This is a genomic window from Prolixibacter sp. NT017, assembly GCF_009617875.1.
In the GTDB taxonomy this organism is placed as follows: Bacteria; Bacteroidota; Bacteroidia; order Bacteroidales; family Prolixibacteraceae; genus Prolixibacter.
This window is the reverse complement of sequence record NZ_BLAV01000001.1, coordinates 3,806,322-3,863,992: the sequence shown is the minus strand read 5'-3', so window position 1 is coordinate 3,863,992 and position 57,671 is coordinate 3,806,322. Positions and strand designations below refer to the sequence as shown.

At 44.9% G+C, this 57,671-nt stretch carries 47 protein-coding genes and 7 tRNA genes (2 of these 54 cut by a window edge); 42 read left to right on the top strand and 12 right to left on the bottom strand.

Going from position 1 to position 57,671, the window contains the following annotated elements; genetic code table 11:
• The 14 genes from GJU87_RS16155 to GJU87_RS16090 all read left to right on the top strand — a co-directional run.
• Positions 1-471 carry the 3' portion of an ABC transporter ATP-binding protein gene (locus tag GJU87_RS16155; protein ID WP_228492026.1) on the top strand. The gene continues 201 nt to the left of window position 1, outside the view, so 471 of the gene's 672 nt are visible here — the last part of the coding sequence; the start codon falls outside the window, past its left edge; the stop codon is at positions 469-471.
• Between the two features lie 5 nt (positions 472-476).
• Positions 477-1,244, top strand: coding sequence for a TIGR02757 family protein (locus GJU87_RS16150; RefSeq protein WP_153640429.1), 768 nt, complete (start codon positions 477-479; stop codon positions 1,242-1,244).
• 4 nt (positions 1,245-1,248) lie between these two features.
• Positions 1,249-1,959, top strand: coding sequence for a tRNA1(Val) (adenine(37)-N6)-methyltransferase (locus GJU87_RS16145; protein WP_153640428.1), 711 nt, complete (start codon positions 1,249-1,251; stop codon positions 1,957-1,959).
• 70 nt (positions 1,960-2,029) lie between these two features.
• Positions 2,030-3,214, top strand: coding sequence for a DUF4105 domain-containing protein (locus tag GJU87_RS16140; RefSeq protein WP_153640427.1), 1,185 nt, complete (start codon positions 2,030-2,032; stop codon positions 3,212-3,214).
• Positions 3,215-3,356: 142 nt separating this feature from the next.
• Positions 3,357-5,975, top strand: coding sequence for a DNA mismatch repair protein MutS (gene mutS, locus GJU87_RS16135; protein ID WP_228492025.1), 2,619 nt, complete (start codon positions 3,357-3,359; stop codon positions 5,973-5,975).
• 123 nt (positions 5,976-6,098) lie between these two features.
• Positions 6,099-6,171: transfer RNA gene (locus GJU87_RS16130), tRNA-Gly, on the top strand.
• A 90-nt stretch (positions 6,172-6,261) separates the two neighbouring features.
• A tRNA-Gly gene (locus GJU87_RS16125) sits at positions 6,262-6,334 on the top strand.
• A 90-nt stretch (positions 6,335-6,424) separates the two neighbouring features.
• Positions 6,425-6,497 (top strand) — tRNA-Gly (locus GJU87_RS16120).
• A gap of 9 nt (positions 6,498-6,506) precedes the next feature.
• Positions 6,507-6,592: transfer RNA gene (locus GJU87_RS16115), tRNA-Leu, on the top strand.
• Between the two features lie 45 nt (positions 6,593-6,637).
• Positions 6,638-6,710: transfer RNA gene (locus tag GJU87_RS16110), tRNA-Gly, on the top strand.
• Between the two features lie 892 nt (positions 6,711-7,602).
• Positions 7,603-8,445 carry a hypothetical protein gene (locus GJU87_RS16105; RefSeq protein ID WP_153640426.1) on the top strand — a complete coding sequence of 281 codons (843 nt, stop codon included), beginning with the start codon at positions 7,603-7,605 and terminating at the stop codon, positions 8,443-8,445.
• A 42-nt stretch (positions 8,446-8,487) separates the two neighbouring features.
• Positions 8,488-10,305 (top strand): hypothetical protein, encoded by a 1,818-nt coding sequence (locus GJU87_RS16100; protein ID WP_153640425.1) that lies wholly within the window; start codon positions 8,488-8,490, stop codon positions 10,303-10,305.
• 159 nt (positions 10,306-10,464) lie between these two features.
• Positions 10,465-11,403, top strand: a complete 939-nt coding sequence (locus GJU87_RS16095; RefSeq protein WP_153640424.1) for a hypothetical protein — start codon at positions 10,465-10,467, stop codon at positions 11,401-11,403.
• A gap of 31 nt (positions 11,404-11,434) precedes the next feature.
• Complete coding sequence (locus tag GJU87_RS16090) at positions 11,435-13,036, top strand: hypothetical protein (RefSeq protein WP_153640423.1); 1,602 nt, start codon at positions 11,435-11,437, stop codon at positions 13,034-13,036.
• A gap of 25 nt (positions 13,037-13,061) precedes the next feature.
• On the opposite strand, the gene GJU87_RS16085 is transcribed toward GJU87_RS16090, so the two are convergent.
• Both GJU87_RS16085 and GJU87_RS16080 read right to left on the bottom strand, forming a co-directional pair.
• Entirely contained in the window at positions 13,062-13,724 is a 663-nt protein-coding gene (locus GJU87_RS16085) for an O-methyltransferase (RefSeq protein ID WP_194831554.1), read from the bottom strand.
• 6 nt (positions 13,725-13,730) lie between these two features.
• On the bottom strand, positions 13,731-14,951 hold the full coding sequence (locus GJU87_RS16080; protein WP_153640422.1) for a pitrilysin family protein: 1,221 nt from the start codon (positions 14,949-14,951) through the stop codon (positions 13,731-13,733).
• A gap of 168 nt (positions 14,952-15,119) precedes the next feature.
• Between GJU87_RS16080 and GJU87_RS16075 the strand changes: the two genes are divergently transcribed.
• The 3 genes from GJU87_RS16075 to GJU87_RS16065 all read left to right on the top strand — a co-directional run bounded on the left by GJU87_RS16075 (position 15,120) and on the right by GJU87_RS16065 (position 18,047).
• The gene (locus GJU87_RS16075) at positions 15,120-17,531 is read left to right on the top strand and encodes a TonB-dependent receptor (protein WP_153640421.1); all 2,412 of its coding nucleotides are present in this window, start codon (positions 15,120-15,122) and stop codon (positions 17,529-17,531) included.
• A gap of 104 nt (positions 17,532-17,635) precedes the next feature.
• Positions 17,636-17,708: transfer RNA gene (locus GJU87_RS16070), tRNA-Phe, on the top strand.
• A gap of 266 nt (positions 17,709-17,974) precedes the next feature.
• Positions 17,975-18,047 (top strand) — tRNA-Phe (locus tag GJU87_RS16065).
• Positions 18,048-18,342: 295 nt separating this feature from the next.
• Here the strand turns inward: GJU87_RS16065 and GJU87_RS21355 are convergent.
• The gene (locus GJU87_RS21355; RefSeq protein ID WP_194831624.1) at positions 18,343-18,636 is read right to left on the bottom strand and encodes a hypothetical protein; all 294 of its coding nucleotides are present in this window, start codon (positions 18,634-18,636) and stop codon (positions 18,343-18,345) included.
• Here GJU87_RS21355 and GJU87_RS21865 point away from each other — a divergent pair.
• The 4 genes from GJU87_RS21865 (at position 18,541) to GJU87_RS16045 (ending at position 21,949) form a co-directional block, all read left to right on the top strand.
• On the top strand, positions 18,541-18,834 hold the full coding sequence (locus tag GJU87_RS21865; RefSeq protein ID WP_153640420.1) for a GIY-YIG nuclease family protein: 294 nt from the start codon (positions 18,541-18,543) through the stop codon (positions 18,832-18,834). The genes GJU87_RS21355 and GJU87_RS21865 overlap by 96 nt on opposite strands.
• Before the next feature lie 98 nt (positions 18,835-18,932).
• Positions 18,933-19,082: a GIY-YIG nuclease family protein gene (locus GJU87_RS21860; RefSeq protein ID WP_153640419.1), complete on the top strand. Its 150-nt coding sequence runs from the start codon at positions 18,933-18,935 to the stop codon at positions 19,080-19,082.
• 627 nt (positions 19,083-19,709) lie between these two features.
• A complete protein-coding gene (gene gpmI / locus GJU87_RS16050) occupies positions 19,710-21,245 on the top strand; it encodes a 2,3-bisphosphoglycerate-independent phosphoglycerate mutase (protein ID WP_153640418.1) in 1,536 nt (511 codons plus the stop codon).
• Between the two features lie 131 nt (positions 21,246-21,376).
• The gene (locus tag GJU87_RS16045) at positions 21,377-21,949 is read left to right on the top strand and encodes a DUF3109 family protein (RefSeq protein ID WP_153640417.1); all 573 of its coding nucleotides are present in this window, start codon (positions 21,377-21,379) and stop codon (positions 21,947-21,949) included.
• A 74-nt stretch (positions 21,950-22,023) separates the two neighbouring features.
• Here GJU87_RS16045 and GJU87_RS16040 read toward each other — a convergent pair whose 3' ends face one another.
• Complete coding sequence (locus tag GJU87_RS16040) at positions 22,024-23,019, bottom strand: sugar ABC transporter substrate-binding protein (protein WP_153640416.1); 996 nt, start codon at positions 23,017-23,019, stop codon at positions 22,024-22,026.
• Between the two features lie 289 nt (positions 23,020-23,308).
• On the bottom strand, positions 23,309-23,956 hold the full coding sequence (locus GJU87_RS16035; protein ID WP_153640415.1) for an HD domain-containing protein: 648 nt from the start codon (positions 23,954-23,956) through the stop codon (positions 23,309-23,311).
• 288 nt (positions 23,957-24,244) lie between these two features.
• On the opposite strand from GJU87_RS16035, the gene GJU87_RS16030 reads away from it, so the two are divergent.
• Positions 24,245-25,909, top strand: a complete 1,665-nt coding sequence (locus tag GJU87_RS16030) for an AMP-binding protein (RefSeq protein ID WP_153640414.1) — start codon at positions 24,245-24,247, stop codon at positions 25,907-25,909.
• Positions 25,910-26,024: 115 nt separating this feature from the next.
• Entirely contained in the window at positions 26,025-26,774 is a 750-nt protein-coding gene (locus GJU87_RS16025; RefSeq protein WP_153640413.1) for an SDR family oxidoreductase, read from the top strand.
• 36 nt (positions 26,775-26,810) lie between these two features.
• Here GJU87_RS16025 and GJU87_RS16020 read toward each other — a convergent pair whose 3' ends face one another.
• Positions 26,811-29,042 carry a bifunctional alpha,alpha-trehalose-phosphate synthase (UDP-forming)/trehalose-phosphatase gene (locus GJU87_RS16020; RefSeq protein WP_153640412.1) on the bottom strand — a complete coding sequence of 744 codons (2,232 nt, stop codon included), beginning with the start codon at positions 29,040-29,042 and terminating at the stop codon, positions 26,811-26,813.
• A gap of 86 nt (positions 29,043-29,128) precedes the next feature.
• Between GJU87_RS16020 and GJU87_RS16015 the strand changes: the two genes are divergently transcribed.
• From GJU87_RS16015 to GJU87_RS16005, 3 genes are all read left to right on the top strand, one after another.
• Complete coding sequence (locus tag GJU87_RS16015) at positions 29,129-30,934, top strand: glycoside hydrolase family 15 protein (protein WP_153640411.1); 1,806 nt, start codon at positions 29,129-29,131, stop codon at positions 30,932-30,934.
• 285 nt (positions 30,935-31,219) lie between these two features.
• Entirely contained in the window at positions 31,220-32,311 is a 1,092-nt protein-coding gene (locus GJU87_RS16010; RefSeq protein WP_153640410.1) for a family 20 glycosylhydrolase, read from the top strand.
• A 41-nt stretch (positions 32,312-32,352) separates the two neighbouring features.
• A complete protein-coding gene (locus GJU87_RS16005; RefSeq protein ID WP_153640409.1) occupies positions 32,353-33,549 on the top strand; it encodes a heparan-alpha-glucosaminide N-acetyltransferase domain-containing protein in 1,197 nt (398 codons plus the stop codon).
• A 333-nt stretch (positions 33,550-33,882) separates the two neighbouring features.
• Here the strand turns inward: GJU87_RS16005 and GJU87_RS16000 are convergent, their stop codons facing one another.
• The 3 genes from GJU87_RS16000 to GJU87_RS15990 form a co-directional block, all read right to left on the bottom strand.
• Positions 33,883-34,323 (bottom strand): peptidylprolyl isomerase, encoded by a 441-nt coding sequence (locus GJU87_RS16000; RefSeq protein WP_153640408.1) that lies wholly within the window; start codon positions 34,321-34,323, stop codon positions 33,883-33,885.
• A gap of 75 nt (positions 34,324-34,398) precedes the next feature.
• A complete protein-coding gene (locus GJU87_RS15995; protein WP_153640407.1) occupies positions 34,399-34,971 on the bottom strand; it encodes a pentapeptide repeat-containing protein in 573 nt (190 codons plus the stop codon).
• Between the two features lie 83 nt (positions 34,972-35,054).
• A complete protein-coding gene (locus GJU87_RS15990) occupies positions 35,055-35,744 on the bottom strand; it encodes a Crp/Fnr family transcriptional regulator (RefSeq protein WP_153640406.1) in 690 nt (229 codons plus the stop codon).
• 155 nt (positions 35,745-35,899) lie between these two features.
• Here GJU87_RS15990 and GJU87_RS15985 point away from each other — a divergent pair, with 155 nt between their 5' ends.
• The 4 genes from GJU87_RS15985 to GJU87_RS15970 are packed head-to-tail and all read left to right on the top strand — an operon-like array spanning position 35,900 to position 38,677.
• The gene (locus tag GJU87_RS15985; protein WP_153640405.1) at positions 35,900-37,135 is read left to right on the top strand and encodes an NAD(P)/FAD-dependent oxidoreductase; all 1,236 of its coding nucleotides are present in this window, start codon (positions 35,900-35,902) and stop codon (positions 37,133-37,135) included.
• 8 nt (positions 37,136-37,143) lie between these two features.
• Positions 37,144-37,812, top strand: coding sequence for a DUF1641 domain-containing protein (locus GJU87_RS15980; protein WP_153640404.1), 669 nt, complete (start codon positions 37,144-37,146; stop codon positions 37,810-37,812).
• Positions 37,813-37,842: 30 nt separating this feature from the next.
• Positions 37,843-38,154, top strand: a complete 312-nt coding sequence (locus GJU87_RS15975) for a TusE/DsrC/DsvC family sulfur relay protein (RefSeq protein ID WP_153640403.1) — start codon at positions 37,843-37,845, stop codon at positions 38,152-38,154.
• Positions 38,155-38,170: 16 nt separating this feature from the next.
• Positions 38,171-38,677 (top strand): DsrE/DsrF/DrsH-like family protein, encoded by a 507-nt coding sequence (locus GJU87_RS15970; RefSeq protein ID WP_228492024.1) that lies wholly within the window; start codon positions 38,171-38,173, stop codon positions 38,675-38,677.
• 83 nt (positions 38,678-38,760) lie between these two features.
• Here the strand turns inward: GJU87_RS15970 and GJU87_RS15965 are convergent, their stop codons facing one another.
• The gene (locus GJU87_RS15965; protein ID WP_153640402.1) at positions 38,761-39,132 is read right to left on the bottom strand and encodes a hypothetical protein; all 372 of its coding nucleotides are present in this window, start codon (positions 39,130-39,132) and stop codon (positions 38,761-38,763) included.
• Between the two features lie 24 nt (positions 39,133-39,156).
• Complete coding sequence (locus GJU87_RS15960) at positions 39,157-39,570, bottom strand: MarR family winged helix-turn-helix transcriptional regulator (RefSeq protein ID WP_153640401.1); 414 nt, start codon at positions 39,568-39,570, stop codon at positions 39,157-39,159.
• 142 nt (positions 39,571-39,712) lie between these two features.
• Here GJU87_RS15960 and GJU87_RS15955 point away from each other — a divergent pair, with 142 nt between their 5' ends.
• The 9 genes from GJU87_RS15955 to nhaD (GJU87_RS15915) all read left to right on the top strand — a co-directional run bounded on the left by GJU87_RS15955 (position 39,713) and on the right by nhaD (GJU87_RS15915) (position 53,754).
• Positions 39,713-41,191 carry an alpha-L-fucosidase gene (locus tag GJU87_RS15955; RefSeq protein ID WP_153640400.1) on the top strand — a complete coding sequence of 493 codons (1,479 nt, stop codon included), beginning with the start codon at positions 39,713-39,715 and terminating at the stop codon, positions 41,189-41,191.
• Positions 41,192-41,274: 83 nt separating this feature from the next.
• On the top strand, positions 41,275-42,645 hold the full coding sequence (locus GJU87_RS15950) for a dipeptidase (RefSeq protein ID WP_153640399.1): 1,371 nt from the start codon (positions 41,275-41,277) through the stop codon (positions 42,643-42,645).
• Positions 42,646-43,006: 361 nt separating this feature from the next.
• A complete protein-coding gene (locus GJU87_RS15945) occupies positions 43,007-45,196 on the top strand; it encodes a glutamine synthetase III (protein ID WP_153640398.1) in 2,190 nt (729 codons plus the stop codon).
• A 151-nt stretch (positions 45,197-45,347) separates the two neighbouring features.
• Positions 45,348-47,354, top strand: coding sequence for an OmpA family protein (locus tag GJU87_RS15940; protein WP_153640397.1), 2,007 nt, complete (start codon positions 45,348-45,350; stop codon positions 47,352-47,354).
• A 94-nt stretch (positions 47,355-47,448) separates the two neighbouring features.
• Positions 47,449-48,621 carry an AIR synthase related protein gene (locus GJU87_RS15935; protein WP_153640396.1) on the top strand — a complete coding sequence of 391 codons (1,173 nt, stop codon included), beginning with the start codon at positions 47,449-47,451 and terminating at the stop codon, positions 48,619-48,621.
• A 65-nt stretch (positions 48,622-48,686) separates the two neighbouring features.
• Complete coding sequence (prfA, locus tag GJU87_RS15930; protein ID WP_153640395.1) at positions 48,687-49,772, top strand: peptide chain release factor 1; 1,086 nt, start codon at positions 48,687-48,689, stop codon at positions 49,770-49,772.
• A gap of 155 nt (positions 49,773-49,927) precedes the next feature.
• Positions 49,928-50,761, top strand: a complete 834-nt coding sequence (pyrF, locus tag GJU87_RS15925; protein ID WP_153640394.1) for an orotidine-5'-phosphate decarboxylase — start codon at positions 49,928-49,930, stop codon at positions 50,759-50,761.
• Positions 50,762-50,811: 50 nt separating this feature from the next.
• Positions 50,812-52,194 carry a sodium:proton antiporter NhaD gene (gene nhaD, locus GJU87_RS15920; protein ID WP_228492023.1) on the top strand — a complete coding sequence of 461 codons (1,383 nt, stop codon included), beginning with the start codon at positions 50,812-50,814 and terminating at the stop codon, positions 52,192-52,194.
• A gap of 171 nt (positions 52,195-52,365) precedes the next feature.
• Positions 52,366-53,754, top strand: a complete 1,389-nt coding sequence (gene nhaD / locus GJU87_RS15915; protein WP_106540508.1) for a sodium:proton antiporter NhaD — start codon at positions 52,366-52,368, stop codon at positions 53,752-53,754.
• A 56-nt stretch (positions 53,755-53,810) separates the two neighbouring features.
• Here nhaD (GJU87_RS15915) and GJU87_RS15910 read toward each other — a convergent pair whose 3' ends face one another.
• Positions 53,811-54,557, bottom strand: coding sequence for a toxin-antitoxin system YwqK family antitoxin (locus GJU87_RS15910; RefSeq protein WP_153640393.1), 747 nt, complete (start codon positions 54,555-54,557; stop codon positions 53,811-53,813).
• Positions 54,558-54,691: 134 nt separating this feature from the next.
• Between GJU87_RS15910 and GJU87_RS15905 the strand changes: the two genes are divergently transcribed.
• The 3 genes from GJU87_RS15905 to GJU87_RS15895 all read left to right on the top strand — a co-directional run.
• Positions 54,692-56,056, top strand: a complete 1,365-nt coding sequence (locus tag GJU87_RS15905) for a sigma-54 dependent transcriptional regulator (RefSeq protein WP_153640392.1) — start codon at positions 54,692-54,694, stop codon at positions 56,054-56,056.
• A 65-nt stretch (positions 56,057-56,121) separates the two neighbouring features.
• A complete protein-coding gene (locus GJU87_RS15900; protein ID WP_153640391.1) occupies positions 56,122-57,399 on the top strand; it encodes a DUF2851 family protein in 1,278 nt (425 codons plus the stop codon).
• Positions 57,386-57,671: the 5' portion of a TrkA family potassium uptake protein gene (locus GJU87_RS15895; protein ID WP_153640390.1), read on the top strand. 749 nt of this gene lie beyond the right edge of the window; only the first 286 of its 1,035 coding nucleotides appear in the window; its start codon is at positions 57,386-57,388; its stop codon lies off the right edge, out of view. The genes GJU87_RS15900 and GJU87_RS15895 overlap by 14 nt, the downstream gene beginning before the upstream one ends.

Here is a 57,671-nt window from a genome sequence, read left to right as displayed (position 1 = left end):
CAAAAGGAAGTATTCAAGATGGGCGAGCGGGAGCTTTCCCGTTTCCGAAACCGCGAAATAGGTTTTGTTTTCCAGTTTCACCACCTGCTTCCTGAATTTACAGCTTTCGAGAATGTCTGTATTCCTGGGTATATTTCGAAACGTGACCGGAAAGAGGTCGAAGCCAGAGCACAGGAGTTGCTGGAAAGTCTCGATCTGAAAGACCGCTTTCATCACAAGCCGTCGGAGTTGTCGGGAGGAGAGAAACAGCGGGTGGCTGTTGCCCGGGCGTTGATTAACGACCCTTCGGTAATACTGGCCGACGAACCTTCGGGAAACCTGGACTCCCGTAACCAGGAAGATCTTTTCTCGCTGTTCTACCAATTGAAGGAAAAATTTAAGCAGACGTTCATCATTGTTACGCACGATGAACATTTTGCCAAAACCACCGACCGGATGTTGCGCATCCGCGATGGTGTGATTGAGAATTAGGACGCATGACCGAGCAGGAACTGAAAAACTTTCTCGACGAAAAATATCTTTTATATAACCGCCCACGGTTTATCGAAACCGATCCCCTTTCCATTCCGAGACTTTTTTCCCGCAAGGAGGATATCGAAATAGCCGGATTTCTGGCTGCGACCATTGCCTGGGGACAGCGTCCGACTATTATTCGCAACGCTTCGAAACTGATGGATTGGATGGACAACCGGCCTTTTGAATTCATCACACAAAACGGAACTACGGATTTTGAGCGGTTTGATGAATTTGTGCATCGCACGTTCAACGGGATCGATTGTCGCTATTTTCTTCACGCTTTAAGCGAAATTTACCGAAGCGGGAGTAGTTTAGAAACACTATTCACGGAAGGATTTCAGCAGGATGGAAATATGATGTCGGGTATCGTTCGTTTCCGGGAAAAATTTCTGAGTTACGAGCCGGAAAAGCGAACACTAAAGCATGTCGCCAATCCGTTGAAAGGTTCTTCAGCCAAGCGCATCAACATGTTTCTACGTTGGATGGTACGTGATAACCATACAGGAGTTGATTTCGGATTGTGGAAAGATATCCCGACTTCAGCATTGATGATGCCTTTGGATGTACACTCAGGCAATGTGGCGCGAAAACTAGGCCTGTTGAAGCGGAAGCAAAACGACTGGAAGGCGGTAGACGAACTGACTTCCCGGCTGCGGGATTTCGATCGGGACGATCCGGTTAAATACGATTTTGCCCTGTTTGGCCTGGGCGTGTTTGAGAAATTTTAAACCAATGGAATCAAAGTCATTTACCTTTAAACAGTTTACAATTAAACAGGAGAAGGCAGCCATGAAGGTGGGAACCGATGGTGTCCTTCTCGGTGCATGGACCGATGTATCCGGAGCCAAAAACATTCTGGATGTCGGGGCCGGAACCGGTTTGGTGGCATTGATGCTGGCACAACGCTCGGATGCTGTTGTTGATGCGGTGGAAATTGAGCCTGTGGCATTTTGCGAAGCGAATCAAAATGTGGTGGCGTCGCCATGGTCCAACCGGGTAACTGTCTTTCATTCTTCTTTTCAGGAATTCATCGACGAAATGCCCGACCAGTATGATTTAATTGTCAGCAATCCGCCTTTTTTTGCGAACTCCCTGCTTTCGCCTGATAAAAACCGAACATCTGCCCGGCATCATGAAAATTTGTCCTTCTCCGAATTGATTGACGGCGCAGTCACAAAGCTTTCGCCGGAAGGCAGACTGTCTGTTATTGTCCCATTTGACGTGTACGATGAATTCAGGGAGACGGCCCGTTTGAGCGGATTTTACCTGGTGAAAGTGCTCAATGTGATTCCTAAGGAAGGGAAGCCAGCCAATCGTGTTTTGTTGGAATTCAGTAAAAAGCCGGGTGACCGTCAGGTAAGCGAATTGTGTATTCGTGATACCGACGGAAATTACACGGAAGCCTACCGGACTTTGACAAAGGACTATTATCTAAAACTTTAAAAAGGAAATACCGGACATTCTCCGGCTGTTTCTTATTTTTAGCCAACAAAAATATTTTCATCCCTGCGTTATGAATCGAAAGTTTTTGCTTCTCCTGTTGCTGTTCACGTTGTCTTTTCAGGCATCGCGCGCTAACCAGTTGTCTCCGACGGCTCGTATTTCACTGTTGACATGCGAGCCCGGAAACGAGATTTATTCCTATTTTGGACATACGGCCTTGCGGGTACACGACCCGGGCAAGAAAATCGATCTGGTATTCAACTACGGTGTATTCAGCTTCGATGCGCCCAATTTTGTTTATCGTTTTGCCAAAGGCGAAACCGATTACATGTTGGCAGTGCAGTATTTTTCCGATTTTATGCAGGAGTACATTTATTATAAACGAAGTGTGTACGAGCAGGAAATCGATTTGACACCGGATGAAAGGCAGCATTTGTTTGATTTGCTGGTCGAAAATGCCAGGCCTGAAAATCGTGTTTACCGCTACAACTTCTTTTTCGATAACTGCGCAACACGCATACGCGACAGGGTAGAAGAAGTGTTGAATAACAAAATTATCTGGGCCAAAGAGAAGGAAAAGCCAGTGACTTTCCGCAATTTGCTCGATCGGTACGTACCCGGAAATACTTGGGCAGGGGTGGGAATCAAAATGGCGTTGGGCGTTCCTGCCGACAAAAATATCACCTATTACCAGAAGATGTTCCTGCCTGATTATGTCTCGAAAGACTTTGGAGAGGCGAAAGTTCCCCGGGATTCGGTTGATGTTCCACTATGTCTCCCGCGAACCACTATCTATGAAGCTCCTCCAAAGAAATTCAAGGCGGAACTTTGGTCGCCCGTTAATATAATTCTGGCTCTTTTCGTTCTTGTTCTGGTAATAACCGTTTGGCAATATCGGAAAAAGAAAGCCGGCATTTGGCTCGACTTTATCATTTATCTAGCGTTCGGAGTTGCTGGTTTGGTGTTGGCTTTCCTGACGTTTGTTTCCACTCATCCGGCAACGGGCTGGAACCTGAATCTCATCTGGGCCTTGCCAACACATTTCTTGTTTGCCTTTGTTTTGCTGATAAAACCACTGCGGAACAAACTGAAAGGTTATCATTGGTTTACGGCTGGTTTATTGGTTTTATTCCTGGTAAGCATGCCGCTGTTGCCACAAACTTTCCATTGGTTGGTTATTCCGCTTTCGCTGATATTGTTGCTGCGTTCGGGAAAACATGTGTTGGAGGATATCCGCTTACGGAAAAATAGATAGAGTCGACAATATTTTTGGGTAGGCAAAACAACGGACGCAGACTGCTTGTTGAAAACTTCCGGTTACGGAGAAATAAGACACTTTTCCGACCGTTGGATTGTTCCTATATTTGTTTTCGCAGATTGATAAAACCTGATTTCCTTTGGCAAAAAGCACAAAAAAATATGTCGAAACCCCGCTGATGAAGCAATATTACAGCGTCAAGTCGAAACATCCCGACGCTGTATTGCTGTTTCGTGTGGGCGACTTTTACGAGACTTTCGGAGAAGATGCCATCAAAGCGGCTGAAATTCTGGGTATAACCTTGACCCGTCGGGCCAATGGTTCGGCAAGTTATGTGGAACTGGCCGGATTTCCGTACCACGCACTCGACACCTACCTACCGAAACTTGTTCGGGCCGGACAGCGCGTGGCCATTTGCGAGCAGCTCGAAGATCCGAAAACCACCAAGAAGATTGTTAAGCGGGGAATTACCGAGTTGGTTACTCCCGGCGTTTCCATCAACGATAACATCCTCGAGCATCGTGAGAACAATTTTCTGGCATCGCTGCACATCGAGAAACAGATGGCGGGCGTGGCGTTTCTTGATATCTCTACCGGCGAGTTTATGACCGCCGAAGGAAACTTTGAATACATAGATAAATTGCTGAATAGTTTCCAGCCGAAGGAGGTGTTATTTCAGAAAGGAAAAGAGAAGCTTTTCCGGGAAACGTTCGGCCATAAATTTTATACTTACACCCTAGACGATTGGGTTTACACCGAAGATGCTGCCTTTGACCGGCTGACACGCCATTTCGAAACCAAAACATTGAAAGGTTACGGAGTGCACGGGTTGCAGTTGGGGGTTATCGCTTCGGGGGCGATTTTGCAATACCTCGATTTAACGCAACACAAGCAATTGAAGCATATTACCGGGCTTTCGCGAATTGAGGAAGACCGGTATGTCTGGCTCGACCGGTTTACCATTCGTAATCTGGAGCTTTTTTCAGCGATTAACGAAGGTGCCAAAACGTTGGTGGAAGTTATCGACCGGACCATCTCGCCCATGGGAGCTCGTTTGCTCAAACGTTGGGTGGCGCTTCCGCTGAAAGAGCAAAAGCGAATTAATGAACGGCTGGATGTTGTGGAGCATTTTGTTTCTCATCCGGGATTGAAAGAAGAGCTGGAAGAATCACTTCGGCAAATCGGCGACCTGGAACGCATCATCTCGAAGGTAGCAACAGGGCGTATTAATCCGCGGGAAGTCGTTCAACTGAAGAATTCGCTGACCGCGATTGAGCCGATCAAAAATGACTGCGAACAATCGGGCAATGAGAGTTTGCATCGATATGCTGAGCAGTTGAATCCCTGTTCTTCCGTTAAAGAAAGGATTGAAAAGGAATTGGTGCCTGAACCACCTACACAGGTTGGAAAGGGGAGGGTATTTGCCGATGGCGTTTCGGAAGAGCTGGATGAATTGCGGGGAATCGCTTTTTCAGGAAAAGACTACCTGAAGAAAATTGTCGACCGCGAAGTTGAGCGAACCGGCATTTCGTCACTAAAGATTGGTTTCAACAACGTATTCGGGTATTACATCGAGGTTCGGAATACGCACAAAGATAAAGTCCCGCCCGAGTGGATTCGGAAGCAGACGCTGGTCAGTGCAGAACGCTATATTACTGAGGAACTGAAAGAGTACGAAACGAAGATTCTGGGAGCAGAAGAGCGAATTCTCGAACTGGAATCGAAACTCTTTTCGGACCTCGTTTTTTCCATTTCTGATTACATTCAGGCTATTCAGCTCGACGCTGTTATTCTGGCTCGTATCGATTGTCTTCTTTCGTTTGGAACCATCGCGGAAGAAAACAATTACAAACGGCCCGAGGTGAATGACACATCAGTGATTGATATTAAAGAAGGTCGTCATCCGGTGATTGAACAACAACTCCCGATAGGAGAATCGTACATTGCCAACGACGTTTATCTCGATAATGATGAGCAGCAGGTCATCATTATTACCGGACCGAACATGGCTGGTAAATCGGCTTTGTTGCGGCAAACAGCATTGATTGTGTTGATGGCTCAGATGGGAAGTTTTGTTCCGGCGGAAGCAGCAAAAATTGGTTTTGTCGATAAAATCTTTACGCGGGTTGGTGCTTCCGATAATATTTCGCTGGGCGAATCGACCTTTATGGTTGAGATGAACGAGGCCGCCAGCATTCTGAATAACCTGTCGGAACGCAGCCTGATTTTGCTTGATGAATTAGGCCGCGGAACCAGCACCTATGATGGAATTTCGATTGCCTGGTCGATTGTGGAATACATCCATGAACACCCCAAAGCCCGGGCGAAGACCCTTTTCGCAACTCATTACCACGAGTTAAATGAAATGGAGAAATCGTTTAACCGGGTTCGGAATTTCAATGTAACGGTCAAGGAAGTTGGGAATAAAGTCATTTTCTTGCGGAAGCTGATAAGAGGAGGAAGTAATCACAGCTTTGGTATTCACGTGGCCCGTATGGCAGGCATGCCGCCCAGTGTTGTGAAACGCGCCGATGATATTCTGAAGCAGCTGGAAGAAAACAACCGACAGGAGTATCCGGCCAAACCGGTAGGAGAAATTGCAGAGAACCGGGAAGGTTTGCAGCTGAGTTTCTTTCAGTTGGACGATCCGGTGTTGAAGCAAATCCGGGATGAGATTGCCAATCTCGACATCGATAACCTGACTCCGGTGGAAGCACTGAACAAGCTGAATGAAATTAAAAAAATTGCTGGTCAGTAAATTTTATGGTGAACGACGGCTGTTTAACGAAAAATCGGTCATAAAATCAATTTGATTTTTCAGCGAACGGAAAAATGTTTTTATATTTGCGTCCGCTATCGCAGGATTTAAGCGGAGGCACATGCGGGAATAGCTCAGTTGGTAGAGCATAACCTTGCCAAGGTTAGGGTCGCGAGTTCGAGTCTCGTTTCCCGCTCAGTTTTGTAAAAACGTTCATTTTATATTGATGACAGGAAAGACTAAAAGAGTAGATCTTTATGTTGCTCTTGTCAGGAATCCTTAGAATGCGGGAATAGCTCAGTTGGTAGAGCATAACCTTGCCAAGGTTAGGGTCGCGAGTTCGAGTCTCGTTTCCCGCTCAGTTTTGCAAAAATGTTCATTTTATATTGGTGACAGGAAAAACTAAAAGAGTGAATCTTTATGTTGTTCTTGTCAGGAATCCTTAGAATGCGGGAATAGCTCAGTTGGTAGAGCATAACCTTGCCAAGGTTAGGGTCGCGAGTTCGAGTCTCGTTTCCCGCTCGAAAGGATGCCCAGATGGTGGAATTGGTAGACACGTTGGACTTAAAATCCAATGGCCAGTAATGGCCGTGCGGGTTCAAGTCCCGCTCTGGGTACGTTTAGGGCAACGGAGCAATTATTCGTAATGGCTCCGTTCTTCTGCGGGAATAGCTCAGTTGGTAGAGCATAACCTTGCCAAGGTTAGGGTCGCGAGTTCGAGTCTCGTTTCCCGCTCAAAGCCTCCGATTTATCGGGGGCTTTTTTATTTTCTCATATTGCCAGTTTCGTAAACTCTTTTTCTAACAATTCTTTATGGAGGTGTTTTTGATTAATTGCATGGTAACTAGCACATTAACTCGTTTGCTTCGAGGTGACTAATGGTTCATAATATTAATTTATGATATAAATACTATAATTGTCAGTGATTATAAGTTAAAGCAGCTGCAAATATTTATACTTTCTTTCTTGTAATTACTATTTAGTTAAATATTTGAAAAATAGGATAATATAGTCTTTCTTTTTATGGATTTTTTAGACAATGTCTTGTGTTTACTTTTCGAATGCCTTAAATTTATGTATCCTTTTGGGATTGAAAACTAAGTAACCTGTTCTTACCAAGGATTTTTATTAGCCTTGAATGAAAAACTCCTTTGCTGTCAACTAATGATGACGGCACGAAGCTCAGAGGTGTAGTCCGCAATTTGTTTCAGTAAAAGGCAGTTCGACTGCCTTTGGCTGCACCTTTTAATGTAGAATTAGAAAGTGCATCAATTTCCGTTAACCCGGAAATATAGCGTTCTCCGGACTTTCTGGCCTAACCACAGTAAGTTGAGAACGATTGCACCTATGTAGAACAAAAACTAAAACCTATTATGTTAATCCTGAAGCCAGTCTAATTATGTAATTAAGGGTTGTATGACAGTAGTTATTTTGCTGTTAATTGATTGGTTGACAATCTCTCCCCCTTTCACTTCCAGACTGAACTCTTCAGTGTTTATTTCTTCTGTTTGATTAAAAGGATAATTTCCTGACAAGGATAGCTATGCGATACCTATAAGTAATAGCTCTTATCAGGGAGGTATTTTACGCTCTGATAATTAGGCAGTACATCTGTAATTTTAATATTATGAAAAATAAACTAACTGACCTCATTATAGTTCTTATACTTGTATTGACCGGGGTTTCCTGCAGTAACCAGGAAGAAGACCTGCTGAAGCTGGAGAACGGGCTGTTCATACAAGTGTCTCTGGAGGATGCATTCAATAGTCTCGAGGTTTATCCTCCCAAAGCTGATTTTGATGCAGAGATTACACTGGTTCGTTCCGATGGAGTCGTTACCGCACTGAACTATCCCCTTTCCATGACTTTTCAGGATGGACGCTACATTTCCCGGTCGCTCCCCATTCCTCCGGCAGATTACCGGTTGACCAAGTTTACTGTTCACCGACTGGAAAAAGTACGATTGATTTCTGCACCTCACTTCGCAGTCACTTACCCGATTAACAGTACAAAGAACTGCACTTTCCGGACTTCAACAGGAGGGAATACCATTTTAAATGTGAATTGCCTGAGTCTTTCTTACCTGGAAACGCAGACAGAAAGTGGCTCAGAGGGAGTCTCTCAAGCAGCCGAGGCTTCCGGCTTCTACCTCTTTATTAACCGTTGTAACGCCGGAAATCGTGAAAATTTTCACGAAGTGCTCTCCTATGAATTTACGGCTTACACGGCGGATGCTGAACAAAACCCGGTAGATGTCGTGTCGACCGGAGACAACCTGAATTCACAGGGACAACCGGAACCCGTTTTCATTGCCTTGCCCACTGATTATACCAATGGAATTATTCTTCAGGTACAACCGGTTGGTGAAGAGAATACGGTCCTGATTATTCCAATAACAAAAACGGAAATCGATAAATATGTGAATGGTGAGATTGACTACGTACATCTCGAAATTGGATGTGATTCGTGATATAAAAAACCATTTTTTATGTGAAACTTAAATTCTACCGAAATGAGAAAAAATTTACTCTTCCGAATACTGCTAATAGCAGTGCCTTTTGCGATGCTATTCTCTTCTTGTAATAAGAAGGATGATATGAGCATTGACGAACCCCAAAAAGTCGATTTGGTCTTTCAGGCCAATTTGACCAAGCCTGTACTCAAGTCAGCTAATCTTCCTTACGATGAGATGCTGGCCGCGTTGGACTGTGATTGGGCCGACTATGGAACCGTTCATGTAAGGATCGCTACTGCCGATCAATTGCCCGACGGCGGAACAGACTATTACCTTGGGTATACCCAGGTTGGTGAAGGGATTGCTTCCGACCTGGTTCAGTTAACTCCGGGAACATTTTACCTGACTCGTTTTGAAATAGTTGAAAAGATTGATGAGAATCAAGATTGGTCGGAGGCAAACAGTAAAATTCTGTTAGCCACGCCAATGGATAACTCTGCTTTCGAAGATTTCGTTACTGATGTTTTACCTTTCGAGTTCGAGGTGGGGACCTATGAAAAGAACCGATTGGTTTTCGATGTACTTTGCTTTAACCAGCAAGTTGCACCGGCCTTCGGCTTCGAATGGTTCGACTACAATATTGTTGAAGGTGATGAAATCTGCGTATTTGTTAATTGTATCAACGAATACGATCGTGAAAATTACCACCAGGTATTTGCCGCCGACATGTATGCATGGAAAACAGGCCTTGAAGGAGAAACTGTTGTACCAGCAGGTGATGCGCCTTATTGGGTTGTAGGACCGAATTATGAGCTGACAACACCGGAGAGTGGAGATGGAAGCCAGATTATTGGTGCTGTGACGCCAATGTGTTTCCCGTTGTATGATATATTGGCAGACATGGAGAATGGTGTGATACTGCAACTGAATCCGGTCTTTGGTAAAACTGCGGAAGGAGAGCTGATTTATAGTGACAGTGTGATGGTGCATATTTCGCGCGATATTATTCTTGAATATCTTGGAATATCTGATTATACCGGAAACGTTGAGGATTTGGGAGATGGTATCTCTGTAAAAGTTGAACTGACCGACGATCCACAGGCGGAGAATCCAAGGTACATACACATCATGTTAAGTGATTGTCACAAACCGGCTTATTTTGAGTCACACAATGATAACCAAGTCGCAGAGATTTACGCATTGGGATTTGTGGGCACAGATGTTTTAATGACGAAAATTCTCGATTTAACTGGTGAGATGCGTGATCCACATATCGCTGTTGCTCCTAACCGACGTCAGCTTTATGTTGTTGATTCTGACCAGAGTGATAAAATTTTGGTGTATGATTTGTATTCGATGAGCTCCGAGTTTTTCACGGCTGATCCAGGAGGAACGGTTCCAAGTAAAATCACTCAGTTGGTTTATGCTGATGGTACGCTCTACGCCGCTGATATGGGAATTGATTCGCTGACGTTTTATGTATTGAACCCTGATGGTTTTACCTATTCTCTTTATTCTACAATTGAGTTAACCCCGGGTGTCGATTTCTCAGGTGGGGATTTGATTGCCACGGATGCAGGAACGTTGTGGAGTTTCAGTAAAAACGGCTCTTCAGCTTATGTATACGAAATCAATATTGCTAGCGGGACAGTAACACAATTGGCTAATGAGACTGGTATGTACCAGGTATTCGGTGCCATGGTCTATGAAGATGGTGCAACCATAATTACCGGGGACGGAGCTTCCACGGGGCTTGAACGTTGGAGTTGGAACGGTTCAGCATTCTCGATGTTGGGAACTTATACTCCTGTACCTGCCTTCACATACATATACGGAGACTTGGCTTCACCATTTTTATTTCAAGTCCCCGACTGATCACCTTTAGAGCAGCCGAGGAATCGAGCTATGGTTTCGCCTGGTTCGATTCCCGGCCTTCTGAAATTGCCTGCTTTCGAACAAACATCAGGTTCAAAGGCAATAAGCTTCCCTATGGGAAGAGACAAAATCGATGAACGAACCTGAAAATTTACGCTTATGAAAACAATAAATATTTTCAAGGCAGTCGCAATTCTGTTCTTTACGTTCGCTGCATTTTCCTGTAACGATCTGTTCAATTGGGGAACCCGTGATTATTCCACTCAGTTGGAGATTGGGGTAACCAAAGGCGGAGCGGCATTGAAGTCGGCAACGAATGACCCGATATACTATCTGGATAATTGTGAGTTGATAACGGCTGATGCGATCCGGATTTCCATTGCAACGCCCGATCCGGGAGGAGGCGATCCGATCCCGATTGACGATATGCAGGACAAAATTCTGCCGCTACATGCTGTTGGCAATGGAGTTGCTTCCGACCTCATCATGTTGCTTCCGGGTACGTATGTTGTCACCAAATTCGAAGTTCTCCAGTTAGTGGATGCTGGGAACGGTGGGACGAAATACGAAACTATCATGGCAACACCGATGCAGAATTCAGCCTTTTCGGGATACGTAAATACACCGCTGAACTATGAATTTGAGGTTGAGCTGTATCAGAAAAAGCGTTTACTGATGGAAGTGCTCTGTTTCGAGCCGACTGATGTTGCCAGTTTTGGTTTTGTTTGGACAGGAGTGGATGTGATTCTCGGCGATGAAATCTGCCTATATGTGAGCCAATGTACTAGCAACGGAACTGAAACGTGGGGGCCTGCTGATTATTCAGCAACCTTTTACACGATGATTGATGAACAGAATGTCGGTGAGGTTTATGCTTCTTCCGGTACTTCAAGCGAAGGTTGGATTTGTTTTCCTCTGTGGAGCGGGGCGACAGATTACGGAGTCGGAGTTCACATTGTTTATGATGGAAGTGTGGAGGAAGACTTCATTATTACTGCTGCAGAAGTGAACCAAATTCTGTTGGATCTGCAACAGGAGCCGGTTGAAGCTGGTACAGGTTATTACCTGTATGAGATTCCCTGTCCGGTGGTACCATAACGAACCGAAGCTATAAAGAGGAGAGATGCTTATGAAGAATCGATGGATATACGGCTTGCTGTCAACTGTTGCGCTACTGGCTGTTGTATGGGCCTGTTCGAGAACCGAAGATACAGGGAACAGCACGCCGAAAGTTGATATTACTTTTTTTGCGGAAAAATCGGGTCCTACCCTGAAAAATGGAAGCCTGGATTGGGATACTATTTTGGCTGAGCTGGATTGCGGTGATGTCTTACTGGGAGAAGACGCCGCTGCCAGCTATCGGTTAATGGTCCGTCTAATCGGGGCCAATGCCTTCGACAAAACTTACTTTCTGGCTTTTGAACCGGTGGATGGAGGTGTTGCTTCGGAGCTGGTTCAGCTAAATGCGGATGCAACCTACTCAATTGAGCGTTTTGCGCTTGTTCAGAAAATCGATCAAAACGGTGACTGGACGGTGGAAAATACGGAGATGGTGATGGCCACACCGGAGAGTAACTCGGCCTTCATGGATTATGTTACCGAATCGCTTCCCTTTGAGTTCACAGTTGGCAAATATGAAAAGAACCGGATTAATATTGATTTGCTCTGCTTTAATCAGCAGGTAGCACCGGCCTTTGGTTTCGAATGGTTTGCCTATAACATCGTACAGGGCGATGAAATATGTGTATTCATTAACTGTATCAATGAAAATGATCGGGAAAACTACCATCAGGTTTATCCATCCTACCTGGCAGCATGGGTGCCTTCTGATGTGAATTCGGGTAATGCTTATTGGGATATTGGTCCCAACTACACGGTCGAGAACAATGCAATTACCGGTATTTATCCGGTCTGCTTCCCGTTATATGCGCCGGCAATTGAGATGACCGATGGTCTGACATTAGAGATACGACCTGCTTTTGGTGAATTAGTCGGCGGTGAAGTGATCTATTCAGATGTATTTACGGTCACTATTCCTCAATCAATCATTCTTGAGTACCTCGGTTTGACATCCTATGTTGGCGACCCCATCCTGATTGATGAAATGCGAGGGATCACCGTTAAAGTAGATTTGGCTCCGGATCCCACCGTTGATAATCCACGTTTTATTCATCTGGAATATTTGAATTGTCTGGAAGATCCGAATGATCCGGGAGGTAGCTGTGAAACGGCTTTTGCCTATAATGAGACATACAGCAGCTGCTTCTTTGATTATAGTTACCTTGTTCCAACCAATCGGTGGGGCTGGACCAACGGCCCGCTTGAGCCAAGTGCCACTCCTTACGAATTTACCATGCTGGCCGGAGCCGGAGGCGGACAAAATGAAAATCCGCCACAGTGTCATCCGGAAAATGGCATTAATGCGGGAACTACAACAGTAACTTACGATGGTTCCTCTGTTTCGATATCGATGAATATTTCATCTGGTTTCGATTTGACACAGGTACACGTATGGGTTGCTGAAGGGGATGCAGGAGATGATCCCGATCCACGGATTCCGCATTACGAAAAGAACAACGGCGATATTGTTTATACGTTGTCGCCGGGCAAGTTTACCATTGTCGACGAAGGTCTTACTGAAAATACATGGAATACTGCACTGGATGGATTTAATGGTGGAAACATTTACGTCATTATCCATGCAGTTGTTTGTCCTGCCTTACCCCAATAATTAAATATACTCAAGTTAACTACGCTTAAAGGGCATCGGAATGCAAGCCGGTGCCTTTTTTGCGCAATACGGTCAAGCCATCCCTGACGGGGAAAAGGTAGGTTTCCACCCGCTCATCGTTTTTTACCAAGTCGTTGAACTGAAGAATTCCGGCTGTTTGTTCGTCGCTATTTTCGTCATCGAGCACTTTTTCGTCCCAAAGCGTATTGTCGGCGATGAGGATGCCGCCTTCCCGCAGTAGCGGAATAACCATTTCGTAGTGTTCCGGGTACGAACGTTTGTCCGCATCCATGAAGATCAAATCAAACGGTTCCTTGAAGGTGGGCAATATGGCAGATGCATCTCCGATGTGCTGAACAATTTGCTCCTGCATTCCGGCCAATTCGAAATAGTGAGCGGCAAAATCTTCCAGCTCATCGTTGATTTCGATGGTGTGCAGAACGCCGTCCGGTTGTAGACCTTTTGCCAGACAAAGCGCCGAATAGCCGGTAAAGGTGCCCAGTTCGAGAATTCGCTTTGGCTGAACCAGTTTGCTAAGTAGCGTTAAAATGGAACCTTGCAAATGGCCGGAGCACATCCGGGCATATAGTTGTTTCGCATGTGTGTCACGGTTTAGCTGAGCCAAAACCGTATCTTCTTCTTCAATGTGCTCAAGAATGTAATTTTCGAGATCGATTGAAAGATGCATAACTGGCTATTTAAAAATGAGTGTCGAAAGTTTGTCCCGGTCGAGCACCTCGTTCGCAATTTCCATCAGCTCGCTGGCGGTCACCTTTTCGATTTTAGCATTTACTTTTTCCAGGCTGTCAACGCGGTTGTACAGCTGGAAGCTTTTACCCAATGTAAGCATCAGGTCTTCCCGGTTTTCCTGAGCCATGGCCAGCTGACCAATCATCTGTTTTTTGGCTTTGCTCAGTTGCAAACTTCCCATTGCCTGGGTTTGTAGCTTTTTGATTTCCCGGTGAACAAGCTTGATGGCCCGTTCGAGGTTTTCCTTGTCGGTACCAAAATAAATGTTGAGAATTCCGGTATCGGTGTACGCTGTGTAACTCGATTCCACATTGTAGGCCATTCCGTTTCGTTCCCTGAGCGACAGGTTGAGGCGCGAATTCATGGATTGTCCACCCAAAATATTATTCAGCAACAGCATGGCAATACGTCGCGGATGTTGGCTGTCGTAGGCTTCGTTCCCGATAATGCAGTGTGCCTGAAAAGTGTCTTTGTGTATCAGTCGTGTTTCCGGTTTGTACCCGGTGAATTTTTCCCGTTGGTGTTTTCTCGGATTTTCCGGAACATTTGAGAAATGGCGTTCGACCAGATTCTGGAGTTTCTTAGGTGTAATTTTTCCGACCGAGCAAATCACCATTTCGTCGGTATTGTAATTTTCCCGGATGAAGCGCTTTACATCGTTCCGGTTAAAGCGTTTGATGTTTTCGGGTGTTCCCAGAATATTTCTCCCGATAGGGTGGCCATCATACACCAAATCCTCAAATTCGTCGAAAATCAGTTCCGAAGGACTGTCGTTGTAAGAGTTAATCTCCTCAATGATAACCTCTTTCTCCTTTTTTAACTCCTTTTCGGGAAAAGTGCTGTTGATGAGAATATCGCTGAAAAGCTCGATGGTCCGATTGTAATATTCGCTCAGGAACGAAGCATACAGTGCTGTTTCTTCCTTCGTGGTGTAAGCGTTCAGTTCGCCGCCAACATCTTCCAGGCGGCTGAGAATATGATACGCTTTCCGTTTTTGCGTTCCTTTGAAAATGGTGTGCTCGATAAAATGGGCCATTCCCTGCTCATCCGGCTTTTCGTCGCGCGACCCGGTATTAAAAATCACGCCGCAATGGGCTACCGGCGAATCGATGTATTGGTGAATCAGCCGAATGCCGTTGGGCAATGTATATGTGAAGTAGTTCATATTGTCTCTTAATCAGGATGCAAAAGTATGGAAAATAATTATTTGTACCTTTTTATCCTGAAATAGTTCATCGCTTGTTTCATCTATTTTCAGCGAGTCAAATAACAGTTTAAGTTTTTATTCGTTTTTAATGAAAGTGTTTAATCATTCCCCCGACAGATAGAGACTATGGATGGTATAAAAATTTGGTGCCGGTTGGCGTTGCTTTTCCTAGCAGCTTTATTGCTGAATGGTCCGGTTGCAGCACAACATGTTGAAACGCTCAGAGGAGTGGTACTTGACCACCAGACCAAAGCCCCATTGCCCGGAGCTACTGTTACAATCCGGGGAACAAGCCGATTTTATACGACTTCGTCCGATTTCAACGGTTGGTTTGAAATAGAAAATGTTCCTGTAGGACTCCACGATATAGTGGTTGAGCTAAAGGACTACAAAAATCTGCTGCTCCGGAATGTGGAGGTAGTTACCGGAAAAGAAGCATTTCGGGTAATTGAGTTGGATCAAAAGGTGCAGGATAACAAGAAGGACATCGATATCCGGCCGTATAAACCCGGAATTGCCCGTAATGCAACGGCCACAGTTAGTGCATTCTCATTTAACCGGGAAAATGTTCAGGCTTCCGACAATGTAAAAGAAGATCCGGCTGAAATGGCTGCCAGGCTTCCGGCTTTCCAGCAGATACTGGCTGGACGAAACGACCTGAGCATTCGGGGAAATTCGCCAACCGGACTGGTCTGGCAACTTGATGATATTCCAGTAGTAGCACCTAACTTTGGTCACGAAATTGGATTACCCGGAGGTACGTATCCTTTGCAGCCAAATGCCCTGCTTGGAAAATCTGAGATTGATTATGGTCCATCCCCGGCCGGGCCGATTGATGCGCTGGCCGGCAAGTTCAATCTTCGGTTCCGCGATGGTAACCGGGTTGATCGTCGTTATTCCTTAGAAATGGGCTCATATGGTGCAGCTGTGTCCGCCGAAGGTCCTATCAGCCGAAAACCTTCATCTTCCTATTTGGTTTATTACCGGAATTCCCTTCCTTCTGTATTAGAGGGAAGTGGAGTAGAAGCAGTACCGGGAATATTTCCCGACAGACAGCAGGCCGCTTTCAAAGTAAATATTCCAACGCGTTTTGCCGGAACCTTTTCCGTATTTGCTACCGGTGGTAAAAACAAGGTGGAGATGCTCCCGGGGAGTAGCGCCCATCCCGAAAACTTTTATGTGTACGGAGGGTTGCCGAATACCGACAATTACCTGGATGAAACGCTTTATACCGGTGGATTTTCTCACAAGATTTATTTGAAGCGGGGAATCAGTTCTATCAAAACAACCGTCGGTATTTCGGGGTACGAGAAAACTTCCCGAATGGAAATGCATCGAAGTGCCAATCTTCGCCAAATCGATACCGGGAACGATAACAAAGAGCAGGAGCTGTTTTTTTCTTCCCGCTTTCAGCATAAACCTTCCGTATCCAATTACATTGTTGCAGGAATCTCCGCACGTATCCATCAGGTGAATTTTGCCGACAGCACCCTAACGGGGAATGTCACACAGGTCTACCCGAAAACTTATTACACGTTACTTGATGCTAATGAAAAAGGGATGGTTCAGGTTCAGGCAGACGCCGGCTGGCAGCACAAATTCGGAAACACAACAGCTGTTTATGTAGGTCTGAATGCCAGCTATTTCACTTTTAACCAGACCGCCTCCATCGAACCACGGTTGAGCATCAGACATGAGTACAATAGCAAAACCATTGTTTCCATCGGTTATGGACTTAAAAGTCAGCTGCAACCGATGTTTTTGTACTTCATGAAAACCAAGGCAGATCCTACTGGTACAGTTGTTACCGAGGGAAACCGAAATTTAAGCCCGACGCGAATGCATGAGCTGGTGGGAGCTGTTGACCGGAATTTTCGGGGAAATCTCCGGCTTCATGCCGAAATTTATTTTCAGCAGTTGATGAAAGTCCCGGTAGAACAACATGTGAGCAGCTATTCAATGATGAATTACGGCGCCGGTTTCAGGGATTATTCCATTTATCCGTTAGTGAATCAGGGAACCGGACAGAATAAAGGACTGGAACTACAACTCGATAAATATCTTTCACACGGTTATTACTTCCGTCTTTCCGGGGCAGTGTATGATTCAAAATACAAAGCAAGTGACGGTGCTTCGAGAAATACGGCTTTTAACGGCGCTTACAAGTCTGATTTGACATTGGGAACCCGTTTCCCGTTTTCCCAGAGCGGACTATTGGATTTGAATCTCCATGCCACCTATTCGGGAGGTACACCTTTGCCGGGAATTGACGACAGCACTTCGGTTCAGGCGGGATATACGGTTTACGACGAAGCGTCACGTTACGTTAACCGGGCACCGGCATGGTTTCGCGTCGATGCTCAGGTCAGTCTAAAGTGGTCGATGCGTTGGTTGAGTCACGAATTGTCTTTTAACCTGCATAACCTGACGGGAGAAAAGATTCTGCTGAGGAGATTTTACAACCCGGAATTGGGGGCTATTGATGAACAATATCAGTTGGGATTTGTGCCAACTATCTTGTATCGAGTTTATTTCTGATAAACAGCTGAAAGGTGCGGTCGCAGGGGCTTTAAAAATTTTCAGGCTGAAATTTGGCACATACAAATTAATCGTTACTTTTGCACCGCGCTTAACAAAATTAAGGTGCCATAGCTCAGTTGGTAGAGCAACGGACTGAAAATCCGTGTGTCCCTGGTTCGATTCCAGGTGGCACCACAAGAGGGGAAGATGAAGATCTTTTCCCCCTTTTTTGGTAGTGTGTCCCCAGTTCCTCCGATGCTTCGGAGCCAGGTGGCACCACCAGATGAAATACCGAAGCAGAAATGCTCCGGTATTTTTCTGAAAGTGTCATAGTTTATAGGGTTGGATAGTTATTTAGAAAGGTTTTATTTTAACGAGTTTATTGAAGAAATCGGATAAGGCAAAAGTTTGGGATTTCTAAAAAATCTGTACTTTTGACGAACCGATAAACCAAATGAGTAGGTGCCATAGCTCAGTTGGTAGAGCAACGGACTGAAAATCCGTGTGTCCCTGGTTCGATTCCAGGTGGCACCACGAAGAGGGGAAGATGAGAATCTTTCCCTTTTTTTATTCTTCCCGTGTGTCCCAGGTTCCTCCGATGCTTCGGAGCCAGGTGGCACCACAAGAGGGGAAGATGAGAATCTTTCCCTTTTTTTATTCTTCCCGTGTGTCCCAGGTTCCTCCGATGCTTCGGAGCCAGGTGGCACCACGAAGAGGGGAAGATGAGAATCTTTCCCTTTTTTTATTCTTCCCGTGTGTCTCTGGTTCCTCCGATGCTTCGGAGCCAGGTGGCACCACAAGAGGGGAAGATGAGAATCTTTCCCTTTTTTTATTCTTCCCGTGTGTCCCAGGTTCCTCCGATGCTTCGGAGCCAGGTGGCACCACGAAGAGGGGAAGATGAGAATCTTTCCCTTTTTTTATTCTTCCCGTGTGTCCCAGGTTCCTCCGATGCTTCGGAGCCAGGTGGCACCACGAAGAGGGGAAGATGAGAATCTTTCCCTTTTTTGTTTTTATTTAAGTTGCTGGTATGAGCCTTCACTTTGTATATATCATTTACTCCGAATTTTTTGACCGTTTTTATGTTGGTGAAACAGAAGATGTTACTGGGCGAATTATGCAGCATAATACAGGATTTTATGAAGGTTCAAGCACGAAATATGCCAACGACTGGTCATTGTACTTATCGATACGGTGTGAGAACAGAATACAGGCCTTGAAGTTGGAGCGTTTTATCAAGCAAATGAAAAGCAGAAAGTTTATTAATAAGCTGAAAGAAGATGCTGAATTGGTAAATAGTTTGCTGAAAAGATTTTCGGAATAGTGTGTCCCTGGTTCCTCCGATGCTTCGGAGCCAGGTGGCACCACGAAGAGGGGAAGATGAGAATCTTTCCCTCTTTTGTTTTTATTTAAGTTGCTGGTATGAGCCTTCATTATGTGTATGTCATTTACTCCGAATCTTTTGACCGTTTTTATGTTGGTGAAACAGGAGATGTTGCTGGGCGAATTGTGCAGCACAATACCGGATTTTATCGCGGTTCAAGCACGAAATATGCCAACGACTGCACCTGACGGGGATATCGGTAATTAAGACCGGATTAATAAACAGAAAATCAAGCTTTGTGATTGAGATGAGCTTCTCACCATTGGAAGATGAAGAACTTTATAACGCGAGATGAGGAGCTTTCCGAACAAAGATGAAGAACTTTGTGCCGTGAGATGAAGAAGAAGTTGAGCAAAGATGAGGAAGAAAATCCGACGAGTTGAGCTTCGCGCGGCGATGAGATAAAGACCCCTCGAATGCGGGAAACGTTTCTCCCGGCGAAAAGAAAAAGAGGAGTTCTCAAGACCACGCCTGCTTTTGCTGAAAACCAAGTGTGGTTTTACTCCAAACCTAACGTGATCTTGACGCAAACCACGTGTGATCTTGATCGAAACCACGTGTGGTTTTGGGCAAAACCTGCTGTGGTTTTCTGGTGCTCCCGAAAATCGTTCCTGGCTTTTGTTACTTCTGTCTAGGTTTGGTATGCGACCGGAGACTCTTGACGACAAGCAATTTTTGCCCCAACCGGGTGGGGTCCTACTCCATAAAGAAATCTTTAATTCGCTCCGAAACCGTTCCTTCCCGATTTTATTCCTCACTTGAAAACCATACTTTTGCGACGATTAAAGTCGTTAATTAAACAAGTAGAATTCAAGATGGCAAATGTTAAAAAGACCATGCTCATGATCCTCGATGGTTGGGGGATTGGTGACAAATCGAAAGGTGATGTAATTTACAGTACACCCACACCATTTATCGATGAGCTTTGGAATAATTATCCTCACAGTGAATTATTAACCTCTGGCGAAAATGTTGGTTTACCCGACGGCCAAATGGGCAACTCCGAAGTAGGCCACCTTAATATTGGTGCCGGCCGCGTTGTGTACCAGGATTTGGTGAAAATCAACAAGGCAATCAAGGATAAATCTCTGTGGAGTAATCCTGAATTGTTGAAGGCGTATGATTATGCCAAAACCAACAACAAACAGGTTCACCTCATCGGTTTGATTGGCCCCGGCGGCGTGCATGCGCTGAGTGATCACATGATTGCCCTGGCTCAAATTGCTACTGAGAAGGGACTGGAAAAAGTATTTGTTCATGGTTTGACAGATGGACGTGATACCGACCCGCGTTCCGGCTACGGATTTGTGGAAAGTGATTTGAAAGGTCTCGAAAAAACCAATGCCCGTTTTGCATCGTTGGTTGGACGTTATTACGGAATGGACCGCGACAAAAACTGGGAACGCATCAAGTTGGCCTACGACCTGTTGGTAAAAGGCGAAGGCAAAAAAAGCAACGATATTCTCAAGTCCATCCAGGAATCATACGAGGAAGGTGTAACCGATGAGTTCATCAAGCCGGTGGTGATGGTTGACGAAAATGGCGCACCGTTGGCTACCGTTCAGGAAGGCGATGTCGTTATCTGTTTCAACTACCGTACTGATCGTTTGCGTCAGCTGACCATGGCATTTACCCAGGAAGAACATCCGGAAGCAGGTTTGCATACCATGCCGGTAGAATGGTACACCATGACTAACTACAATGCCAGCTTCAAAGGTGTGAACGTATTGTTCGACAAAGATAATGTGGCTAATACCATGGGAGAGGTAGTTGCGAATGCCGGATTAAAGCAAATTCGGATTGCTGAAACCGAAAAATATGCTCATGTAACCTTCTTCTTTTCCGGCGGACGCGAACAGGAGTTCGACGGCGAGAAGCGCATTCTGATACCTTCACCCAAGGTACCGACTTACGATATGCAACCCGAAATGTCGGCACCGAAAGTGAAGGATGCTATCGTGAAGGAGTTGAATGACAAGTCTGCCGACTTTGTTTGTCTCAATTTTGCCAATGGCGATATGGTAGGGCATACGGGAGTTTATTCGGCCATTCAGACTGCCGTGAAAGCTGTTGATTCGTGTGTGAAGGAAGTGGTTGAAGCGGCCCGTGCCAACGATTATGATGTTGTCATCATTGCTGACCACGGTAATGCCGACAATGCGATAAATGAAGATGGCAGTGAGAATACGGCTCACTCCCTTAATCCTGTTCCCTGCATTTGGGTAACCGACAATAAGGAGAAGAAGCTGAACAGTGGTATCCTGGCAGATGTTGCGCCAACGCTGTTGACTATTATGGGAGTTGATGTTCCGGCGGAAATGACTGGAAAAGTATTGATTGAGAACGCATAGATTGTTCATCACCCAATAAATATTTCGGACCGGGAGGGCATTTCTTTCCCGGTTCTTTTTTTACTTTTGTCGACATTCACCGTTGGGCAAAATTGAACCCTGCTGGTGACTAACAACTAAATAGTAAACAAGTGATTGAAATAGGAAAAGCACTGATCAGCTTTGATGTATTGGATCAGCAGTTTCTTTGCGATTTGTCGAAATGCAAAGGAGCTTGTTGTGTGGAAGGGGATAGTGGTGCGCCATTAACTGAAGAAGAGGCAAAGACCATCGAGCGGATTTATCCCGAAGTGGCGCCTTATTTGTCTGAGCATAACCGGGCGGAAGTGAAGAAGCAAGGCTTTTCCATTATCGATTCCGACGGCGACTTGGTAACTCCAATTATCGGCAACAGAGAGTGTGTTTACACCTACCGGGATGAGGCCGGTGTTGTCAAATGTGGAATTGAGCGTGCCTATCTCGATGGTAAAATCGATTTCCGAAAGCCGGTATCGTGTCATCTTTTTCCTATCCGGATAACCGAATACAAACGTTTTGACGCGGTAAATTACCAGGAACTGGACATTTGTAAGCCAGGGAAAGCCTGCGGAAAGAAAGAGCAGTTACCGTTATGGAAATTCCTGAAAGAACCGCTTATTCGCAAGTATGGAAAAGAGTGGTACGAGGAATTGCAGTACGCAGCTGAAAATATGCCTCGCGATTAATCGAGCCAGCAGATAAAGACATAAAAAAAGGCATTCTCAGGAAAATGGGAATGCCTTTTTTTGTGACAGGTCATTTATTGGTAAATGTCTTTTTCTTTTAGATAGCCATCAGCAACAACTGTCTGTTCTATGTTGTCTTTTGTGACAGGGAGTGCCTCGAGTAAAACGGCCGGTACGAGTCGTTTTCCATTACTAACCCGGTTGTTGCAACCTTCGTATTTTTCTCCGCGGGCGAGTTTGACAGCTATTTCGGCTGCTGTTGAAGCCATGGTTTGAATCGGTTTGTAAACCGTCATCACCTGGTCACCTTTTACAATTTCCCGAACGTTTCGGAGGTCGGCATCCATCCCGGCTACCGCGATTTTCTTTTCAAGCCCATACTCTTTTAAAGCGCGTAAGACTCCATACGCAATGGCGTCATTGCCGGCAATAATGGCATCAATCTGGTTGTTGTTTTCATCCAGGCACTCTTTGGCCATCTGGTAACCTTCGTCTTCCGACCAGAACTTGGTGAACTTTCGGTATACCAAATAGATTTCGTTACGTTCGATGTATGGCTGCAAAATATTCATTTGGCCGAGGTAGAGCATCCGGCTGTTGTTGTCGTTCTCCGAACCTCCAATCAACGCGTAATTGCCTTCCGGGACCAGGTTAACAATATACCTGGCCTGCATTTCACCAATTTTGATGTTGTCGGTAGAGACATAATAATCAACACGACTGTTGTTAATAAGACGGTCATATGAGATGACCGGGACTGAGCGGTTGTGAGCCAAATCGACAATTTCGGCAGCACTATACTGGTTGACGGGAATGACGACAAGAGTTTGAATCTTTCTTTTAAGCAAGTCCTGAGCCTGTTGTATTTGTTTCTGATCGTCGTTGTCGGCAACAGCAACCAATACTTTTCCTCCCAGTTCGTTTACAGATTCAATAAAATATTTTTGATCATTCTCCCAACGTTCTTTGTCCAGACTGTGTATCAGCAAACCAACCTTAACTTTATCGCTCGAGCAACCAGCCAATATCAATCCAATGAAAAGAATGAAAAACCGCAGTGTACTTTTCATGACATGGATATTTAAAAGATTTATCAAACAGAATCAGGTACAGAACGTGAAGTGTTCTTCAGAAGTAAGCGGAGGACCCGTTAGTCCTTAGGTAGTTTTGGTTTTCTCTTAATATAAATTTACGGATTAGGAAATAAAAAAACATTGAAAAGCGGGAGAAATCCGGTAGGTATTCAAAAACATAATCATAGTTTATGTCAGGAGTGACTACTAATTGACTCCGTTTTTCGAAAGAATGAAAATGAAAAGAGGAGAAGCTTTTGTTTGTATTGAGCAGTGAGGTAGATGGTTAATTCTTTCCATCCCATTCGTTGAAGAACTCGTCGAGGAAGTTTTCCATTACTGTGTGACGATGCAAAGCCATTTCATAACCGGCCCGGGTTTGCATTCTGTCTTTCAAAAGAAGCAACTTCTCGTAAAAATGGTTGATGGTATGCGATTGGTTTTGCTGGTAGCTCTCAAAACTTTGGTGCATTTCGGGTGTCGCATCGGGGTGGTAAATAAGTCGGTCACGGCTTCCGCCAAAGGCAAATGTACGGGCAATGCCAATCGCACCGATGGCGTCGAGCCTGTCTGCATCCTGAACCACTTTCCCCTCGATCGTGCTCATTGGTGTTGGCACCCCGGCTCCCTTAAAGGAGACATTCCGCGTAATATCCAGAATATGGTTGGCTTCATTCTCGGCAACCGAAAGTTTTCTTAGCCATTTTTCTACCTGGTTACTGTCAGGATTGAGTTTCCAGTCATCTAAATCATGAAGCAAAGCGGCCATTTCCACGATAAAGGCATCAGCTTGTTCCCGTTTGGCTAATTCCAGAGCCAGATTCCGCACGCGATGGATATGCCACCAATCGTGACCGGAACCGTCTCCCGCAAAGCGCTGTTGAATGAAATCTTCGGTTTGTTTGATAATCTGTGCTTTACCGTGGCTATTCATTATATCAACTATTCGATAAAAATCGGATTGTATGTACTGGGAAAATACATATTATTGCCGATCATTTGACCTAAATGTTTGAAAAATCCTGAAGTTGTTGATATTTAGACAAATATAGTATATTTGTGCCGATGCAATTTAGAATTCGTTCAAATAGATTTAAACTGCTTTTCAATGAATATATTACACCTGAAATAGAACGGAATCAGGAATGTGTGTTATGAAATATCGTGGAACGGAAATTGCAGAGCATATAGAAATATTATTTTTGGGGGTGGAGAAGAAAACATGAGAAAACTTAACAAACTAACTATTCCGGAGATGCTTCGGAGTAGTTTTTCCGAATTTAAAAATAAGGAATCGCTGGTGTATGCTGGTGAAGAACACCGTACCTACGCTGAGCTTGAGACCGAAGTCAGGAAAGCTGCCGGATTGCTAAGGCAGTTAGGCCTGAAGGAAGGGGATAAGATTGGGATATTGAGTAGTAATATGCCCAATTGGGGAATTGCATTCTTTGCTGTTTCGATGATCGGTGCCGTTGCTGTACCCGTATTACCAGACTTTTCGCCGGCTGAAATTGAAAATATTTTCAAGCATTCGGAAACGCGCGCTTTGTTCGTATCCGAAAATCTATACAATAAGGTCGAGGAGTTTGAAGCCATCGAGCTCTCCTCTGTTATCCTGATGGAAACATTTGGTGTTATTCCCAAAGGAACAGCCAGGGAGCAAGTACTTAGTGTACCATCGGCTTTGTCAGCTGAAAATTATCTGACCGACGATGTCGATGTTGAGGAAGACGATTTGGCATCAATTATTTATACATCGGGAACAACCGGAAAGTCGAAGGGTGTCATGCTAACACATCGCAATTTGGTTTGGAATGCTCGTCAGAGTTATACTATTCAGCCAATATTGACGACCGACCGGTTCCTGTCCATATTGCCTTTATCGCATACATTTGAGAATACACTTGGGCTGTTGTTACCCATCATGTACGGAGCCTCGGTGCACTATCTGAAAAAGCCGCCGACAGCAAGAATTTTACTCCCTGCTCTTCAGGAGGTAAAGCCAACATTAATGCTTTCGGTGCCGCTCATCATTGAGAAAATATACAAGCAACAGATATTGCCGAAATTTCAAAAGAATGGCTTCATTCGAACGTTGTATCGCATTCCGGTTATCCGGAAAAAATTGAATGCGATTGCCGGGAAGAAGCTGATGGAAACATTCGGTGGCGAACTGGTATTTTTCGGTATTGGAGGTGCAAAGCTCGACCGGCAGGTCGAAATCTTCCTGCGTGAAGCAAAGTTCCCGTACGCTATTGGCTATGGCTTAACCGAAACCTCTCCGTTGCTGGCCGGTACAGGCGCAAGCAGCACGAAATTGCAGGGAATTGGGCCAGTACTCGAAGGAGTCGAGTTAAAGCTGGAAAATCCGGATCCCAAAACCGGCGAAGGCGAAATTCTGGCGAAAGGCCCGAATGTGATGAAAGGTTATTTCAAAGAGCCGGAGCTGACCAGGGAAGTATTGAGTGAAGATGGTTGGTTTCGGACCGGAGATTTGGGTGTATTCGACAGGAATGGATACTTGTATATGAAAGGAAGAATTAAGAATATGATTCTGGGTGCTTCCGGGGAGAATATCTATCCGGAGGAGATTGAGTCAGTCATTAATAACTTCCGGAATGTGGTTGAGTCACTGGTTGTGCAACGGAAGGGAAAATTAGTAGCCTTGGTTCATCTGAACATTGAGGAGATGGAAGAAAAGTACCACCTGATGCGCGATCAGGCCGAGCAGTATGTCAACGAGAAAGTGGACGAAACATTGAAAGAACTGCAGGCATATGTGAATTCCCGCGTAAGCAAATTTGCGCAGGTTCAAATGGTATTGGTTCAGCCAACTCCTTTCGAACGTACGCCAACGCAAAAAATTAAGCGCTTTCTTTATTCCTGATAAGGAAAACAGACAAAATAAAAAGGGATGTCTTGCTGAAAGATGTCCCTTTCTTTTTGATCAAAATTTACATCAGTTTTTCCTATTTTAATAAAAATGAATCAAGGAAGATAATATGAAACAAAAGGTCGTTGTAGTTACCGGAGGTGCCCAGGGAATTGGTCGCGGAATTGCGGAGAAATTTCTGAAGGAAGGTTGGAAAGTTGTCATTTGGGAAGTGGATGGTGAAGCCGGGCGCGAAATGAAAGAGCAGCTGAATTCAACTGATTTCAAGTACCTGCTGTGTAATGTCTCTCATGAAGCGGCAGTTCGGGCAGCTGTTCAAAAAACCATTTCTTTATTCGGAAGAATCGATGTTTTGGTGAATAATGCTGCTGTTGCGATAAACAAACCCATTAGCCAGCTTTCGCTGGAAGAGTGGCAACATGTGCTCGATGTCAATTTGAACGGTCCTTTTCTCTGCTCGAAATATTGTGCTGCGGAGCTAGGAAAGAACAAAGGGGCCATCATCAATCTTTGCTCTACACGGGCATTTCAATCAGAACCTAATACAGAAGCTTATTCAGCATCGAAGGGCGGCGTTTATGCGTTAACACATTCACTGGCTATGAGTTTGGGACCGGATGTAAAAGTGAATAGTATTTCACCGGGCTGGATTGATGTTTCTGAAGTAAAAAAGAAGTCTGTTGCAAATCAGGAAAAATTGACAAAGGAAGACCACTTGCAACATCCGGCTGGAAGAGTAGGAAAGGTGGAAGACATTGCCAATATGGCTTATTTTCTGGCACAGCCTGAAAACAGTTTCATTACCGGTCAGAATTTTGTGGTAGACGGAGGGATGACCCGGAAAATGATTTACGTATAAAAAAACGGGAAGCGATCATGCTCCCCGTTTCTAAATTTAGTTTTTGTTTTCTTTGTCCGACGCTTTGACGAGATTTCCTAAGAATTCTCTAACGGCACTGACCGATTCGAGGTTGTAAGCGGCATTGGTATGCTTCAGGCCAACCTTGATGGTAATGGCTTCACGCGGAAGTTCTCTGAACATGTATTCATCCGTCCAGTCGTCTCCCATAGCCAATACGTAATCGTAGTCTTTTCCGTGAAGGAAATTAAGTGCGGCAACACCCTTGTTGATACCACCGTTTTTCACTTCTATCACTTTATTTCCTTCCATGATCTCGAGATTGTGATTCGAAACCAGGTTGGTCAACTCATCTTTCAGCTCGTTGGCACGTAACTCGCCTTGTTCAGGTTCCGCTTTGCGGTAATGCCATACCAGGGAATAATTTTTCTCTTCGATGAACGAGCCGGGCGTTCTGTCGACAAAATTTTCCAAAATCGGTCGCACCATGGCCATCCAGGAATTGCTGATGTTGGTGAGTGTTTTCCATGTACCGCCGAAATTTTTCACCCAGACACCATGTTCACAGATGAGATTGACTTTGTGTCCATCCATCCATTTTTCCAGCGTCGCACGGTCACGACCGCTAATAAGTGTAACATCGTTATGTTCGTCCTGTTCCAACTGCTTGAGCAGGTTGTGCAGCTCATCGTCCGGCGAAGCATCCTGGGGATTTTTCTTAAAGCTAGCCAGCGTCCCATCGTAATCCAGAAAGATGGCTCTATTCTGGCCTTTCGCATAATCGGCAACCAGCTGTTTCTGGATTTTGGTATTGATTCGCTTGGCAAGAAAGTCGGATTGAATATCGCGGGCGATGTTCAGCGATTTCACAAATTCCTTAGCCCACTTGAATATATCGTACCGTTTGATGCGATCCTGCAGGTAGCTCATTCGTTCGCGCTGCTCGTCCAGCGGCATGGTCAACGCCTGGTAAATGCTCTCGGCTGTGTCGTTCTCATCGTTCGGATTAATGATGATGGCTTCTCCCATCTCTTTGGCTACACCGGCCATCTCACTAAGAATAATCACACCGCTCTTATTGGTCCGGGAGGCGACATATTCCTTGGCCACCAGGTTCATACCATCACGAACCGGCGTAATCAGCGCCACATCGCAGGAGCTGTACAACTCGATAAGGTTTTCGAATGGCAGTGAGCGATAGAAATACCAAACCGGTGTATAGTTGATACTACCGTAAAGTCCGTTGATACTACCCACCAACTCGTCCACCTCTTTTTTCAGCTGCTGATAATGATCGACCTGCCCGCGGGAAGGTACAGCCAGCATAACCAGCGTTACTTTGTACCGAAACTCGGGATATCGTTCCAGGAAACGCGCAAACGCTTTCAACCGGTTGGGGATTCCCTTGGTGTAGTCGAGGCGGTCGATAGAAAGAATCAATCGACGGTCAGGCGAGGTGAGAAAATACTTTTCCAGTTCCTGATGCAATCTCGATTTTTCCTGCAACGGTTTTTGATGAGTAGCCAGTGCTGCATCGTGGAATTTGTCGTAATCGATTCCCATCGGAAAAGCATCGGCGAGGATAATCCGGTCTTCGACGTGAATTTGGTTGAACGATATTTCGTAACCAAACAGCCGGCGTACCGTACTGAAAAAGTGTCGTTCATAGTCATACACATGAAAACCGACCAAATCGGCTCCCAGCATTCCCTTGACAAGCTCTTTACGCCATGGAAGCGTTCTGAAAACCTCGAATGAAGGGAAAGGAATGTGTAGGAAAAAGCCAATTGTCACGTTGGGCTTCTTCGATTTAATCATTTCGGGTACCAGCAGCAATTGATAGTCGTGTACCCAAACCGAGTCGCCGTCCTCAATAATAGAAATGGTGGCATCAGCCATTTTTTGGTTGACAGCTTTATAAGCTTCCCAGGTTTCGGCATTGAAGTCGGCAAACTGTGTGAAGTAGTGAAAGAGGGGCCAAATGGTTCGGTTACTAAAGCCCTCGTAATAAAGATTGATCTCTTCGTGGCTTAAATGTACCGGAACACAGTTCTCTTTTTCCAGTAAGTTATCAATCTGTTCAAGTTCCTTTGTTGAGTGCTCTTCTTTAGCCACTCCGGGCCAACCAATCCATGAGCCATGGTAGTCTTTGTAAATTGATTTCATCCCGGTGGCCAGTCCTCCAACACTCGGTTTCAGAGAAAAACCGTTTTCCGTATCTTTGATGCTGTAAGGTAGCCGGTTTGAAACAATATGAATTTTGCTCATATAATTAGGGTATTTTTTTTGGATTTTTACTGATAATAGCCCTTTTTTGGCGATTAAACAAATTTGGCAGAAACAAAAACGGCAGAATGGATAATTTGAATTATGGAATAGTAGGGAATTGCAAAAGCGCGGCATTGATATCCAAAGATGGCTCACTCGATTGGTTATGTCTGCCCAAATTTGATTCCTCGTCAGTCTTTGGACGCTTGCTGGATGATGAAAAGGGAGGACACATGGCCATCCTGCCTGAAAAGTTGAACGAATCGAAACAGTTCTACCTCCCGAGGACCAACATCCTTTGTACCCGCTTTGAATGTGAGGACGGTATTTTCGAGGTGCATGACTTTATGCCGCGATACGAGAATCAGAAGGAGAAATACTACTCACCGCCTGATATCATTCGTTATTTCAAGCACATTACCGGTAACCCCTCCTTCCGTATTATCTACGATCCGCGGCTCGAGTATGCTGAATTTGAAACGAAGACGGTTGTCAACGAGCACTACGTTAAATCCAATACCACCAAAGGCCCTTACGATTCACTCTATATGTACACTAGTTTCGACAAACAGAAGCTGGTCGCGGGTGAAGTGCTTCATCTTCCGGAAGATCAGTTCACCTTGGTTAGTTACAACCAGAAGTTGTTGAAACAGGATGTGAAAAGGGCGTACCTGAAGTTGATGCGTACACAGGTATACTGGTTGAACTGGTCGGAGCGGACGACGCGTTTTAAGGAATATAATGATGAGATTAACCGGAGCGCGCTTACGCTGAAGTTGCTGAGTTACGAGAAAACCGGAGCAGTACTGGCCGCTTTGACTACTTCGTTACCGGAGACAATCGGCGAAGAGCGTAACTGGGACTACCGTTTCTGTTGGATTCGTGATGCATCGATGGTGGTTCGCATCATGACAGGTTTGGGACACCTGAGCCTGACGCAGCGCTACCTCGATTTCATTATCAGTTTGCTGCCGGAGAAGGATGAACGCATCCAGATTATGTATGGTATTAGCGGCGAGAAGAAGCTTTCGGAAAAGATATTAAAGCACCTGAAAGGGTACGAAGGTTCCTGCCCTGTCCGGATCGGAAATGCAGCTTACAAGCAGAAGCAGAACGACATTTACGGTATTTTGGTCGATGTCGTCTATCAGCAGTTTAAACTCTTCCCGGCCAGTTTGGAGTACAGCGAAGAGTTGTGGACTCTGGTTCGCAATATTGTGAAGATGGTAGAGCGTAACTGGCAGAAGCCCGACAAGGGAATCTGGGAGTTCCGAAACGAAAGCCGGCATTTCACTTTTAGTAAAGTGCTTTGTTGGGTTGCTATCGATCGGGCCGTGAAGATTGGTAATCTGTTGAAACAGGAGGAAGTGTTCACTGAATGGGAGCGGTTACGTGACCGTATTCGCGATAGTATATTGAAAAATGCCTGGTCGGAAGAGAAGCAATCGTTTACGCAGGCTTATGGAACAGAAGATCTGGATGCCTCCGTTTTACTGATGGAGTCTTATGGTTTCGTAGAGGCATCTGATCCCCGTTTTAAAAGTACTGTGCTGGCTGTGCAGCGCGAATTAGAACACAATGGTTTGATGTATCGCTACAAGAATGAAGATGATTTCGGAGAGCCACAATCGGCATTTACCATTTGTTCGTTCTGGTTGATAAATAGCTTGTATAAAATTGGTTATAAAGAAGAGGCTCGGGAGCGGTTTCAACGGTTATTGTCTTATTCGAATCACCTAGGATTATTCAGCGAAGATTTGGACTTTAAAACCAAGCGTATGTTAGGGAATTTCCCGCAGGCATACTCTCATCTGGCCATGATTGAATCGGCCATTACCATTTCGGAAGGCGAATTAAGTCTGGAAGAAGTTATCAGGGAAGCCATAAAGTAGTTCCAGCATTATAAATAAAAGAAACCGGGTTCTTTCCCTTTTGGGGGCCAGAACCCGGTTTCTGATTGAAAACCTTTAATAAACGTTTTCGTGGTTACTATAGTAAAAGGATTGGATGCAATATAGATGGATTATTCTAATATTGCTCTGCTCTGTTAACTGTTATACAATATATTTTATTATTTCTTCAGGGAAGGGTATCAGGGGATTGGTAAACTTTTAAAGAGTTTTTGCGATTGGATGTTAATCATATAAATTTAGCATCAATCGATAAAACTAACTGACATGAAAAGGATTACCCTGTTTCTTCTGCTTGCTTTTCTAATCACACCGATTTTCGCACAACAAGAACAAATTAATCCCGAACCACCGGTACGGGGTTTCTGCATTGCAGCACCCAAGCCGGCCGATTTGGATACCTTTTTGGAATTTATCAACGATGTATTGGAACCGGCAGGGGTGAATACGCTGGTTCTGCGAGTGGATTATAACTACCAGTATAAGAGCCATCCAGAATTACGGGATGAAGATGCGCTTTCGCAGAAAGATGTCGATCGAATAGTTGAGGCCTGTCATAATCATGAGATAGCCATTATTCCGCAGGTGAATTTGCTTGGCCATCAATCCTGGGCGTCCGATTTGGGAAACTTGTTGAAGGTTTATCCTCAATTCGATGAAACGCCTGATGTGAAGTTGCCAAAGGAATATAAGTGGCCGAACAAAGACAGTTTGTACTGCAAAAGTTATTGTCCGTTGCATCCCGGCGTACATAAGGTCGTTTTTGATGTAGTCGATGAAATTGTCGCTGCTTTTCACGCGAAAGCGTTTCATGCTGGCATGGACGAAGTTTTTTACATCGGTGATCCGGATTGTCCGCGCTGCGCAGGTAAATCGAAAGCCAAATTATTCGCTGATGAAGTGAAGCGTATTGATGACCATCTCGCGAAGAGCGGAACGGAACTGTGGATTTGGGGCGATCGCTTGATAGATGGTAAAACAAGTGGAATTGGTATGTGGGAAGGAAGCTTCAATAATACATGGCCGGCTGTCGATATGATTCCCAAAGATGTGGTTATTTGTGACTGGCATTACGTGAAAGCAGTGCCTACAGCTCCGTACTTTGCGCAGAAAGGATTACGGGTTGTGAGTTGCCCGTGGAGAAAAGCCGATGTGGCCATTCAGCAATTGGACGATATGAAGAATTTCCGTCAACAGTCACCTTCCCCTATGAATCAAAAATTTCTGGGTGTGATGCATACGGTCTGGACGCCAGCTGAAAGTTTTCTTCGTCGTTGGAAGGAAAATGAGAAACCGAAAGACGGTTTGAGTGACATCGAGTGCTTTAAAGCCTTGTCCAACGCATGGACGGGAAAATAATTCAATCAGAATCTTTTTTATTCTAATAATCAAACGATACCATGACAAAACCAACTTCCCCTGGTCGGGTGGCTGCCATTGATATTTTGCGAGCTCTGACCATGTATTTTATGATTTTTGTAAACGATTTGTGGTCACTGAAAGGTGTTCCTAAATGGCTGGAACATGCCTCGGCTACCGAAGATTACCTGGGATTCTCCGATATCATCTTTCCTCTGTTTCTTTTTATTGTTGGACTAAGCATTCCCTTCGCGGTAGCTAACCGTCGGAAGAAAGGAGACTCAAGCGGGAAAATTGTCTGGCATATTTTCATCCGCTCAGTTTCCCTCATTTTGCTGGGATTTTATATGATGAATCTTGAAGAGATCGCCGGAAATCAGGTAATCGTGGGTCGATTTGGCTGGGAGTTGCTAATGGGAGTAGGCATTTTGCTGATTTGGCTCGATTGGCGGCGTACCGGTTTATCGCAGCGAGTTGTTTATTTGATGCAAGGAATCGGTGTCGCCGTCTTCATCTTCTTGGCTGCCATTTACCACGGAGGAGAAAATGGCCAGTCGTGGATGCAGGTTTACTGGTGGGGAATTTTAGGCCTGATTGGCTGGGCGTATCTATTAAATGCATTGCTTTATGTCGCTTCCAGCGGAAAGCTTTGGGTGCTCATCGCTGGTTGGTTGTTTTTCAATTTGCTGAATATTGCCGACCTCGCCGGATGGACCTCCGGTTGGGAATTCCTCAGAAGCGTCGCTGGTCCGTTGGTAACCGGTTCCAATCCAGCCTTGACGGCCGGAGGTTTAGTCGCTGCAGTTATCCTGCGAAAGCTGAAATCATCTGGAAAGGAGAAGTCGTTTTACCTGTGGATGGCCATATTGGCAGTTGTTGCATTGGCATATGGTTTTGGCTTACGGCCCGAGTGGGGAATTTCGAAAATTCAGGCAACACCGGCTTGGGTTGGTATTTGCTCGGGAATGGGATTCGCCTTATTCGGAATGTTGTATTTCTTCGCCGACAAAAAGGGAAAAACGAACTGGGCAAATATCATCCGTCCGGCCGGAACAGCAACTTTAACAGCCTACCTGTTACCTTATTTTATCTACCCGATACGAAGCGTTTTTGGACTGGTCCTGCCAATTGCTTTAAGGACCGGTTTCATCGGGATATTGAAATCGTTGATTTTTGCGCTATTGGTTGTGTTATTAACCGGATGGCTGGAAAAATATAAAATAAAACTGAAGCTATAATAACAAAGAGGTCGCCCCCAAAAGGGCGGCCTTTGTTTAGCAGTCATACCCGTTTCTTCTTGTGGCGCAAATCATCTGCTATCCGCAGATCACTCCTGTATTGTTGTGGCTATCATCTGCCATTCGCAGATTGTTCCGGCGTCGTTGCGGCGCCCATCTGCCGTTCGCAGATCGTTCTTACATCGTTGCGGCGCCCATCTGCCGTTCGCAGATCGTCCTTACATCGTTGTGCGAAGCATCTACCGTTTGTAGATCACTCTTGTGTCTGTTCGAAAAAGAGGATGTCCCAAAAAAGAACATCCTCCTTGTTTTCATATGAAAGTCGGCTAGTCTTCAGCCTTCAATAATGACAATCTTTTCAATCTCATCGCCGGGGCGAATATCGTCAATCACATCCAGCCCTTCGTACACTTTACCAAAGCAAGTGTGCTGGCGGTCGAGATGCTGCGTGTTTTGCCGGTTGTGGCAAATGAAGAACTGTGAGCCACCGGTGTCGCGGCCGGCGTGCGCCATCGACAATACGCCGCGATCGTGATATTGGTTATTTCCGTCCAGTTCGCATTTGATTTTGTAACCCGGACCTCCGGTACCATCACCAATCGGGCAGCCGCCCTGAATGACGAAATCAGGAATTACGCGATGAAATGTCAATCCATCGTAAAATCCTTCTTTCGACAACTTAATGAAATTGGCCACAGTATTCGGGGCATCTTCCTCGTAAAAGTTCACTTTCATTACCCCTTTCTCGGTATGAATCTCAGCACGTTTTGTCATAATGTCTTTAATTTTTGACCACAAAAATACAATCTTTTTTATTTAGTCTTTTGTATCGTGAATAGGATACACCCGCTATTCAATGAGTAGGTTGTACTTTCCAAGTAAGCCAGCAAGTCCGAAGTGCGAAAATCTTGCCTGGTTCAGTTTATTCCGTTCCGGATCGATGGTATAATGATGAGCACTCCGGAAATCGGCGTGGGTTAAATCGGTTAAATCAAAAACAGCATTGGTCAAATTACATTCTTGGAAGGAAGCGCCACTCAAATCACTTTCGGAAAAATTAGCTTCCACCAGCGAGCATTCTTCAAATGTTGTGTCTTTTAGCTTCATCTGATAAAGGCCGGCATAATCGAGCTGGCACTTCGAAAATTTCACATTGAGCAGGAATGGATTGCAGGAATTGAAATCAATTCCGATCAGTTTGCAGTTTTTGAAGGAAACAGTCTTTAGTCCGGTATTCGTTAATTTAACCAGACTCAAGTTGCAGCTTTCGAATAGGCAGTCGTTGAAATCGCTGTTCGAGAGGTTGGCTTCGGAAAGATTACAGTTTCTGAATGTACAATCGTAATATTCTTCCCCGCCGATGGTTTGCTGGCTGTAGTCGATGCCATCAAACACCTGATTGTCATGCTCCGCTTCTTTCATCTCTTCACGATTAAAAATCACCTGAAGGTACAACAAATCCGGTATTGGGAGTCGAAAAATCGATGAAAATCGAATCGCTTCTTTTATCCGTGGAGCGAGATGCTTTCCAGCCGTTCTTTGTCAATGATGTCAATTTCCTTTCCGAAAATCCGAATAATCTTGTCCTTTTTAAATTCGGAAAGCGTGCGGATGACATTTTCTGTTGTCATGCCAATGTATTCAGCAATTTCCTTGCGGGAAATGGGGAGTTCGAAATCGTCACGTTCGTAAACCTTGTCCGCGAAAAACAGCAGGACGTAGGCAACTCTTCCGTGAAGGTGTTTTTGCTTAATTTCCAGGTTGTCCAGGATGATTCGGTCAGTTGCTTCACTGACACGCATCATTAAATCGAGCGTGAAAACGCCATTTTCGCGGGCAATTTCTTTTACCTGCTCCAAATCCAGCTCGCAGGTAGTCGAGTCTTCAATGGAAGTAACGGTGTAATGGTAACTGTCGGAAGAGAAAACACTTAATAAACTGACAAAATCAAACGGCTTGGCAAAACTGATGATCTGTTCTTTGTCATCGCCGGTTGTTCTTGACAGTTTGACCAGTCCATTTTTCAGGTAAAGAAAGTTTTTGATGGGATCTCCCTCCCGGAGAATCACATCGCCTTTTTCGTAGTTGTGCTCAACTTTCTGAGTGCAGATTGAACGAATTTCATTCTTTGTAATGTGCTTGAAAAACAGTGTCTTTAGATGGCATCGTTCACAGGTGCATTCAAAGGTGTTCATATCTATATTCCCTGATTATTTAGGACTGTAAGGTATTAAAAAGATATGATAAATATTAGTTGATGATAGTTGTCACACGACATTTTTTAAATAACGTTTGGAGGGTAGGTATTTTCGCTTCTGAGATTTTTAATGATGTTCTAAATCCAGTAACGATGAAACGCATATTAATATTAGGAGCGGGTACTGCTGGCACGATGATGGCCAACAAGCTGAGAAAAGCCCTTGACAGGGATGAGTGGGAGATTACCATTGTTGATAAGCACCGCACTCACTATTATCAACCAGGTTTTTTGTTCATTCCATTCGGGATTTACAATAAGCAGGATGTTGTCAAACCGAAAGCCGATTTTATTCCACCAGGTGTAAAAATGGTTTTTTCGGAAGTTGATAAAGTAGAGGCTGAAGAAAACAAAGTTCGTCTGGCTGATGGAAGCGTTTTATTGTATGACTACCTGATTCTGGCAACCGGAACCGAAACCCGTCCGGATGAAACTCCGGGATTGGTGGACAAGTTGTGGAGAAAAGAAATTTTCGATTTCTACACGGTTGAAGGCGCTGTTGAATTGCAGAAATTCTTCAAGCAGTGGGAAGGTGGAAAACTGGTTTTGGCCATTACCGAGTTGCCATACAAATGCCCGGTTGCTCCCATCGAATTTGTTTGTCTGGCGGATGCTTACTTCACGGAAAAGGGAATTCGCGATAAGGTGGACATTACCTTTGTAACACCTTTGGCCGGCGCATTTACCAAGCCGATTGCTACCAAGATGCTGAGTGAATTATTGGCCGAGAAGAATATCAAAGTGGTTCCGGACTTTTATCTCGAAAAAGTCGATAACGAGAAGAAAACGATTGTTTCCTATGACGAACAAGAGATTCCGTTCGACGTGTTGACCATTGTTCCGATGAACATGGGCAATTCGGTTATCGAGCGCAGCGGTCTGGGAGACGACATGAACTATGTTCCTACCGATAAACACACATTGCGGTCGGAAAAATACGAGAACATATTTGTATTGGGTGATGCAGCCAACCTGCCAACTTCCAAAGCAGGTAGTGTCGCTCACTTTGCTGCCGACATACTTTTCGAAAACCTGATGAGCGCTATCGAAGGTCGCCCGCTGATGGCCAAATTCGACGGACACGCCAACTGTTATATCGAAACAGGATTCGGAAAAGGTGCCCTCATCGATTTTAACTACGACACCGAACCACTTCCGGGTACGTTCCCATTGCCGGGAGTCGGACCATTTGGTTTGCTGAAAAATACCAAGATTAATCACTACGGAAAAGTAATGTTCCGCTGGATGTACTGGCATATTCTCCTTCGCGGGAAAGAGTTACCCATCGATCCGTTAATGACGATGGCAGGTAAGAAAATGATAAAATAAGGAGAGTCATGGACGATAAAGCACTACAAGTTCAGATTTCGGAACTGAATGCGAAGGTTGATCTGTTGCTCGAGCATGTGAATGAGCAGCGGCTCAAAACCAATCAGCTGGAAGATTTGGTATCTGATATTTCCATCGTGGGTAAGGATGTGTACGACACGGCAGTGGTGGAACTGGAAAATCGCCAGGTGGAGCTCGACCCGGAACAGTTGAAAGGAATGGGTCTGAGGTTGTTGCGTAACATTGGGAATTTCCGCGACTTGCTCATCACATTCGAAAGCATGGCCGATTTGGTCAAGGATGTCACACCTATCGTGAATGAAACCATCATGGATTTCACCGATAAGCTCGATGAGTTTGACCGGAAAGGTTATTTCGAATTTCTTCGCGAAAGCGGAAACGTGTTGGACAAAGTAATTACCAAAGTTTCGACTGACGATATGAAACAGCTGGCGGAGAATATTGATCCGATGCTGGAAATGCTGAAAGCTTTGGGACGGCCCGAGGTGATTCAGGGAATGAAGAATGCGACGCAGGCTTTGGCCGATACCAGTAGCCAGAAGGTTCCGGAAGTATCCGTATTCCGCATGATGCGCGAACTGAATAAACCCGAGATGAAAAAGGCGCTTGGGTTTATGGTAACATTTATGAAGAATTTTTCAACTCAACAATCATAGTTAATAAATCAACTTAAAAACAATAAAGCAATGGCTGAAAAAAATTATGCAGGAAAGACAATTGAAGTGACAGAAGATGGTTATTTCACAAATCCAGCTGACTGGAACGAGGAAATTGCGAAGGAGATGGCAAAGGAAGCCGGAATAGAGCTCACAGATAAACATTTCGAAGTATTGAACTATTTGCGTAAGCAGTTCGAAACCGGAGAAGCGCTGACTATTCGTAAGGTTGGTAAATCAGGAATTGTTGATATTAAAGGACTTTACCAGCTGTTCCCCGGTGGTCCATTGAAAATTTCATCGAAACTGGCCGGCATACCGAAGCCCACCAGTTGTGTTTAACCAATTAATTCCTTGAATGATGAGTGAACATACAGAAACACCCCTGAAAAAGGTACTGATTATTTGTGCCAAGGGTTCATTGGAAGATGTATATGCTGCATTGGTAATGGCCAATGGAGCCGTGATGGAAGGTATCGAAACAAAACTGTTTTTCACCTTCTTCGGACTCGATGGAATTACCAAAAAGCGAATGAATAAATTACATACTGCCACATTGGGTAATCCGGCTATGCGGATGCCGGGCGGTATGCAGTTCCCGTCGCTGTTGGGCGTTTTGCCCGGAGTAGAGAGCGGTGTGTCATCGATGATGCGCAAAGAAATGGATGCGCTCGATATGCCGCCGGTAGATGAGTTTTTGGAGATGATCACAGCTGGAGGAGGCGAAGTCTTTGCCTGCAAACTGGCCGTTGACATGTTCAAACTCAAGAAAGAGGATTTGAGCGATGAGGTAGAAGATATCATTACCATCGGCCAGTTCTATGAAATGGCAGGTGGCGAAAATACCCAAATCATCTTTACCTGATTTGGCTCTGGCCTTAATTTAGGCTTTTAGACATTTAAACGTTTGGAGAGGGAGAGTGGAAGCGTCCGCCTCCCTTTCTTTTTTTATCCATGACTCATTGAGGTGTGGCTTATTCTTCCCGTATCCGGAGATGTATACTGAAGAAATTCAACCGGAGCTCCGTTTTCCTCAATCATGGCTACCAGTATTCCTTCCGAAGGGCTGTTCGGTTCAACCAATATATTTCGACCTTTCAATGCCTCATCCATGTCGTGAACCACAAAAGCAACGTGAGGCACCGTTTTTACGAGTTCCGGCATGGGAGAATCTTCTTCAAAACGCATCCATTCAATTCCAAACTCGCTCTCCTCGTAACCGGAATGGTAGAATTTTAGTTTTTCGTGGTAAGCTTCGTTTTCCTTTTTCTCGTTAGTGGGAATACCAAGATGATGATATCGAAACTCGAATGTTTTCATAAGCTGGGTAGTTAAGTTGGTATTCTATTCTTCTGTCAGAACTTTGGTGAGCAGGTATCCCAAAATGTCCTTCTCCGATTCATTTAGATTTTTGGTTAGCCGACTCGCAACTTCGGTTTGAACCGATTCGTGTAGCCGAATCATTTTTCTGCCCGCTGTGGTTGAGTGCAAATGGAAAGCTCTTTTATCTTTTTTCGAAGGAACTTTTTTAATCACTTTTTTCTTGAGCAGCTTATCGATTAATGCCGTGGTTGTTGGTTTGGTAATCGAAAGTTCTTTGGCTAAAACCGATGGAAGAGGATTCTTTAACTCTTCTATTTTTTGGAGACAACTAAGTTGGTGCTCTGTCAGGTCGGCCAGTTCGGATTGTTGCCGGGCTTGCTCTTCAATTTCTTTTGCCCGGGAAAGGAAATGGTTGATGATTTCTTCCTGTGTCATAACTATTAGGTTTACTTATAAAGTTAGTGAGATAGAACTAAACATGAAATACATTCGGTTGATTTTCAATATTGCGACAGGGAATTGGTTTTTGGGATAAGTTGTTAATTTTGTTTAGTTGACATAAACTAAACAAACGACCATGTATAAGATAATTGGATTAACCTGCCTGCTTTTCATATCTGTTAGTTGCCACGAAAAAGTGGTTCCTCCACCCGAACCATATGGGGCAATTCCTTCGAAGCGTCAAATGAAATGGCACCAGATGGAAATGTATGCTTTTCTGCATTTCACAACCAACACGTTTACGGATAAAGAGTGGGGCTACGGCGATGAGCCCGAGTCGGTTTTCAATCCTACCGATTTCGATGCAGACCAGATTATTGGCACGCTCCGGGAGGCGGGCTTCAAAGGAGCGATATTAACAGCCAAGCACCACGATGGATTTTGCCTGTGGCCTTCGGCTTATACCGAACATTCGGTAAAGAACTCACCCTGGAAAGATGGAAAAGGAGACGTTGTAAAGGAAATTTCGGATGCTTGTAGAACGTATCAAATGAAATTTGGAGTGTACTTATCGCCTTGGGACCGGAATTATGCCGGTTACGGTCAGCCGGAATACATTACCTACTACCGGAATCAGTTGCAGGAACTCCTGACCAACTATGGAAATATTTTCGAAGTGTGGTGGGACGGTGCCAATGGTGGAGATGGATATTACGGAGGTGCGCGGGAAACGCGAAAGATCGATCGGTCGTCGTACTACCAATGGGACAAACTAATTCCACTGGTACGCGAACTACAGCCTGGAGCCTGTATCTTCAGTGATGCCGGACCGGATATTCGCTGGGTGGGCAACGAAAATGGTTTCGCGAAGGATTCCTGCTGGGAAACCTATACTCCGCTTCCCGCGAAGGGTGAAACAAAAGCCGTTGCCGGAACAACCCAGTGGCAAATTGGTGAAACCGGAACTCAGAATGGAAAGTTCTGGATGCCGGCTGAGGCCGATGTCTCCATTCGTCCCGGATGGTTTTATCACCCTGCTGAAAACGACAAAGTGAAAAGCTTGGAGGAGTTGGTGGAGATTTATTTCCATTCCGTTGGAAACGGAGCTTCGCTGAATTTGAATGTTCCTCCCGATAGAACAGGCCGTATCAATCCCGTCGATTCGACTCGGTTAATGGAATTTCATGCCTGGTTGAAAGAAGCGTTCGACGACAACCTGCTACGGAATGCGAAGGTAGAAGCTTCCGCCACCCGCGGTGAAAGCGAGTTTTATGATGTCAGGAATACCGTTGATGATGATTTGGATACTTATTGGGCTACCAATGACGATGAGAAAAGTGGAACCATTGTTTTTCAACTTCCCGGCAAGGAGACATTTAATTGCTTCATGGCACAGGAATATATTCCGCTGGGACAACGAGTATCCGAATTCTCGGTAGATGTATGGCAAAACGGAGAATGGAAGACGGTGACAAATGGAAGCACGATTGGTTACAAAAAGCTTGTCCGGTTTCCGATGGTTACGGCTGAAAAGGTTCGGCTTACTATTGATAATGCGATGGCTTGTCCTGTTATTTCCGAAACAGGTTTGTTTTTGCTGCCGGGAGTTCGATAGTTAGGCCGGAGATTTTCCACAAAACGGATTCTGTCTGCAAGAGGAAAAAATGTACCTTAGGCATTCAAAAATAAATTCACATCATGGATTACATTAATAAATATATCGAAGAGAACAAGGATCGATTCCTCGAGGAATTGTTCGAACTGATTAGTATTCCGTCTATCAGTTCCATCGCTCAACACAAGCCGGACATGTACAAAGCGGCCGAGTACTGGAAAAAACTGATGCTGGATGCAGGTGCGGACAAAGCGGAAGTTTTCGAAACGGATGGTAACCCGGTTACTTATGGCGAAAAAATTATTGATCCGGCCAAGCCGACGGTGTTGGTTTATGGCCATATGGATGTGATGCCCGTTGACCCGATTGAAAAGTGGAACACAGAGCCTTTTAAAGCCGAGATTAAAGACGGAAAGATATGGGCTCGTGGTGCTGAGGATAACAAAGGTCAGTCTTTCATGCATGCCAAGGCTTTCGAGCTGATGGTGAAAAACGATGCACTTCCCTGTAATGTGAAATTCATGGTTGAGGGAGAAGAGGAAGTGGGTTCACCGAACCTGGGCAAATTTTGTGAAGAGAATAAAGAGATGCTCAAGGCTGATATCATTCTGGTTTCGGATACCAGTATGATTGCCTGCGACATTCCGTCGATTACAACCGGCTTGCGTGGTTTGGCGTACTGGCAGGTCGAAGTGACCGGCCCCAACCGCGATTTGCACTCCGGGCTGTTTGGCGGAGCCGTAGCTAATCCTATTAATATATTGAGTCAGATGATTGCCGGTATGGTCGACGAGAACAATCGCGTGACCATTCCTGGTTTCTATGACGACGTTCTGGAAGTTTCAGACGAAGAGCGGGCCAAATTAGCGGAAGCTCCTTTCGATGAAGCGGAGTATAAAAAGTCGATTGGCGTGGAAGCGCTCGATGGTGAAAAAGGATTTACGACCAATGAGCGGACCGGAATTCGTCCGTCGTTTGATTTGTGTGGAATCTGGGGTGGTTACACCGGTGAAGGAGCAAAAACCGTTTTGCCGTCCAAAGCATTCGCAAAAATCAGTAGTCGCCTGGTTCCAAATCAGGACCACGAAAAAATGGCGGTGGTTTTCAAAGAATATTTCGAATCCATTGCTCCCGATACCGTAAACGTTGAGGTAACTCCGTTGCATGGAGGTAAGGCATACGTTTGCCCGATTGATTTGCCGGCCTATCGTGCAGCCGAAAAAGCCTGCGAAGATGTATTTGGCCGTACTCCGGTTCCGGTACGAAGTGGAGGTAGTATTCCAATTATTTCAACATTCGAGGAAATTCTGGGAATAAAATCGATTCTGTTAGGATTTGGACTGGAGTCGGACGCTATTCATTCACCCAACGAAAACTTCCCGTTGGAGAATTTCTATAATGGAATTCGCACCATTCCGCTTTTCTATAAACACTTTGCTGAAGGTGAAAAGTAAAAGTTGATTTAATAGCAACATCCAAATAGTTAACCGAAAGGGGAATGCAGAACTGCATTCCCCTTTCTTGTGTTTTATGCCGAAAATTATTGTAAAAAATAAATAGCTGGTAAAATATAGTTACGAAATATATTGAAAATGCGTCAATCTGAAATTGGATTCTAGGATAATAAAACCAGAAAACATCTTTTTGACCCGAAAAACAACAAAAAATGAAGAGATGTGTCAAAAAATGAGGGGTAATATTAAGAAATTGTGAAAATGAAGCACAGAATAGTCTCAAAAAGCAAGGATGTATGTCAAAAAAATTACTTTTGATTTCGAAACGTAGAAAATCATTCACAAATATCCCTGAATAACTATGGCAACATTTAGATTTAAAGCCCTCGAGACACTTTTGGAAAGAAAACCCGTTTGTGTTCCCCGTGAAGCAAATCTCACTTCCGATTATTACGGAAAATTAGTTTTCGATCGGGAGAAGATGAAAAAGTATTTGTCCAAAGAAGGCTACAAGGCTGTAACTGACGCAATTGATAAAGGAACGACTATCGATCGTAAATCGGCTGATTTGGTAGCTGTTGGTATGAAAGCTTGGGCACTTGAAAATGGTGCAACTCACTACACTCACTGGTTCCATCCGTTGACTGATGGTACCGCAGAGAAACACGATGCTTTTATTGAGTATTCAGAATTAGGTGGCGTTGTTGAGAATTTTTCAGGAAAATTATTGGCTCAGCAGGAACCTGATGCATCTTCATTCCCGAGTGGCGGATTGAGGAATACTTTTGAGGCGCGTGGTTATACGGCATGGGATGTTTCGTCTCCGGCATTTATTGTTGGGACCACTCTTTGTGTTCCTACTGTATTTATTTCATATACCGGCGAAGCTCTTGACTATAAAGCTCCGTTGCTGAAAGCGATTAACGCTGTTGACAAAGCGGCTGTTGCTGTTTGTCAGTATTACGATAAAAATGTTTCCAAAGTGCAGGCCAATCTGGGGTGGGAGCAGGAGTATTTCCTGATTGACGAAGCGTTGTACAATGCGCGTCCCGACCTGATCCTGACCGGTCGTACGTTGATGGGGCACTCATCTTCGAAAGATCAGCAGTTGGATGACCACTATTTTGGTTCCATTCCGGAAAGGGTTTCATACTTCATGCGCGATCTGGAAAACGAAGCATACAAACTGGGTATTCCGGTGAAAACCCGTCACAACGAGGTGGCTCCGAACCAGTTTGAGGTAGCTCCGATTTTCGAGGAAGTGAACCTGGCAAACGATCACAACCAACTTATCATGGACACCATGAGTCGTATCGCTCGCCATCACGGTTTCCGTGTTCTTCTTCATGAAAAACCATTTGCCGGAATTAACGGTTCCGGAAAACATAACAACTGGTCGCTTTCAACCGATACCGGTGTGAACCTTTTTTCTCCCGGGAAAAATCCGAAAGCAAACATGCAGTTCCTGACTTTTGTGGTCAACACGCTGAAAACTTTGCATGATAACCAGGATCTGCTCCGTGCATCGATTTTGACAGCTGCTAATGCTCACCGGTTGGGTGCAAACGAAGCTCCACCGGCCATTATTTCTGCCTTCCTGGGAACAGAAGTAAATAAGATGCTGGATTACCTGGAGGAAGCCGTTGTTGACCGGAAAATGACTCCGGATGAAAAGACTGCATTGAAACTGGATATCGGTCGTATTCCTGAAATTCTGTTGGATAACACCGACCGTAACCGTACTTCTCCCTTCGCCTTCACCGGAAACCGTTTTGAGTTTCGCGCCGTAGGTTCTTCTGCTAACTGTGCTTCAGCAATGATCGCACTGAATACAGCTTTGGCAAAACAGCTGACTGTGTTCAAGAAGGACGTGGATGTCATTATTGAAAGTGGTGTGAAGAAAGATGAAGCTATCTTTCAGGTACTGAAAAAATACATTGTTGAATGTAAAGACATTCGTTTCGACGGTAACGGTTACAGTGAAGAGTGGGTTGAAGAAGCTGCCCGTCGTGGTCTGACCAACGTGAGAAACGTACCGGAAGCTTTGGATGCATACCTGTCAGATAAAGTAGTCGGCCTTTTCGGTGAAATGGGTATTTACACTGAGAAGGAGCTGGAAGGACGCACCGAGGTTGAATTCGAGAAGTTCACCAAGAAGATTCAGATCGAAGCTCGCGTGTTGGGTGATTTGGCTATCAACCACATTGTTCCTACGGCAATTCGCTATCAAACGACTTTGATCGAGAACGTTCAGGGCCTGAAGGACCTTTTTCCGGCTAACGAGTTCGAGAAACTGGCTGGTGCCCGTCTGGATATGATTCGTATGATTTCGGGACATATTTCAAATATTAAAGCCAAGGTAAGCGAAATGATTGAAACCCGGAAAGTGGCTAATGCTATCGAGAACGAGCGCGAAAAAGCTTACGCTTATGACAAAACAGTTCGTCCGTTCCTCGAGGACATCCGCTATCACATCGATAAGCTCGAATTGATTGTTGACGATGAATTGTGGCCGCTGCCTAAGTATCGTGAATTACTTTTTACAAGATAATTTCAAGGACAAATTCCATTAAGATTAGATTTGAGAAGCCGTTTTCCCCTTTGGAGGACGGCTTTCTTTTGTTCGAAATGTTGTCAAATAGTTGTATGGGTTTTACGTTAACCGGAAAAGGTCTAAATTTACGGCTCATAATTCCTAATCGATGAAGTCTAAGTCCTCAATCTTTGTTTTCATATCGGTATTGATGTTGACTCTTGTTCTGGGCGGTTGCAAGACCTCCAGGAAGTTGTCGAAATCGAATAAATCGTATGAGATAGGGGAATATTACCGCTCCATCGAACAATACCGGAAAACCTATCGGAAGACCAAAAATCGTGTGGTAAAGGCCGAAATACAGTTTAAGATTGCCGAAGCGTATAAATACATTGGAGAATATAAGCGGGCAGCCACTTTTTACAAAACGGCAATTGTTCGCGGCTATTCCGACCCGATTGCAATCCTGCATTATGCCGATGTGTTAAGGGCCGACCAGGAGTATGACGAGGCAATTGCCAATTACCAGAAATATCTTAAAACAAACCCCGGAGATCAACATGCACTGAATGGTATCGCTTCGTGCGACCGGACACCGAACTGGCTGGAAAACCCGACCCGTTTTCAGATAGAAGACTTAAAATCGCTTAACTCGAAGGCGAGCGACTTTGCCGGCGTTTATCCCGGAGGGCATGAAAATCAGATTGTGTTCACTTCTTCCCGTGAAGGTGCAACTGGTCGTCGCGATAGCCCCATCACCGGACAATTGTATGGTGACATTTTTCATTCGTACTTTGACAAGCAAAAAGGACGTTGGGAAAAGCCATCGCTGATTGATGAAAATCTCACAGTGGATACCGGCGATGATGAAGGAGCTGCGTCTTTCGATTCCCGTGGCACGACGATGTATTTTACCCGCTGTCGCTACGACAAAACGAAGTCGATGGGAGCGGAAATCTATACCAGTTCTGAAACAGGAGGAACCTGGTCGGAGCCGGTAAAAGTTGCATTGGGCGGTGATAGTTTGCTGATTGCTCATCCGTCGCTGTCGGCCGATGGTCGCACACTCTATTTTGTTTCCGATATGCCCGGAGGATTTGGCGGCAAAGATATCTGGAAAGCCGAAGGAGCTCCCGGTGCCTGGGGAAAACCTGTTAATTTGGGACCTGCCATCAATACGCCAGGCAATGAGATGTTCCCGTTCATTCGTGATAACGGAGAGTTGTACTTCTCTTCCGATTTTCGCGTCGGGATGGGCGGTCTCGATATTTTCAAGGCTGTTAAGAACGATAAAGGTCAATGGGAGGTCGAGAACATGAAGGCGCCCATCAATTCGCCCGGTGACGATTTTGCCATCTATTTTGTACCCGGAGAAGATCGGGGACTGTTTTCGACGAATCGGAAAGGTACCCGCGGTGATGATATCTTTTCATTCGTGCTTCCGCCGAAGATTTTCGAAATCGACGGCAACGTAGTTGACAAGGAAACAGGCAACCGGCTGAAGAATGCGACCATTCGTCTGATTGGAACCGACGGAACGATGTTGCGCCTGAATGCAAACAACGGGAAATTCAAGTTTCGTCTCAATCCCGAAACAGAATATGTGGTGGCTGCCTTCAAAAAAGGTTACTTAAATGCGAAAGCTAATGAGACGACCATTGGTTTGAAGGACAGCAAAACATTCGACGTGAGCCTCGCGCTTACGCCAACCGATGCCCCCATCCGTGTCGACAATATCTATTACCAATTTGGGAAGTGGGATTTGTTGCCTGCGTCGAAAAATGCGTTGGACAGTTTGGTGCAGATCTTAGTGCAAAACCCCACCGTTACGATTGAGTTGATGGCGCACACCGATTGCCGTGGAGATGCGAAATTCAATTTTGAGCTTTCGCAGAAAAGGGCGGAGTCTGTTGTGAATTACCTGGTGGCGAATGGTATTTCACCCGCTCGCCTGGTGGCAAAAGGTTATGGTGAGACAGCGCCCAAAACGGTAACCCGGAAATTGGCTCAGAAATACAGTTTCCTGAAAAGGGGAGAAGAATTGACCTGCGATTTCATCAACAAACTGCCAACCAAAGAAGAACAGGAAATTTGTCATCAAATTAATCGTCGCACCGAATTCAGGGTACTTTCGACAGATTACCGGGAGAAATTTGCTCCGTCACCCAAGGAGTAACAATTCCGTAAAGGTGAAAGTCTAAAAAGATATTAATTTTGCGGTTGTTTTTCATCCGGAGGGATTTACCATTCGGCAAAATCTATTTTCACCTATGGGCAGCGAAACCAGATATAACCGTCGCGGTGTTTCGGCATCGAAAGAAGATGTGCACAACGCCATCAAGAACATCGACAAGGGACTTTTCCCGAAAGCATTCTGCAAAATAGTTCCCGATTACCTCAGTGGCGATCCTGATTATTGCAATATCATGCATGCCGACGGAGCCGGCACCAAATCGTCGTTGGCTTACCTTTACTGGAAAGAAACCGGTGATGTTTCGGTTTGGAAAGGCATTGCACAAGATGCGATTGTGATGAATCTGGATGACTTGCTTTGTGTGGGAGCGACTGACAATATTCTGCTCTCATCTACCATCGGACGAAATAAGAACAATATTCCCGGCGAGGTAATATCAGCAGTCATCAACGGAACGGAAGAACTGTGTGCAGAACTGCGCGAACAGGGAATTTCCATTTACCCAACCGGCGGTGAAACAGCCGATGTGGGTGATTTGGTCCGTACCATCATTGTCGATTCTACGGTGACCTGCCGCATGAAACGCGAAGACGTAATTTCTGCCGACAATATCCGCCCTGGAAACGTCATTGTCGGATTGTCCTCAGCGGGACAAGCCACTTACGAGAAAGAATACAATGGTGGCATGGGCAGCAACGGACTGACTTCTGCTCGCCACGATGTGTTTGCTCATTACCTGGCTGAAAAATATCCCGAAAGCTTCGATCCTTCCGTTCCCGATGATTTGGTTTATTCCGGCGGACGCCGCTTAACCGATGCAATAGAAGAAGTAGGACTGGATGCAGGGAAACTGGTGCTTTCACCAACGCGTACCTATGCGCCGGTTATTCGCAAAATATTGGAAAAATACAGGAAGCAGGTTTCCGGAATGATTCACTGCTCGGGTGGAGCACAAACCAAAGTGCTGCATTTTGTCGATAACGTTCATGTGATTAAAGACAATATGTTCCCGGTTCCCCCGCTTTTTAAGCTCATTAAAGAGCAGAGCGGAACCGAATGGCAGGAGATGTACAAGGTGTTTAACATGGGGCATCGTTTCGAACTTTATGTTGAACCTGAGGTGGCCGATGCCATCATTGCTATTTCTAGAGAGTTCAAAATTGATGCGCAAATTGTTGGGCGTGTTGAAGAACATGAGGGGAAGAAACTAACCATTCAATCGGAATTTGGCACTTTTGCATACCATTAGCTTCTCCCATAGGTTATTGATTGAGAATTTTTAAATGGGAAAGAAATGCCAAAACGCTAAAGACTATGTCAGATAACAAACTCTTAGATAAATTCGAAAGCATCCAGATACGTTTTGAAGAAGTTGGTAAACAAATTACCGACCCGGACGTGATGAAGGATATGAAGCGATATGTCAAGCTGAATCAGGAATACAAACAGCTTGAATCGTTGGTGAACGCATTTACGGAATACGCACGGGTGCTTCAGAACATTAAAGATGCCCGCGAAATGCTGGCCGAAGAAAGTGACGAGGATGTTCGCGAAATGGCCCGCGAAGAGCTCGAAAGCAGCGAAGCCAAAGTAGAGGAGATGGAAGAAGGTATCAAACTGCTTTTGGTACCGGCCGATCCGGAAGACAGCAAAAATGCCATTTTGGAAATTCGTGGAGGAACCGGAGGAGACGAAGCTGCCATTTTCGCCGGCGATCTTTTCCGTATGTACTCCAAATATTGTGACACCAAAGGTTGGCGGATGGAGATTACTCACTACACTGAAGGTACGTCGGGCGGTTACAAGGAAATTGTTGCCAAAGTTTCCGGCGAAGGCGTCTACGGAGTACTGAAATATGAATCGGGCGTGCATCGTGTTCAACGTGTGCCGCAAACCGAAACGCAGGGACGTGTACATACCTCTGCAGCAACCGTGGCTGTTCTTCCCGAAGCTGAAGAGTTTGATGTGGAGGTGAAGGAAAGTGATATCCGGAAAGACACGTATTGTTCTTCCGGACCGGGTGGACAGAGTGTGAACACTACGTATTCGGCTATTCGCTTAACACATATTCCTACTGGGATTGTGGTTACCTGTCAGGATGAGAAGTCGCAGTTGAAAAACCTGGCCAAAGCCATGACGGAATTACGTACCCGGATTTACAACATGGAGTACCAGAAGTACCTCGATGATGTAGCATCGCGCAGAAAAACGATGGTGTCAACTGGTGACCGTTCGGCCAAAATACGGACCTACAACTATCCGCAGGGGCGTGTAACCGATCACCGCATCGGGTTGACCTTGTACAATCTTTCAGCCATTATGGATGGTGATATCGAAGAAGTGATCGATAAGCTTCGGGTAGAAGAAAATGCTCAACGGATGAAAGAGAGTGAGCTGTAAGGCATCATCTGGTTCCGGTGAAAATGGTTGGAAGGCAAAATATTTTAGGGAATTCATTATCATAACATAGTGAAACGTAAGTTTTTTGTAAAAACCTAAACCCACTGGATTGATTTATTCTTAATAAAATTAATTTCGTGCCAAAATTTCAGTGAATGACTACCGAACAACTATTTGAAAACATCAAACGTAAAGGTTCCTATTTGTGTGTAGGACTGGATACCGACATCCGCAAGATTCCGCGTTACCTGCTTGATGCAACCGACCCTGTGTTCGCGTTCAATAAAGAAATTATTGACGCCACAGCCGATGTGGCCGTTGCCTACAAACCTAACCTGGCCTTCTACGAAATGCTGGGCGTTCAGGGATGGAGCAGTCTGGAAAAAACCGTTAATTACATTCGGCATAATCATCCGGACATTTTCATCATTGCTGATGCCAAACGTGGCGATATTGGCAATACTGCCTCTATGTATGCCCGGGCTTTCTTCGATCATCTCGATTTTGACGCTGTAACGGTGGCTCCTTATATGGGCGAAGATTCCGTAAAGCCGTTCCTGACGTATCTCGATCGGTGGGTTATTTTGTTGGCACTCACATCTAATAAAGGAGCTTTCGATTTCCAGTTTATGGAGGACAAAGAAACTGGTGAGAGACTGTTTGAGAAGGTGTTGAAGTCTTCCAGTGAATGGGGAACCAACGAAAACATGATGTATGTAGTTGGTGCAACCAAAGCGGAGGAGTTAGCTGGTATACGTCAGATTATTCCCAATCACTTTTTACTGGTTCCGGGCGTAGGAGCGCAGGGAGGCAGTTTGGCAGAGGTTGCGAAATATGGAATGAACGAGCAATGTGGATTGCTGGTGAATTCGTCGCGTGGAATCATTTATGCTTCGGACAGTGAAGACTTTGCTGAAAAGGCAAGGGAAAATGCATTGAAAGTGGCGGGCGAGATGAAAGAAACGCTAAAACTTCACAAGCTGATATAATCGTTAATTCTGCTCAAGAGATTTGAAGGCGGCAAAAAGGATTTTTTGTTATGGCCATGGTGATTGTGATGACATTGGTTTTTCTCGTCGGGTATTCCGGAATTATCCTTGAGAATAATATCAAAGTAAATAAGGCGGCTTCGGCGCTTATAATGAGCGTGCTGATATGGATTGTATATGTAGCAGGAGGCAGCCAGATACTTTCGGTGGGCTATAGTCATTCGTGGCATAACTATCTTTCGCAATTCAATGGTCCGGTAACACAAGAGGTTGTCACCAACTTCATCGTCAATCATGAATTGTTGCCGCATCTTTCAGATACCGCGAGTATTTTGCTTTTTCTGTTGGGTGCGATGGGAATAGTTGAAATTGTCGACCGTTTCCAGGGATTTAGGGTACTAACCGACCATATTCATACCCGGAATAAGGTAAAGTTGCTATGGGTATTGGGCTTGATGGGATTTTTCCTTTCGGCGGTGCTCGATAATCTAACGACCACCATTGTCATGATTTCGCTTATCAGGAAGCTGATTAACAAGGCCGAGGATCGGTGGATTTTTGCCAGCATTGTTGTTATTGCGGCCAACGCCGGTGGTGCCTGGTCGCCAATCGGTGATGTAACCACCATTTTGCTCTGGATTGGCGGACAGATTACGGCTGCGTATATTATTAAGGCCATCTTTTTACCCAGTTTAGTAAATGTTCTGGTTCCGCTGATTATCGCTTCATTTTTTATAAAGGGAGTTGATGAAGGACCGGGAGACGCAGGAGACGAGTCCAGGGAATTTACAGCTCCATGGGAGAGGCGTTTCATCTTGGCGTTGGGAGTTGGAGCATTAATATTTGTTCCAATATTTAAAACATTTACCCACTTACCCCCATATCTTGGCATGATGTTCGGGCTGGGGGTGCTGTGGATTACAACTGATATTATGTTGCGGGCACATCCGCGTGAAGATAAGAGGGTGTTAAGTGTGAGCCGGATTGTTCGTCAGCTTGATGCCCCGACGATTCTCTATTACGCCGGTATTCTGACGGCGGTGGCAGCATTGGCATCCTCTGGTTTGTTGGATCTTGTTGCCATGAAGATGGACAGTGAAGTAGGAAACATTTACGGCATTGACATGTTGATTGGAATGTTATCCTCACTTATCGATAACGCCTCGCTGGTAGCGGCCTCGATGGGAATGTACAACATTGCCTCGCCCGATACCACCGGTTACCTTTCAAGTTTTGTCGTGAATGGTAATTTCTGGACGTTTCTGGCTTATACCGCCGGAACGGGAGGCTCGATGTTGATTATTGGTTCAGCGGCGGGTGTCGCGGCTATGAGTATGGAAAATATCAGTTTTGGATGGTACTTTAAAAGGATGTCTGGCTTGGCATTTCTTGGGTATTTGTCGGGTGCAGCGGTATTCTATTTTGGACTTTAGTGACATAAAACACTCTGAATAGTAGATCGCATATGTATCTTGCGGGCGCTGGGAAGGAAGGAAAAAAAGTCAATAAAAAGTAATGAATACCAGCTTGTAACGTTTTATTTCAGAAAAATGTCCAAACTTTTATAATTTATATAAGTTGTTACTAAACTAAACTTTTGCAGAATGTTTGAATTAATGGCAATTATTTTTCTCGTGGGATATGCTGGAATTATTTTTGAGCACGAGATACGAATAAATAAAGCAGGTACTGCCTTGATTACCGGAGCGTTGATGTGGGCAGTTTATGCTCTCGGAGGTTCCGATATTCTTTCGTTAGGTTACAGCCACAGTTGGCACGAGTTTATTTCTCAGCATCCGGAGTCTACTTCACCCGAGGTGATCCGTGAGTTTGTAACAGAACACGAGCTCTTCCATCACCTGTCTGAAATTGCATCCATCATGCTCTTTCTGCTTGGTGCGATGGGGATTGTTGAGGTAGTTGACCGTTTCCAGGGATTCCGCGTAATTACCGATCATATTACAACCCGCGACCGCGTAAAATTGATGTGGTTAATCAGTGTGCTTTCCTTCTTCATGTCGGCAGTGCTGGATAACCTGACAACCACGATTGTAATGATTACGCTTACCAGGAAAATTCTGCGAAAGCCTGAAAATCGATGGATTTTTGCCAGTATGATTGTCATCTCAGCCAATGCCGGAGGTGCCTGGTCGCCTATTGGTGACGTTACGACCATTATGTTGTGGATTGGAGAGCAGATTACCACAGAACATATTGTGAAATCGGTGTTTTTGCCCAGCTTAGTTAGTATGATGGTACCACTTATCATTGCTTCAATATTCATGAAAGGTGAGACGGAGCGCCCGGAATTGACCGACGAAGACACAAAAGAGTTTACCTCTGCAGGTGAACGGAAATTCATTTTCTTCCTTGGCGTAGGTGCCTTGTTGTCGGTGCCGGTATTTAAAACCATTACGCACTTGCCTCCGTATCTCGGTATGCTGCTTGGCTTGGGAGTTATTTGGTTGATAACCGATTTCATGCTGCGGAATCGCCCGCATGAAGATAAACGAATTCTGAGTGTAAGTCGGGTTGTCCGAAATCTCGATGCCCCGACCATTCTTTTCTTCGTGGGAATTCTGACGGCAGTGGCGAGTTTGTCGTCAGCTGGTCAACTCGATATTGTCTCTAAGTTTCTCGACGTGCACGTTGGGAATATATTTGGAATTAACCTGATTATCGGGGCGTTGTCCTCCATTGTCGACAACGTGCCGCTGGTTGCAGGTGCGATGGGAATGTATGGTATTGCCCCATCGGGAGCCGAAGGTTATCTCGCTTCGTTTGTTCAGGATGGTCAGTTCTGGTCGTTCCTGGCCTATTGTGCCGGTACCGGAGGTTCGATGTTAATTATCGGGTCTGCTGCCGGAGTAGCTGCGATGGGAATGGAACAGATACACTTTGGTTGGTATGCCCGTAAAATTACCTGGATTGCTGCTTTAGGCTATCTGGCTGGCGCCGGGACCTACTATTTGCAATCGGTTATTTTTAGCTGATCATATTTTATTCTGAAAAATAAATACGGGGCATTTCTGGTAAAGGGATGCCCTTTCTATTTATAAGTGTAGCTGGCTTGAATCAGGTAGACATTTTGAAACGGAGTGATGTATTTAGCAATGACTACCAGTTTCCTGCCTAAATCTTCCGGCTGAAGTGCAATTTGTCCTGTATTGCCGCGCTGTCCTATAAATGTAGCCTCCGGATTTAGGTATTTCCCTTCAGTAAGCGGACCATAGTAATACCTGACCGCATTGGAACCATTCGATAACCTAAATTCCAGTAGTTTTCGTTTATAGAAATCGGCCGAATTTTTAAGCGTAAATACAAGGGTGGGGTAATTGGTTATCAGTTCCCCGTTTTGCTTGTATTCTTTTAAATCGGTCGAAGGCATTCCATCCTTATAGGTTTGCTTAGACATGAGTTTGCCCGATTCATAGTATTTTTTTACCGTGTCCTGAAGTTTTCCGTGAACATACCAGCGGATTCGATAAACTTTTCCATCCGGATAGTATTTAACCGCTTTTCCGTGCAGTTTCCCGTGTTCGTAGTAAAATACTGAAGCCAGCTTCCCATTGGAATAAAAATTACGGGCTTCACCTTCTGCGACGCTGTCCCTAAAATGAACAATAGATGAAAGTTTACCGTTTTGATAATTCCGGACAGCTTTTAATTCACCTTTCACATTTTTCTCCGAAGAGCTAGTATTGGATTTATCATTTTTTGAAGATGAACAGGCAAAAAATAAGGAAACCCCCGACAGAAGAGCTATCAGAGTAATGGTTAGGTTGATGTGTTTCATAGTGACGAAATTAACATACTGTAAGATAAGTAATATATGCTGGGAATAAAACCGGGAAAAGTGTAAAAAAAATTTACAGATTGGGTTGTTCTCAGAAAGAAGTGGACGTATCTTTGTTAGAAATTAGATAATTAATGTCTGAAGGTCGAATATTAATCATTGATGATGCAAAAGGTCCTGGCGGGTTGTTGGAGATGGCGCTTAGGATGGACTTTGAATCGGTAAAATCCTTTTCAAATCCTAACCTGTTGCCGTTTTATCTCAAGACCGAGAAGGCCGATGTGGCGATCTTAGACGTTGATTTTTCCGGTGTAAGGGAGGGTGAAGAGCGTGGCCTTTATTGGTTGCGCGAAATAAAACGGATCAATTCCCGGATAGAGGTGGTTATTCTTCTTAACGAAGATGACGTGATGCTCGGTGACCGGGCGATTGAAGAAGGAGCCGCCAATTTTGCTTTCAAGCCTGTAAATACACGAAAGCTAGTTGCATCGCTTCGTTCGGTTGTTCAATTGAAACTGATGAAGGAGCGGTGTGAGCTAATTGAGTCCCGTTTCGACGGAATAAAGAAAGAGTTGTTGCAGGCTGAACCAGTCATTCAGGGAAGTTCGGTACCTTACAATCGGATGATGCACGCCTTAGCGGGGGTGATCGATACGCCTGATGTTATTTTGTTGCAGGGTGAGACCGGAAGTGGCAAGAAATCAGTAGCCCGTTACATTCATAGTCAGTCATCCCGTCGAAACGAATTATTCCTGGAGGCAAACAGTTTATTGGAGCGGGAAACCGAATTGGGCGGTTATCTTTTTGGAGTGAAGAAAAGGAATTACCCGACTGCCGATCCCGATCTCCCAGGGAAGTTTCAAATTGCTGAAGGCGGAACACTTTATATTCCGGAGGTCGCCAAAATACCTCTTTCGGTTCAAGAGCAGTTTTTACGTTACATGGAGCGTAGTACGGTTGAGCCGGTCGGCGCCGTCAGAGCTGTACCGGTAAATGTTAAATTGTTGTTGGGAACAGCAGAGGATTTGAGGTCTTTGGTAAACGACGGCGCTTTTCACGAAGAGCTTTATCGTCGTCTTTCGTCCAGGGCTGTCGAAATTCCGGCATTAAGGCATCGGGTGGAAGATATTGAAGAGATTGCTAATTTTTTCATCGGGCAGTTTAGTGCCAAATACCATAAAGGGCCGCTTCGGATGAGTGCCCGGACGCTGGAAGAATTAAAGCTGAATCCTTGGCCGGGAAACGTCTCAGAATTAAAGCTGACAATAGAGAAAGCGGTAATTCTGTGTGAAAAAGACGTGTTGCGTCCGGAAGATTTTATGTTCCGGTCGGCTGCACAATCACAGTTATTCAAGATTCCGGATACCATCGAAGAAATGGAAAAATCGATGATTAGAAAAGCACTGGAACGGCATAAAATGAATCACAGTGCGGCAGCTGCTCAGCTGGGAATCACGCGTCAGACCCTCTACAACAAAATCCGGAAGTATAAACTTTGATATACATTATGGTTGGTTAATGAGGCTGGAATTTTGTAATTTCAGGAATATTATCCACCAACCGTATGAAAGAAGAGTTTCTCCACTTTATCTGGAAACACCGTTTATATCAAACCCGTCAGCAAAAAACGATTGGCGGAGAACCCGTTGAAATTCTTCAGCCCGGAATTCATAACCTGCATGCCGGACCTGATTTCTCAGAAGCACGTATCCGAATTGGCGACACGTTATGGGTGGGCAGTGTCGAAATACACCAAAAATCTTCTGATTGGAATCGTCACGGTCATCAAGAAGACCCGGCCTATAACAACGTTATACTACATGTCGTCGCTGAACATGACGAACCGGTAAAAAATGCTCTGGATGCCGAACTTCCCACATTTGTTTTGAAATGGGCGGATACCATCGAAAGAAATTATCAGGAATTAACCGAAAGCAAGGACTGGGTAGCCTGTGCATCGCGTCTTTTCCGCATAGATCCCTTTCGCGTGAAGTTTTTCCTGAACAGTGTAATGATTGAACGCCTGAAAGAAAAGACGGGAGTCGTAGATGAACTGCTTCAGGATACGAATGGCGATTGGGGAGAAACCTTTTACCGGATGTTGGCTCGGGGCTTTGGTTTTAAAGTGAATGCCCAGCCATTTGAGATGGTTGTCCGGTCGTTGCCCCAGAAAGTCCTGGCTCATCATCACGATTCGCTCATGCAAACCGAGGCATTGCTTTTCGGTCAGGCCGGACTTTTAGGCGAGGAACTGTTTGCTGATAATTATTATCTGCAGTTGCGTAAGGAATACCGGTTTCTGGCCGGAAAATATTCGCTGCGTCCCATAGAAGGGCATCTGTGGAAGTTCATGCGAATGCGTCCGGTCAATTTTCCAACAATCCGCCTGGCTCAGTTTGCACGACTGATATACAATTCGCAGGGGTTATTGGGAAAACTGCTGGAAGCAAAAAATATGGACGAAATCCGTGGTTGGTTTCAGGTCGTTGCTTCACCGTACTGGGATACGCATTATCATTTCAATAGGGAATCGCCTCGCCGTAAGAAAAAACTCGGGGAGCAGGCACTGAGATTATTGGTGATTAATGTGATTGTTCCCTTTTATTTCCTGTATGGAGAACACCAAAATAAACTATATTTGAAGAATAGGGCACTGCAACTGCTGGAAGATTTGCCGGCAGAGGATAATATGGTGATACGAAAGTGGACCGTGTCCGGAATAGAAGCGGACAACGCCCTGGAATCACAAGCCTTGTTGCACCTAAAAAGCAGGTATTGCGAGTTGAAGCGGTGTCTGAGTTGCGGAATCGGGCATAAAATTATTTTGCATGAACCTCTTTGAGGAACAAACTTACAGAACATTACGCATTGGGATCATTCTCCTGTTGTCGCTGATTATTTTTGGCGTCCTCGGGTTTATGATTATTGAAGGCCTCGACCTGGTTGATGCATTTTATATGACCATTATTTCGGTTTCCACCGTAGGATTCGAGGTGGTAAAACCTCTATCTCCTGCCGGGAAAATATTTGTATCAATTTTGATTATCTTATCGCTGGGTAATATTGCCTACGTTGGTTCCAGTTTGGTGCGTTTTTTCCTCGATGGAGAGTTTA

What these genes read in the sequence shown, in the direction of transcription:
- GJU87_RS15955 (WP_153640400.1), top strand. Translation starts at nt 39,713, where the DNA reads ATGTATAAGATAATTGGATTAACCTGCCTGCTTTTCATATCTGTTAGT.
- GJU87_RS15965 (WP_153640402.1), bottom strand. Translation starts at nt 39,132, where the DNA reads ATGAAAACATTCGAGTTTCGATATCATCATCTTGGTATTCCCACTAAC.
- GJU87_RS15950 (WP_153640399.1), top strand. Translation starts at nt 41,275, where the DNA reads ATGGATTACATTAATAAATATATCGAAGAGAACAAGGATCGATTCCTC.
- GJU87_RS15985 (WP_153640405.1), top strand. Translation starts at nt 35,900, where the DNA reads ATGAAACGCATATTAATATTAGGAGCGGGTACTGCTGGCACGATGATG.
- GJU87_RS16105 (WP_153640426.1), top strand. Translation starts at nt 7,603, where the DNA reads ATGAAAAATAAACTAACTGACCTCATTATAGTTCTTATACTTGTATTG.
- GJU87_RS16005 (WP_153640409.1), top strand. Translation starts at nt 32,353, where the DNA reads ATGACAAAACCAACTTCCCCTGGTCGGGTGGCTGCCATTGATATTTTG.
- GJU87_RS16140 (WP_153640427.1), top strand. Translation starts at nt 2,030, where the DNA reads ATGAATCGAAAGTTTTTGCTTCTCCTGTTGCTGTTCACGTTGTCTTTT.
- GJU87_RS16025 (WP_153640413.1), top strand. Translation starts at nt 26,025, where the DNA reads ATGAAACAAAAGGTCGTTGTAGTTACCGGAGGTGCCCAGGGAATTGGT.
- prfA (WP_153640395.1), top strand. Translation starts at nt 48,687, where the DNA reads ATGTCAGATAACAAACTCTTAGATAAATTCGAAAGCATCCAGATACGT.
- GJU87_RS16030 (WP_153640414.1), top strand. Translation starts at nt 24,245, where the DNA reads ATGAGAAAACTTAACAAACTAACTATTCCGGAGATGCTTCGGAGTAGT.
- GJU87_RS15995 (WP_153640407.1), bottom strand. Translation starts at nt 34,971, where the DNA reads ATGAAAGAAGCGGAGCATGACAATCAGGTGTTTGATGGCATCGACTAC.
- nhaD (WP_228492023.1), top strand. Translation starts at nt 50,812, where the DNA reads ATGGCCATGGTGATTGTGATGACATTGGTTTTTCTCGTCGGGTATTCC.
- GJU87_RS16035 (WP_153640415.1), bottom strand. Translation starts at nt 23,956, where the DNA reads ATGAATAGCCACGGTAAAGCACAGATTATCAAACAAACCGAAGATTTC.
- GJU87_RS16095 (WP_153640424.1), top strand. Translation starts at nt 10,465, where the DNA reads ATGAAAACAATAAATATTTTCAAGGCAGTCGCAATTCTGTTCTTTACG.
- nhaD (WP_106540508.1), top strand. Translation starts at nt 52,366, where the DNA reads ATGTTTGAATTAATGGCAATTATTTTTCTCGTGGGATATGCTGGAATT.
- GJU87_RS15910 (WP_153640393.1), bottom strand. Translation starts at nt 54,557, where the DNA reads ATGAAACACATCAACCTAACCATTACTCTGATAGCTCTTCTGTCGGGG.
- GJU87_RS16090 (WP_153640423.1), top strand. Translation starts at nt 11,435, where the DNA reads ATGAAGAATCGATGGATATACGGCTTGCTGTCAACTGTTGCGCTACTG.
- GJU87_RS15980 (WP_153640404.1), top strand. Translation starts at nt 37,144, where the DNA reads ATGGACGATAAAGCACTACAAGTTCAGATTTCGGAACTGAATGCGAAG.
- GJU87_RS16085 (WP_194831554.1), bottom strand. Translation starts at nt 13,724, where the DNA reads ATGCATCTTTCAATCGATCTCGAAAATTACATTCTTGAGCACATTGAA.
- GJU87_RS15970 (WP_228492024.1), top strand. Translation starts at nt 38,171, where the DNA reads ATGATGAGTGAACATACAGAAACACCCCTGAAAAAGGTACTGATTATT.
- pyrF (WP_153640394.1), top strand. Translation starts at nt 49,928, where the DNA reads ATGACTACCGAACAACTATTTGAAAACATCAAACGTAAAGGTTCCTAT.
- GJU87_RS16145 (WP_153640428.1), top strand. Translation starts at nt 1,249, where the DNA reads ATGGAATCAAAGTCATTTACCTTTAAACAGTTTACAATTAAACAGGAG.
- GJU87_RS21860 (WP_153640419.1), top strand. Translation starts at nt 18,933, where the DNA reads ATGAGCCTTCATTATGTGTATGTCATTTACTCCGAATCTTTTGACCGT.
- GJU87_RS16075 (WP_153640421.1), top strand. Translation starts at nt 15,120, where the DNA reads ATGGATGGTATAAAAATTTGGTGCCGGTTGGCGTTGCTTTTCCTAGCA.
- GJU87_RS16100 (WP_153640425.1), top strand. Translation starts at nt 8,488, where the DNA reads ATGAGAAAAAATTTACTCTTCCGAATACTGCTAATAGCAGTGCCTTTT.
- GJU87_RS16010 (WP_153640410.1), top strand. Translation starts at nt 31,220, where the DNA reads ATGAAAAGGATTACCCTGTTTCTTCTGCTTGCTTTTCTAATCACACCG.
- GJU87_RS16080 (WP_153640422.1), bottom strand. Translation starts at nt 14,951, where the DNA reads ATGAACTACTTCACATATACATTGCCCAACGGCATTCGGCTGATTCAC.
- GJU87_RS15960 (WP_153640401.1), bottom strand. Translation starts at nt 39,570, where the DNA reads ATGACACAGGAAGAAATCATCAACCATTTCCTTTCCCGGGCAAAAGAA.
- GJU87_RS15990 (WP_153640406.1), bottom strand. Translation starts at nt 35,744, where the DNA reads ATGAACACCTTTGAATGCACCTGTGAACGATGCCATCTAAAGACACTG.
- GJU87_RS15935 (WP_153640396.1), top strand. Translation starts at nt 47,449, where the DNA reads ATGGGCAGCGAAACCAGATATAACCGTCGCGGTGTTTCGGCATCGAAA.
- GJU87_RS16020 (WP_153640412.1), bottom strand. Translation starts at nt 29,042, where the DNA reads ATGAGCAAAATTCATATTGTTTCAAACCGGCTACCTTACAGCATCAAA.
- GJU87_RS16040 (WP_153640416.1), bottom strand. Translation starts at nt 23,019, where the DNA reads ATGAAAAGTACACTGCGGTTTTTCATTCTTTTCATTGGATTGATATTG.
- gpmI (WP_153640418.1), top strand. Translation starts at nt 19,710, where the DNA reads ATGGCAAATGTTAAAAAGACCATGCTCATGATCCTCGATGGTTGGGGG.
- GJU87_RS16015 (WP_153640411.1), top strand. Translation starts at nt 29,129, where the DNA reads ATGGATAATTTGAATTATGGAATAGTAGGGAATTGCAAAAGCGCGGCA.
- GJU87_RS15905 (WP_153640392.1), top strand. Translation starts at nt 54,692, where the DNA reads ATGTCTGAAGGTCGAATATTAATCATTGATGATGCAAAAGGTCCTGGC.
- GJU87_RS15975 (WP_153640403.1), top strand. Translation starts at nt 37,843, where the DNA reads ATGGCTGAAAAAAATTATGCAGGAAAGACAATTGAAGTGACAGAAGAT.
- GJU87_RS15900 (WP_153640391.1), top strand. Translation starts at nt 56,122, where the DNA reads ATGAAAGAAGAGTTTCTCCACTTTATCTGGAAACACCGTTTATATCAA.
- GJU87_RS16000 (WP_153640408.1), bottom strand. Translation starts at nt 34,323, where the DNA reads ATGACAAAACGTGCTGAGATTCATACCGAGAAAGGGGTAATGAAAGTG.
- GJU87_RS15945 (WP_153640398.1), top strand. Translation starts at nt 43,007, where the DNA reads ATGGCAACATTTAGATTTAAAGCCCTCGAGACACTTTTGGAAAGAAAA.
- GJU87_RS16150 (WP_153640429.1), top strand. Translation starts at nt 477, where the DNA reads ATGACCGAGCAGGAACTGAAAAACTTTCTCGACGAAAAATATCTTTTA.
- GJU87_RS21865 (WP_153640420.1), top strand. Translation starts at nt 18,541, where the DNA reads ATGAGCCTTCACTTTGTATATATCATTTACTCCGAATTTTTTGACCGT.
- GJU87_RS21355 (WP_194831624.1), bottom strand. Translation starts at nt 18,636, where the DNA reads ATGCTGCATAATTCGCCCAGTAACATCTTCTGTTTCACCAACATAAAA.
- GJU87_RS15940 (WP_153640397.1), top strand. Translation starts at nt 45,348, where the DNA reads ATGAAGTCTAAGTCCTCAATCTTTGTTTTCATATCGGTATTGATGTTG.